Annotated in this window: 48 protein-coding genes and 1 pseudogene (2 of these 49 running past the window's edge); 25 read left to right on the forward strand and 24 right to left on the reverse strand. The window is 67.3% G+C overall.

Going from position 1 to position 57,671, the window contains the following annotated elements; all coding sequences use genetic code 11:
• The 13 genes and pseudogenes from K2R93_13155 to ndhC form a co-directional block, all read right to left on the reverse strand.
• A protein-coding gene (locus tag K2R93_13155; GenBank protein MBY0490783.1) for an NADH-quinone oxidoreductase subunit N crosses the window boundary here: on the reverse strand, positions 1–312 show its 5' portion. Its footprint begins 1,074 nt before the window's first position; the window shows 312 of its 1,386 coding nt (coding positions 1–312); it begins with the start codon at positions 310–312; its stop codon lies beyond the left edge, outside the window.
• Positions 302–1,843, reverse strand: a complete 1,542-nt coding sequence (locus K2R93_13160) for an NADH-quinone oxidoreductase subunit M (GenBank protein ID MBY0490784.1) — start codon at positions 1,841–1,843, stop codon at positions 302–304. The genes K2R93_13155 and K2R93_13160 overlap by 11 nt, the downstream gene beginning before the upstream one ends.
• A complete protein-coding gene (gene nuoL / locus K2R93_13165) occupies positions 1,836–3,731 on the reverse strand; it encodes an NADH-quinone oxidoreductase subunit L (GenBank protein ID MBY0490785.1) in 1,896 nt (631 codons plus the stop codon). The genes K2R93_13160 and nuoL overlap by 8 nt, the downstream gene beginning before the upstream one ends.
• 6 nt (positions 3,732–3,737) lie before the next feature.
• A complete protein-coding gene (gene nuoK, locus K2R93_13170; GenBank protein MBY0490786.1) occupies positions 3,738–4,040 on the reverse strand; it encodes an NADH-quinone oxidoreductase subunit NuoK in 303 nt (100 codons plus the stop codon).
• Positions 4,033–4,569, reverse strand: coding sequence for an NADH-quinone oxidoreductase subunit J (locus K2R93_13175; GenBank protein MBY0490787.1), 537 nt, complete (start codon positions 4,567–4,569; stop codon positions 4,033–4,035). The genes nuoK and K2R93_13175 overlap by 8 nt, the downstream gene beginning before the upstream one ends.
• The gene (locus K2R93_13180) at positions 4,566–5,126 is read right to left on the reverse strand and encodes an NADH-quinone oxidoreductase subunit I (GenBank protein MBY0490788.1); all 561 of its coding nucleotides are present in this window, start codon (positions 5,124–5,126) and stop codon (positions 4,566–4,568) included. Before K2R93_13180 ends, K2R93_13175 begins: the two co-directional genes overlap by 4 nt.
• 134 nt (positions 5,127–5,260) lie before the next feature.
• Positions 5,261–6,418: an NADH-quinone oxidoreductase subunit H gene (locus K2R93_13185; protein ID MBY0490789.1), complete on the reverse strand. Its 1,158-nt coding sequence runs from the start codon at positions 6,416–6,418 to the stop codon at positions 5,261–5,263.
• A complete protein-coding gene (locus K2R93_13190; GenBank protein ID MBY0490790.1) occupies positions 6,415–7,935 on the reverse strand; it encodes a (2Fe-2S)-binding protein in 1,521 nt (506 codons plus the stop codon). Before K2R93_13190 ends, K2R93_13185 begins: the two co-directional genes overlap by 4 nt.
• Positions 7,932–9,281, reverse strand: a complete 1,350-nt coding sequence (gene nuoF, locus K2R93_13195) for an NADH-quinone oxidoreductase subunit NuoF (protein MBY0490791.1) — start codon at positions 9,279–9,281, stop codon at positions 7,932–7,934. Before nuoF ends, K2R93_13190 begins: the two co-directional genes overlap by 4 nt.
• A gap of 37 nt (positions 9,282–9,318) precedes the next feature.
• On the reverse strand, positions 9,319–9,798 hold the full coding sequence (nuoE, locus tag K2R93_13200) for an NADH-quinone oxidoreductase subunit NuoE (protein ID MBY0490792.1): 480 nt from the start codon (positions 9,796–9,798) through the stop codon (positions 9,319–9,321).
• Between the two features lie 44 nt (positions 9,799–9,842).
• Complete coding sequence (locus K2R93_13205; protein ID MBY0490793.1) at positions 9,843–11,255, reverse strand: NADH-quinone oxidoreductase subunit D; 1,413 nt, start codon at positions 11,253–11,255, stop codon at positions 9,843–9,845.
• A 344-nt stretch (positions 11,256–11,599) separates the two neighbouring features.
• Positions 11,600–12,058, reverse strand: a pseudogene (locus K2R93_13210) (NADH-quinone oxidoreductase subunit B).
• Between the two features lie 96 nt (positions 12,059–12,154).
• A complete protein-coding gene (gene ndhC, locus K2R93_13215; GenBank protein MBY0490794.1) occupies positions 12,155–12,520 on the reverse strand; it encodes an NADH-quinone oxidoreductase subunit A in 366 nt (121 codons plus the stop codon).
• Positions 12,521–12,973: 453 nt separating this feature from the next.
• Here ndhC and K2R93_13220 point away from each other — a divergent pair, with 453 nt between their 5' ends.
• The 8 genes from K2R93_13220 to K2R93_13255 all read left to right on the forward strand — a co-directional run bounded on the left by K2R93_13220 (position 12,974) and on the right by K2R93_13255 (position 23,541).
• Entirely contained in the window at positions 12,974–15,979 is a 3,006-nt protein-coding gene (locus tag K2R93_13220) for a SusC/RagA family TonB-linked outer membrane protein (protein ID MBY0490795.1), read from the forward strand.
• An 8-nt stretch (positions 15,980–15,987) separates the two neighbouring features.
• Positions 15,988–17,244, forward strand: a complete 1,257-nt coding sequence (locus tag K2R93_13225; GenBank protein ID MBY0490796.1) for a RagB/SusD family nutrient uptake outer membrane protein — start codon at positions 15,988–15,990, stop codon at positions 17,242–17,244.
• Between the two features lie 364 nt (positions 17,245–17,608).
• Positions 17,609–18,553, forward strand: a complete 945-nt coding sequence (locus K2R93_13230) for a phytoene/squalene synthase family protein (GenBank protein MBY0490797.1) — start codon at positions 17,609–17,611, stop codon at positions 18,551–18,553.
• Entirely contained in the window at positions 18,550–19,512 is a 963-nt protein-coding gene (locus K2R93_13235; protein ID MBY0490798.1) for a carotenoid biosynthesis protein, read from the forward strand. Before K2R93_13230 ends, K2R93_13235 begins: the two co-directional genes overlap by 4 nt.
• 108 nt (positions 19,513–19,620) lie before the next feature.
• A complete protein-coding gene (locus K2R93_13240; GenBank protein MBY0490799.1) occupies positions 19,621–19,911 on the forward strand; it encodes a hypothetical protein in 291 nt (96 codons plus the stop codon).
• 46 nt (positions 19,912–19,957) lie between these two features.
• Positions 19,958–21,466 (forward strand): phytoene desaturase, encoded by a 1,509-nt coding sequence (locus tag K2R93_13245; GenBank protein ID MBY0490800.1) that lies wholly within the window; start codon positions 19,958–19,960, stop codon positions 21,464–21,466.
• 183 nt (positions 21,467–21,649) lie between these two features.
• Positions 21,650–22,894: a trigger factor gene (gene tig / locus K2R93_13250; GenBank protein MBY0490801.1), complete on the forward strand. Its 1,245-nt coding sequence runs from the start codon at positions 21,650–21,652 to the stop codon at positions 22,892–22,894.
• A 38-nt stretch (positions 22,895–22,932) separates the two neighbouring features.
• A complete protein-coding gene (locus K2R93_13255; protein MBY0490802.1) occupies positions 22,933–23,541 on the forward strand; it encodes an ATP-dependent Clp protease proteolytic subunit in 609 nt (202 codons plus the stop codon).
• A 163-nt stretch (positions 23,542–23,704) separates the two neighbouring features.
• Here the strand turns inward: K2R93_13255 and K2R93_13260 are convergent, their stop codons facing one another.
• A complete protein-coding gene (locus K2R93_13260) occupies positions 23,705–25,075 on the reverse strand; it encodes a cytochrome P450 (GenBank protein ID MBY0490803.1) in 1,371 nt (456 codons plus the stop codon).
• Positions 25,072–25,827 carry a hypothetical protein gene (locus K2R93_13265; protein ID MBY0490804.1) on the reverse strand — a complete coding sequence of 252 codons (756 nt, stop codon included), beginning with the start codon at positions 25,825–25,827 and terminating at the stop codon, positions 25,072–25,074. The genes K2R93_13260 and K2R93_13265 overlap by 4 nt, the downstream gene beginning before the upstream one ends.
• A gap of 299 nt (positions 25,828–26,126) precedes the next feature.
• Between K2R93_13265 and clpX the strand changes: the two genes are divergently transcribed.
• The 4 genes from clpX to K2R93_13285 all read left to right on the forward strand — a co-directional run bounded on the left by clpX (position 26,127) and on the right by K2R93_13285 (position 31,185).
• Positions 26,127–27,389, forward strand: coding sequence for an ATP-dependent Clp protease ATP-binding subunit ClpX (clpX, locus tag K2R93_13270; GenBank protein ID MBY0490805.1), 1,263 nt, complete (start codon positions 26,127–26,129; stop codon positions 27,387–27,389).
• Between the two features lie 65 nt (positions 27,390–27,454).
• Positions 27,455–29,869: an endopeptidase La gene (gene lon, locus K2R93_13275; GenBank protein MBY0490806.1), complete on the forward strand. Its 2,415-nt coding sequence runs from the start codon at positions 27,455–27,457 to the stop codon at positions 29,867–29,869.
• Positions 29,870–29,875: 6 nt separating this feature from the next.
• Positions 29,876–30,505, forward strand: coding sequence for a ribosome biogenesis GTP-binding protein YihA/YsxC (yihA, locus tag K2R93_13280; protein MBY0490807.1), 630 nt, complete (start codon positions 29,876–29,878; stop codon positions 30,503–30,505).
• Positions 30,502–31,185 carry a hypothetical protein gene (locus K2R93_13285; protein MBY0490808.1) on the forward strand — a complete coding sequence of 228 codons (684 nt, stop codon included), beginning with the start codon at positions 30,502–30,504 and terminating at the stop codon, positions 31,183–31,185. Before yihA ends, K2R93_13285 begins: the two co-directional genes overlap by 4 nt.
• A 17-nt stretch (positions 31,186–31,202) precedes the next feature.
• Here the strand turns inward: K2R93_13285 and K2R93_13290 are convergent, their stop codons facing one another.
• Complete coding sequence (locus tag K2R93_13290; GenBank protein MBY0490809.1) at positions 31,203–31,712, reverse strand: NUDIX domain-containing protein; 510 nt, start codon at positions 31,710–31,712, stop codon at positions 31,203–31,205.
• A 58-nt stretch (positions 31,713–31,770) separates the two neighbouring features.
• On the opposite strand from K2R93_13290, the gene K2R93_13295 reads away from it, so the two are divergent.
• Genes K2R93_13295 through K2R93_13310 form a run of 4 tightly spaced genes read left to right on the forward strand, consistent with a single transcriptional unit; the run spans position 31,771 to position 36,766 of the window.
• Positions 31,771–33,297, forward strand: a complete 1,527-nt coding sequence (locus K2R93_13295; protein MBY0490810.1) for a chorismate-binding protein — start codon at positions 31,771–31,773, stop codon at positions 33,295–33,297.
• A 1-nt stretch (position 33,298) separates the two neighbouring features.
• Positions 33,299–34,864 (forward strand): FHA domain-containing protein, encoded by a 1,566-nt coding sequence (locus K2R93_13300; GenBank protein ID MBY0490811.1) that lies wholly within the window; start codon positions 33,299–33,301, stop codon positions 34,862–34,864.
• On the forward strand, positions 34,861–35,661 hold the full coding sequence (locus K2R93_13305; GenBank protein MBY0490812.1) for a lipopolysaccharide kinase InaA family protein: 801 nt from the start codon (positions 34,861–34,863) through the stop codon (positions 35,659–35,661). The genes K2R93_13300 and K2R93_13305 overlap by 4 nt, the downstream gene beginning before the upstream one ends.
• A gap of 16 nt (positions 35,662–35,677) precedes the next feature.
• Positions 35,678–36,766, forward strand: coding sequence for a glycosyltransferase family 9 protein (locus tag K2R93_13310; GenBank protein MBY0490813.1), 1,089 nt, complete (start codon positions 35,678–35,680; stop codon positions 36,764–36,766).
• On the opposite strand, the gene K2R93_13315 is transcribed toward K2R93_13310, so the two are convergent.
• The gene (locus tag K2R93_13315; GenBank protein ID MBY0490814.1) at positions 36,724–37,362 is read right to left on the reverse strand and encodes a Maf family protein; all 639 of its coding nucleotides are present in this window, start codon (positions 37,360–37,362) and stop codon (positions 36,724–36,726) included. The two genes, K2R93_13310 and K2R93_13315, sit on opposite strands and share 43 nt — an antisense overlap.
• A 65-nt stretch (positions 37,363–37,427) precedes the next feature.
• Here K2R93_13315 and K2R93_13320 point away from each other — a divergent pair, with 65 nt between their 5' ends.
• Positions 37,428–38,645: an aminotransferase class I/II-fold pyridoxal phosphate-dependent enzyme gene (locus tag K2R93_13320; protein MBY0490815.1), complete on the forward strand. Its 1,218-nt coding sequence runs from the start codon at positions 37,428–37,430 to the stop codon at positions 38,643–38,645.
• Positions 38,646–38,710: 65 nt separating this feature from the next.
• On the opposite strand, the gene dtd is transcribed toward K2R93_13320, so the two are convergent.
• On the reverse strand, positions 38,711–39,190 hold the full coding sequence (gene dtd, locus K2R93_13325; protein MBY0490816.1) for a D-tyrosyl-tRNA(Tyr) deacylase: 480 nt from the start codon (positions 39,188–39,190) through the stop codon (positions 38,711–38,713).
• A gap of 66 nt (positions 39,191–39,256) precedes the next feature.
• Between dtd and K2R93_13330 the strand changes: the two genes are divergently transcribed.
• Positions 39,257–40,810, forward strand: coding sequence for a hypothetical protein (locus tag K2R93_13330; GenBank protein MBY0490817.1), 1,554 nt, complete (start codon positions 39,257–39,259; stop codon positions 40,808–40,810).
• 85 nt (positions 40,811–40,895) lie between these two features.
• Here the strand turns inward: K2R93_13330 and K2R93_13335 are convergent, their stop codons facing one another.
• The 4 genes from K2R93_13335 to glmM form a co-directional block, all read right to left on the reverse strand.
• Positions 40,896–42,539, reverse strand: coding sequence for a peptide chain release factor 3 (locus K2R93_13335; protein MBY0490818.1), 1,644 nt, complete (start codon positions 42,537–42,539; stop codon positions 40,896–40,898).
• A gap of 126 nt (positions 42,540–42,665) precedes the next feature.
• Positions 42,666–43,553 (reverse strand): formamidopyrimidine-DNA glycosylase, encoded by an 888-nt coding sequence (locus K2R93_13340; GenBank protein MBY0490819.1) that lies wholly within the window; start codon positions 43,551–43,553, stop codon positions 42,666–42,668.
• Positions 43,554–43,563: 10 nt separating this feature from the next.
• On the reverse strand, positions 43,564–45,390 hold the full coding sequence (glmS, locus tag K2R93_13345; protein MBY0490820.1) for a glutamine--fructose-6-phosphate transaminase (isomerizing): 1,827 nt from the start codon (positions 45,388–45,390) through the stop codon (positions 43,564–43,566).
• Positions 45,391–45,401: 11 nt separating this feature from the next.
• Positions 45,402–46,763: a phosphoglucosamine mutase gene (gene glmM / locus K2R93_13350; protein MBY0490821.1), complete on the reverse strand. Its 1,362-nt coding sequence runs from the start codon at positions 46,761–46,763 to the stop codon at positions 45,402–45,404.
• Positions 46,764–46,935: 172 nt separating this feature from the next.
• Here glmM and K2R93_13355 point away from each other — a divergent pair, with 172 nt between their 5' ends.
• The gene (locus K2R93_13355) at positions 46,936–47,607 is read left to right on the forward strand and encodes a hypothetical protein (GenBank protein ID MBY0490822.1); all 672 of its coding nucleotides are present in this window, start codon (positions 46,936–46,938) and stop codon (positions 47,605–47,607) included.
• Between the two features lie 21 nt (positions 47,608–47,628).
• On the opposite strand, the gene K2R93_13360 is transcribed toward K2R93_13355, so the two are convergent.
• Entirely contained in the window at positions 47,629–48,717 is a 1,089-nt protein-coding gene (locus tag K2R93_13360; GenBank protein MBY0490823.1) for a response regulator, read from the reverse strand.
• 173 nt (positions 48,718–48,890) lie between these two features.
• On the opposite strand from K2R93_13360, the gene K2R93_13365 reads away from it, so the two are divergent.
• The 5 genes from K2R93_13365 to K2R93_13385 all read left to right on the forward strand — a co-directional run bounded on the left by K2R93_13365 (position 48,891) and on the right by K2R93_13385 (position 54,726).
• Positions 48,891–50,060: an aminotransferase class I/II-fold pyridoxal phosphate-dependent enzyme gene (locus tag K2R93_13365; protein MBY0490824.1), complete on the forward strand. Its 1,170-nt coding sequence runs from the start codon at positions 48,891–48,893 to the stop codon at positions 50,058–50,060.
• Between the two features lie 81 nt (positions 50,061–50,141).
• Positions 50,142–51,203 (forward strand): M48 family metallopeptidase, encoded by a 1,062-nt coding sequence (locus K2R93_13370; protein MBY0490825.1) that lies wholly within the window; start codon positions 50,142–50,144, stop codon positions 51,201–51,203.
• 155 nt (positions 51,204–51,358) lie between these two features.
• Entirely contained in the window at positions 51,359–52,639 is a 1,281-nt protein-coding gene (gene purD, locus K2R93_13375) for a phosphoribosylamine--glycine ligase (GenBank protein MBY0490826.1), read from the forward strand.
• Complete coding sequence (gene mutM, locus K2R93_13380; protein MBY0490827.1) at positions 52,632–53,486, forward strand: bifunctional DNA-formamidopyrimidine glycosylase/DNA-(apurinic or apyrimidinic site) lyase; 855 nt, start codon at positions 52,632–52,634, stop codon at positions 53,484–53,486. Before purD ends, mutM begins: the two co-directional genes overlap by 8 nt.
• Before the next feature lie 151 nt (positions 53,487–53,637).
• The gene (locus K2R93_13385) at positions 53,638–54,726 is read left to right on the forward strand and encodes a hypothetical protein (protein ID MBY0490828.1); all 1,089 of its coding nucleotides are present in this window, start codon (positions 53,638–53,640) and stop codon (positions 54,724–54,726) included.
• On the opposite strand, the gene K2R93_13390 is transcribed toward K2R93_13385, so the two are convergent.
• Complete coding sequence (locus K2R93_13390) at positions 54,677–55,195, reverse strand: metallophosphatase family protein (GenBank protein MBY0490829.1); 519 nt, start codon at positions 55,193–55,195, stop codon at positions 54,677–54,679. The genes K2R93_13385 and K2R93_13390 overlap by 50 nt on opposite strands.
• Positions 55,196–55,258: 63 nt before the next feature.
• Here K2R93_13390 and K2R93_13395 point away from each other — a divergent pair, with 63 nt between their 5' ends.
• On the forward strand, positions 55,259–57,671 hold the 5' portion of the coding sequence (locus K2R93_13395) for an Ig-like domain-containing protein (protein MBY0490830.1). Its footprint extends 533 nt past the window's final position; only the first 2,413 of its 2,946 coding nucleotides appear in the window; the start codon lies at positions 55,259–55,261; its stop codon lies beyond the right edge, outside the window.

Here is a 57,671-nt window from a genome sequence, read left to right on the forward strand (position 1 = left end):
CAGGAGCGGGAACTCCACATCCTCGAACTCGGTGCGCGACATGAGCAGCACCGGCAGCGCCAGCAGCAGCAGGGACCCCTTGGTCAGGTAGATGACCGGGTTCACGACGAGCTGCCCCAGGAACGGCTCGGTCGACACACCGAGCGACGCCAACCAGAACGCCGCGCCACTGCTCGCCACGATCACCAGCGCCGCTACCGGCAGCGCCAGCGCCCGGGACATGCGCAACAGGGCAAGCACGATCAGCACCACCATCCCGCCGAGCAGCAGGTGCTCGGGGAGCATGGTGCGCAGCACATCACTACCGGGCATCGGACACCATCCCGGCGGCCATTACCGCCTGCTGAAAGTGCTTCGCGGCGCGCTCGGTCTTCTGCAGCGCCCCGTTGGGGAAGAGGCCGAGCCAGAACACCGCCACCGCGAGCGTCGTGAGCAGGAACGTCTCCCGCCCGGACAGATCACTCAGCGCTTCCCCGTGGGGCGTCTTGGTCGGCCCGAAGAGGAAGGTGAGCGCGAAGCGGAGCATATAGAGCGCCCCGAGCACCACCCCGGTGCACGCCACGACCGCCAGGATCAGCGGGCCATTGTTTCCATCGAGATGCTGCGGCCACGCCGCGGTGAACGCGCCCATCAGCGACATGAACTCGCCGGTGAAGCCGCTGGTGGTGGGAAGGCCCACCGAGGCCAGAGTGAACACCAGGAAGAACACCGCATAGCGCGGGATCTGCCGTGCGAGGCCGCCATACGCCGCGAGCTCGCGGGTGTGGCACCGCTCGTACACCATGCCCACGAGCAGGAAGAGCCCACCGGCCACCAGCCCGTGGCTCACCATCTGCACGATCGCTCCCTGAATGCCCACGAGGTCGAGGCTCAGGAGCCCCAGCATCACGTAGCCCAGATGGCTGATGGAGGAGTAGGCGATGATCTTCTTGATGTCCGTCTGCACGAGCGCGAGGCAGGCGCCGTACACGATGCTCACGACGGAGAGCGTCATGAGCAGGGGCGTCAGCTGCCGCGTGGCATCCGGAAAGAGCGGGAAGCCCAGCTTCATGAAGCCGTACGTGCCCATCTTGAGCAGCACACCGGCCAGAATCACCGAGCCCGGCGTCGGCGCCTCGACGTGCGCATCCGGCAGCCAGGTATGGAGCGGCACCACCGGCACCTTGATCGCGAAGCTCAGCGCGAACGCACCGAGCAGCGGCATCTGCACCGCCAGCGGCAGCGTGACCTTCTGCAGATCGGCGAAGGCGAAGCTCGCCACCCCGCCCTGCGCCTGCAGCTGGATGGCCAGATAGATCAGCGCCGCCAGCATCAGGATGGAGCCGAACGCCGTGTAGAGCACGAACTTGATGGTCGCATACGCGCGCCGTGCCCCGCCCCAGATCCCGATCATGAAGAACATCGGGATCAGCATCGCTTCCCAGAACAGATAGAACAGGAAGAGATCCTGCGCGAGGAAGGCGCCCATCATGGCGAACTGGAGCAGCAGCACCATCACGTGGAAGAGCCGCACATCCTTTTCGATGGCATGCGTGGCGCCCACGATCACCAGCGGCCCGAGGAACGCCGTGAGCAGCACCAGCAGCACATTCGCGCCATCGAGGCCGATGGCGTAGTGCACGCCCCACTCGGCGATCCACGGCACGTTGGTGGCAAACTGCAGCCCATCGACGCCGCCATCGAAGGCGCGATACAACACCAGCGCCAGCACGAACTGGATACCCAGCAGCACGGTACTGACGGCACGCACCTCGCTGGTCTTGTCGCGCGGGATCAGCAGCAGCGCCAGCGCACCGGCCAGCGGCAGCCACAGAATCACGTTCAGCATCAGCGCCTCAGACATAGCGCCAGCTCCAGAGCAAGGCGCCCACGAGGCCCAGCATCACGAACAGCGCGTACAGCTGCAGGCTGCCCGTTTGCAGGCGGCCCAGCAGACCGGCCGTCCATTGCGCGAAGCCTCCAAGCCCATTGAGCGTCCCGTCGAGCAGCAGCTTGTCGCCGCCACGGAAGAGGACGTTCTCGGAAATCCACGCCAGTGGCTTCACGATCACGAGCTCGTAGAGCTCGTCTACGAAGTACTTGCCGCTCAGCAACCGGTGCACCGGCGCAAAGGTTTTGGCGAGCGACTCCGCCCGAGACGCGGGGCCGCTGTATACGACGATCGCCGCACCGACGCCAACGAACGCGATCACGATGGAGGCGTAGAGCAGCGTATGCTCCATGGGCTCGAGGGCTTCCACGACCTTTGGCAGTGGCAGCAGCGGCTCGAGGAAGTGCGGCAGCTTGATGTAGCCGCCAACCGCCGAGAGGACGGCCAGCACGCCGAGCACGCCGGTCATGCTGAGCGGCGACTCGTGCACATGATGCTCAACCTCATGGCTCATGCGCGATGCGCCAAAGAACGTGAGCCACAGCAGGCGTGTCATGTAGAACGCCGTCATGAGCGCGGTCAGCGCCGCGAGCCCCCAGAGCCACGCCGCCCCGCCGTGCTCGCTTGAGAAGGTGTACCAGAGGATCTCGTCTTTCGAGAAGAAGCCGGCGAGCCCCGGAATCCCCGCGATGGCCGCGGTGGCAATGGCAAACGTGTAGAACGTCACCGGGATGTGCTTCCGCAGCCCGCCCATCTTCCGGATGTCCTGCTCCCCACCCAGCGCGTGGATCACGCTGCCGGCGCCCAGGAACAGACACGCCTTGAAGAAGGCGTGGGTCACCACGTGGAAGATCGCCACGCCATACGCGCCCACGCCCAGCGCCAGAAACATGAAGCCCAGCTGCGAGACGGTGGAGTAGGCCAGCACCTTCTTGATGTCGTTCTGCACGAGCGCGATCGTCGCCGCGAAGAACGCCGTCAGCACGCCCACGACGGCGATCACGTGGCTCGCCTCGGGGGCCATCGCATACACGCCATGCATGCGGGCCACGAGGTACACGCCCGCCGTGACCATGGTGGCCGCGTGAATGAGCGCCGAGACGGGCGTCGGACCGGCCATGGCGTCGGGGAGCCACACATAGAGCGGGATCTGCGCCGATTTGCCGGTGGCGCCCACAAACAGCAGCAGCCCGACCAGACTCGCGCTCACCATGGTGACCGGCCCCGCCGCGAACGCCGCATTGATGGCGTCCATGTCGAGCGTGCCGAACGCGCGGTACAGCAGGAACATGCCGAGCAGGAAGCCGGCGTCGCCGATGCGGTTCGTGATGAACGCCTTCCGGCCGGCCTTGGCGTTGGCAAGATCGTCGAACCAGAAACCGATCAGCAGATACGACGCGAGCCCGACCCCTTCCCACCCCACGAAGAGCACGAGCATCGAGCGCCCGAGCACCAGCAGGAGCATGAAGAACAGGAAGAGATTCAGGTACGCAAAGAAGCGCCCGAAGCTCTTGTCGTCGTGCATGTAGCCCGTCGAATAGATGTGGATCACACTGCCCACACCCGTCACGATGAGCGTCATGACCGCACTGAGGCGATCGAAGTAGAAGGCGATGTCGAAGCTCGTGCCGCCCACCGCCGCCCAGCGGTAGAAGGGCTCCACGATGGGCGTGAACCCGCTCGCCTGCAGTTGCAGGAAGGTGGCGATCGTGAGCCCGAACGCCGCCAGCGGCATCGCGCAGCCGATGAGCGCCGAGGCCGTATGGCCGAGCTTCTTGCCGCCGAATGCCGTGGCCAGGGTGCCATTGATGGCGAACCCGACCAGTGGCAGGAGTGCAATGAGGGCCAGGGGATGTGCCATGCGCCCTTAACCCTTGAGCTGAGTGAAGCGATCGAGATCGAGCGAGCGCGCATGCCGCACGAGCAGCAGCACGATCGGGATCGCGAGAGCCACCTCGGCGGTGGCCACCACAAAGACGAGGAACACCATGACCGCCCCGGCCGCGTCGCCGCGCGCCTGCGAGAAGGTCACGAGGCTCAAGTTCACACCGTTGAGCATGAGCTCCATGCACATCAGCATCACGAGCGCGTTGCGCCGGATCACGACCCCCAGAAAGCCCAGCACGAACAGGGCGCCGGAGAGGAAGAGCAGCGCCTGGGTCTTATCCACGGGTCGCCTCCCCACTGGCCGCCGGCGCGGCCGCCGCCTGCGTCCGACGGCTCACGTTGATCACCGCCAGCGCCGCCACGATCGCAGACACCAGCAGCACCGTGGTGAGTTCGAACTCGAGCCAGTACTGGCTCAGAAACGCGGAGGAAAACTGCACGAGGCCGAACGTGGACGTCCCGGTGACCGTGGTGACCGGCGCATTGCCGCTGCGCGAGACCGCCACACCGAGCACCCCGCTCAGCGCGGCGCCAACGACCACCCCCGGAATCAGCCACTTCGAGAAGCGACGTTGCCCGGCGGGTTCACGCAGCTGCAGGAGCATGATCACGTAGACCATGAACACCATCACGGCGCCGACGTAGATCAGCACCTGAAAGGCCGCAATGAAGTGCACGCCCAGGAGGCCGTAGACGGCGCCGAGCGCCGTCATCGTGGTGATCAGGGCCAGCGCGACGCGCATGGGCTCCCGCAACACCAGCATCGAGGCCGCACTCACCAGCGCCAGCGCGCCGATGAGGGCCAGGATCACGGTTTCGATGACTGGCGCCCTCGCTGCACGTTCGCGCTCAGCGTGAGCGGAACGGGTTTGGGGGGATAGGGCTTCGCCACGTCCGACTGCGGCTTCCACGTCAGCATCTCATCCATGGTCAGCCACATGTTGTAGCGGTCTTCCGAGACGAGATCGGGGACGTCCTGCTGCATGCGGATGGCATCCTCCGGGCACGCCTCCACGCAGAGGCCGCAGAAGACGCACCGCGAGTAGTCGATCTCGAAGCGCACCGGATACTTGGGGTGCGCCGGATCGTTCGGATCAAATCCCGACTCGATCTCGATCACCTTGGCCGGACAGACCGTCGCGCACATGTTGCACGCGATACACTGCGGCGACCCGTCGGGGCGCTGTGTCAGGATATGCTTGCCGCGGTTGCGTGGCGCGAAGTCCGCCCGCTTCTCCTCGGGGTAGTACGTCGTCACCGCGCCTTTCCGGCCGGTGAGCCACTTCCCCATGTTCCGCAGGAACACGCCCGTGGTGATCGCCATGCCGCGCAGCACCTCAGGGAGATAGAGCTTCTCCCAGAGCGTCAGCGTGGGCTCGTTCCAGTACTGCTTGCGCGCATACCGCACGGGCGGCTTGCGCGGGCGCGTCGGCACCGAGGCCGACGGCGCAGCGGCCGGGACGGACACGTCGTCCACATCCGGGCGCATCGGTTCGATCGCGGTCATGCCGCCCCTCCCGTCACATACACGCCCACCACCGTCGCCACGAGATTCGCGAGCGACAGCGGGAGCAAGAGTTTCCAACTCAGGCCGAGCATCTGGTCATACCGGAAGCGCGGCAGCGTCCAGCGAATCTGGATCTGCAGCACACACATGAAGGCGACCTTGCCCAGGAACGTCAGCAGCTGCAGCGGCACGCGAATCTGCTGGCTCAGGGCAATCACCGTCCCGCCGGGGAGCGTGAAGCCGGCGTCGGTCATGAACGGCAGGTTGTAGCCGCCCAGGAAGAGCGTCGCGAAGAGCGCGCCCACGACCGCGATCTGGATGAACTCGGAGAACATGAAGAGCCCGAGCTTCATCGCGCTGTATTCCGTGAAGTAGCCGGCGATCAGTTCCGACTCGGCTTCCGGCAGGTCGAACGGAATGCGCTTGTTCTCGGCGATCGCCGCCGTGAGGAACAGAAACGCCGCCACCGGCTGGTAGAAGATGCCCCACGCCGGCAGCACGCCGAAGAGCGTGCCCGACTGCCGCTGCACGATGGCCCCCAGATCCACCGTGCCGTACACGAGGATGAGCCCCATGATGGTCAGCCCCATCACGAGCTCATACGAAATCATCTGCGATCCCGCACGCAGGCCACCGAGCAGCGAGAACTTGTTCTCCGACGCCCAGCCAGCGAGCATCGCGCCGATGATCGTGAGCCCGCTGAAGGCGAACACCACGAGCAACCCGGCATCGAGCGTCGCGATCTGCATCGGATACGCCCGATCGCCAAACCACCCGGCCAGCGCCGGGATCAACTGCCCCGGCACGATCGTCCCGCCGAACGGCACCACCGCGAACACCAGCAGCACCGGCGAAAACACGATGAACGGCGCGAGGAAGTAGCCGACCTTGTCGTGCGCCTTGGGCTTGAAGTTCTCCTTGAGGAGCATCTTCGCGCCGTCGGCCATGCCGTGGAACAGCCCCAGCCAGACCAGCTTGATCTTGGTGAAGGGGATGCGGATGTAGGCCCGGTTGGCGCCGACACGATCGGCCATCACCGCACTCTGCTTGCGCTCGACCCAGGTGAGCAGGCCACCAAAGCTGAGCAGCATCACCATCGCGTAGCCGATGAAGACCAGCGTGATGGCGAGATCGGGCCACAGACTCGGGGTCATGCGCCCACCCCCGCCGCCGTCGGCGCCAGCTGCGCGAACAGCGTGGCCGCATGCGCCACCGTGGGCTGCGGCTGGAAGACCGCCGTGAACGGCGACACGGTGCCCTCACAGTTGGTGTAGTGCCCGCTCCGCTCGGTCATGATGCTGATGGGCAGGAACACATCGGCCCGCGCCAGATCGGCGTGCGCGTAGCTGTCGAGCCGGATCACGCGGGCGCCGCTCGGCAGCTGCGCCGCGTCAAACCCTTCGCCCCACACGAGCACCACATCGGCGCCCGCCAGCGCTCCAGCCACATCGGCCGGCAGCGCGGGATACAGCGCCAGCGCCGCGGTCATGTTGGGGTTCTTGTCGGCCTTGATGAGCAGTCCGTCTTCCACGACCTCGCCCGGCTGCGGCACATGGTCGGCCTTGGCATACCCGGTCAGGCGGCCGCCAAGGGCGGCGCCGATCGTGTCGCGGAACGCCGTCAGCTCCTCATTCGACGCCCAGCTCGACACCAGCGCGACCACGCGGTGGGCGCCCGCCAGCAAGGCCGCCGCCTTGGCGGTGGCCTCGGCCAGCGACGCCGGCTGACCGCCGATCATCGCCGCATCGGCGCGCGGCCGCTCGAAGATCTTCGCGAGATCGCGCCCCTTGTTGCAGATCCACGGCCCGTTCACGGCCGGGTTCTCGAGCGGCGTGACGCGCTCGATGCGCGAGTTGAGATACGGATCGAGCGCCTTGAGCGCCCATTCCGGCCGGCGGCTCCAGACGTTCACCGTGCAGCCTCGCGAGCAGCCCGGGCACACCGACGCGGTGGGCTTGGTGTACCACACCCGCGCGTGATCGAGATTCTCGCGCGACAGCAGCGCGCCCACCGGGCAGATGTCGATGACATTGTCCGAGTAGGCGTCGGTGTTGAAATTGGCGTCTTCGGCCGGGCGGATGAGCGCGTGGTCGCCGCGGTACACCGCCGCCAGCGCATGGCTCTCCGACACCTCATGCGTGAATCGGACACAGCGCGTGCACATGATGCACCGCTCGTTGTCCAGCATGATGCGATCGCTCAACGGGTAGAACTTGGTCGCGTGCGTCTTCGCATCGCGCGACAGCGACGCCATCCCGTTGTGCTCGTAGTGATAGTCCTGCAGCAGGCACTCACCCGACTTGTTGCAGATCCCGCAGTCCACCGGGTGGTTCAGGGTGATGAACTGCATCGTTTCGCGACGCAGCTTCTTCACCTTTTCCGATTCGGTGAGCACGCGCATCCCGGCGGTGACCGGCATGTTGCAGCCGATATCGAACCACGGATCGCCGCTCTCCTGCTCCACCTCCACCATGCAGATGCGGCAATTGCCCGGCACCGACAAGTCGTGGTGCCAGCAGAAGTGCGGGATGTCCACGCCGGCGCGCCGCGCCGCCTGGATCACCGACTCGCCCTTGTACGCCGTGCACGGCGTGCCGTTGATGAAGAAGTCGATCGTGCTGCTGGTATCGACTGGCTCGTTGTTGCCGCGCTTGCGGGTGGCCTGGCTCATGCGCGAGCCCCCGCCAGTCGTGGCGCCATCGGCGTGGGCACCGCGCCCTCGAAGGGATCGACCACCGCGAGACGCCCGTCGTACATGGACCGCTTGTGGGTGATGAAGTACTCGAACTCCTCGCGGTAATGATCGAGGATGGCCGTAATGGCGTAGCCGGCCGAGTCGCCCAGCGAGCAGACCGTCGTGCCGTCATTGGCATCCGAAATGCCATAGAGCCGGTCGATGTCTTCCGGTCGCCCCTGCCCCTTCACGATCCGATCGAGCACGCGCTCCATCCAGCCCATCCCCTCACGGCAGGGCGTGCACTGCCCGCACGACTCATGGTGATAGAAGCGCTGGATGTTGCGCGCCGCGCGCACCATGCACGTGCCCTCGGCAATCGCGATCATACCGCCGGAGCCGAGCTGCGAACCGGCCTTCAGCGCGGCGTTGTGATCGAGCGTCACGCCCCGCAGTTCATCGCGATTGAGAATCTTGGTGGAGACACCACCGGGGATGATGCACTTGAGGTCGCGCCCGCCCTGAATGCCGCCGCAATCCTCGAAAATGAACTGCTCCCAGGAGTACCCGTACTCGACCTCGTACACCCCGGGGCGGTTCACATGCCCGGAGATGGAGATCATCTGCGTCCCCGGGCTCTTGGGGGTACCGACCTTGCGGAAGCCCTCGGCGCCGAGCGTCAGAATGACCGGGACGTTGGCCAGCGTTTCGACGTTGTTGACCACCGTCGGCCGCTGATAGAGCCCCTTCACCGTGAGGCGCGGCGGACGGTTTCGCGGCCACCCCTTCTTGCCCTCGAGCGACGCAAGCATCGCCGACGCTTCGCCGCAGACGTACGAACCGGCGCCGCGATAGACGACCACATCCAGCGAGTAGTTCGTGCCCAGGATGTTCTGCCCGAGCAGGCCGGCCTCGTAGGCCTCGTCCACCGCGCCCTGGATGCGACGGTACGGCAGATCGAACTCGCCGCGAATGTAGATGAAGGCGTGGCGGCCGCCGATCGCATACGACGCGAGCATCAACCCTTCGAGCGTCAGATGCGGCGTGTGCTGCAGAATCCAGCGGTCCTTGAACGTCCCGGGCTCGCCTTCGTCCGCATTCATGCAGACGTAGTGCGGCTCGCCGTCGTTCGGCTTGATGACGCCCCACTTGCGACCGGCCGGAAACGCCGCGCCGCCGTGCCCGAGGAGGCCGGCGTTGCTCACTTCCTTGGTGACATCTGCCGGCTGCAGCGTCTTCAGCGCCTTCTCGAGCGCCTGATAGCCGCCCCGCGCCTTGTACGCGGCCAGCGTATGCGACGTCTCGGTGACCTCGTGGTTCATGAAGAACTTCACGCCGGTCACGGAGCCGTCTTTCCCCTGCGGGGTGTAGACCACGGGCTCACTCATGGCTCAACTGCTCCAGCAGCGCGTCCACCGCCGCCGGCGTGAGGTTCTCATGGTAGGCCTCGTTCACGCGCATCATGGGCGCCGTGCCGCAACTCGCGAGGCACTCCACGGTGCTCAGCGTGAACAGGCCGTCGGGGGTCGTTTCCCCCGGCTCGATGCCCAACTTGCCGGTGAGATAGCGGAGCAAGCCCTCCGAGCCCCGCAGCGCGCACGAAAGCGTGTGGCACACCTGCAGGTGATGCCGGCCGATGGGCTCGCGCGTGAACATCGTGTAGAACCCCAGCACCTCGTCGATCTGGGTGCGAGGCACGCCGAGATACGCCTGCAGCTCGTCCACATCGCTGTCGGCGATGTAGCCGCGCTCCTGCTGGATGCGATGCAGGCACGGGATGGTCAGCGACCCCTCGAAGCCCTCCGGGTAGCGCGCCTTCCAGCGCTCGAACTCGGGGATGAGGTGCTGAATGCTGGTCATCGATCCCGTCGCGGCCACGCGCGGGCGTTCGGACGTCTGGTCCATCATCGATCACACTCACCGCCGATCATGTTCACCGACCCGAAGGTCGTGACCACGTCGGCGAGCTGATAGCCGTTGAGCATGGTGTGGACGCCCCCCATGTGCACGAAGCTGGGGGAGCGCACATGCACCTTGTGCGGGCGCCCTTCGCCGGTACTGACGCAGTAGAACCCGAGTTCGCCGTTCGCCCCTTCGTGCGCCACGTAGATGTCACCGGCCGGCACCACCGGCCCTTCCATCACGAGCTTGAAGTGGTTGATGAGCGATTCGATCTCGGTGTAGACCAGCTGCTTCTCGGGGAAGACGCAGCGGCGGTCGTCCACCATGATCGGCCCATCCGGCACCATGTCGATGAGCTGACGAATCATGTACACCGATTCGTCCATCTCGCGCATGCGCACGTAGTAGCGATCGTAGTTGTCGCCCTTGATCCCCACCGGCACGTCAAAATCGAGCTCGCCGTAGGCGAGGTACGGCATGTCCTTGCGCAGGTCGCGGGCGGCGCCGGTGCTGCGGAGGATCGGGCCCGTGAAGCCCCAATGAATCGCGTCCTTGGTGCTGATCACGCCCACATCGCGCATGCGATCGATGAAGATGCGGTTCCGATCGACCAGCCCGTGCACGCGCTCGATGTACTCCTCGTAGTCCTTGAGGATCTCGGTCAGGCGCTCGAACCACCCGGCCGGCACATCGAAGGCCAGCCCGCCGATCCGACCGAATGTGTAGGTCACGCGCGCGCCGGTGATCGCGGCCAGATGCTCGTACATCGAGTCGCGCACCGTGACGAGATACAGGAATGCCGTCATGGCCCCCAGCTCCATGAGCTGCGCAGCCACACAGGTCAGGTGGTCGGCCAGTCGCGAGTATTCGGCGAGCAGCGTGCGCAGGTACTTGGTGCGGGGCGTGATCTCGATGCCCATGAGCTGCTCGACCGCATCGCAGTACGCGAAGTTGTTGATCAGCGCCGAGCAGTAGTTCAGCCGGTCCACATACGGGATGAGGTTGTGCCAGGTGTGATCCTCGCACTCCTTCTCGAAGCCGCGATGCAGATAGCCGCAGTGCACATCAGTGCGCAGCACCTTTTCCGCATCCAGCTCGGCGATGATCTGCACGGTGCCATGCGTGGCCGGATGCGACGGGCCGAGGTTCACGATGACCGTGTCCTCGCGCGACGCCGTGAGCGTCGTCGAGACCGGATTCGGAATCGGCGGGCGGGGGATCGGGCTAGCGGACAAGGGCGCTCTGCGGCGGACGGTACGGCACGAGGGGCTGCTCCGCCTGCTTCGGATAATCCTTGCGCAGGGGGTGCCCGACGAAGCCCTCGTAGAGGAGAATGGGACGGAGATCACCGTGCCCGCGGAACTGGATGCCGTACATGTCGTGGCATTCGCGTTCCATGTAGGCAGCCGACCCATAGAGCGGCGTCAGCGAGTCCACCGTGGGGTCCTCGGCGGTGACGCGCGTCTTGAGGCGCACGCGGACATGCGCCGTGGTCGAGAGGAAGTGGTAGACCACTTCGAAACGGCGCGCGGCCTCGGGCCAGTCCACGGCGGTCACGTCGAGGAACAGGTCGAAACCAAATTCATCGCGCAGGCGCGTCGCGACCGGCAGGAGCTGCTCCGGCATGAGCTCGAAGACCAGGATGTGGTGCTGCACGCCGCGGCAGACGATCGGCGTCTCGGCACTCACCGGGCCCTCGTGCCCCGCTTCGCCGGGGGAGAGCTGCTGGCGCAGCCGGTCGAAGAGTGGGGCAGTCACGTCAGAATCGGTCGTTGATGATGGGGTGGCGGCTGTTGGCGATCTTTTCCTGCAGCCGCATGATCCCGTCGATGACCATCTCCGGTCGGGGCGGACAGCCCGGGACATAGATGTCCACCGGGATGATCCGGTCGATCCCCGGCAGCGACGCGTAGTTCTGATAGAACCCGCCCGTGCTCGCGCAGACGCCGAAGGCCATCACCCACTTCGGCTCGCACATCTGCTCGTAGACCTTGAGGAGAATGGGCGCCTGCTTCTGGGTCACCGTACCGACCACCATGAGCAGGTCGGCCTGGCGCGGCGAAAAGCGCGGGAGCGCGGCGCCGAAGCGGTCGGTGTCGTAGTTGGACGCACTGACCGCCATGAACTCCATGGCGCAGCAGGCCGTGACGAACGGATAGGGGAAGAGCGAGAACTTGCGCGCCCAGCCGATCAGCTCATCCTTGCGCGTCGTGAGGAACTCGAACGCGCCGTCTTTCTGATGCGTCGCCGCCTTGGTCGCGAGTGGTGCATGCGCGCCCGTATCGACGATGGGAAGCCGCTTGCCGTACATCCGCTACTCCGTCACCGCTTCGAGGATGCGTGCCTTGTAGACATAGAGCAGGCAGAGCACCAGCAACGCGGTAAACAGGAAGAAGGTGAACATCATGAAGCCCGAGAGCGGTCGCGCTCCCAAGGTCCAGATGAACAGGAACATGGTTTCGAGATCGAACAGGATGAACAGAATGGCGACCGCGTAATACTTGATCGGCACCGCCTTCACGTTCAGGACGTCCACCACCGTGGCGCCGCACTCAAAGGGCTCGAGCTTCGTGGTCGTCGCGGTCGGCTTGGGGCCGAGCACCGCGTTGAGCGACAGCGCCAGGCCGACAAAGCCGACGATCGCGACCAGATAGAGCAGAAATGTGACGTAGGGTGTCATCGCACAGCGGGGGGAGTGGGCCGCGCAAGTGCCGGGCGCTATAGGACTTATCAGTCCGATCTCACAGTCCGTTTTGGCACTCGTCAACCAGCGCCGTCAACGTGCCCATGGGTACGGGCAGAGTCAAGCAGGGAATAACCGGCTATCTCATATGACTAGGCCGGTCCGGACTGCGCATATACCGGTCCGGGAATCTTTCCGGTGACGAGAGCGTCTCGGCCGCTGTTGCGGGGGGTGGAGCGCCGTTGGCCGAACCGGTTTGAAACGGGGACCAGCCGCTCCGTATTTGTACCAGTTGGGTCCCCAGTTGGAAACGAACCGGTGTGTCGCCACATTTCGCCCCCCAGCGACCTGGGCCGGACTTCCCGCATGTCCGGCTTCCAGCGCTGGTCGTCTCACCCTCATTCCCTCCAAAGGAAACGGTTGATGTCCTTCCCTTCCCTCCCTCGCCTCATGCGTCGCCTCCGGGCTGCGGGGCTGGCCCTGCCAGTGCTCGCGTTCCCGGTCGTCGCCCAGGCGCAGACCGGTACGATCACCGGCAAGGTGACGGATGCCGCCAGCAAGGCCCCCATTGCTGACGCACGCATTCAGATCACCGGTACGGCGTTCGGTACGCAGACCAACGCCGAAGGCGATTATCGCCTCACCGCCGTCCGCGCCGGCATGGTGCAGATCTCGGTCCTCCGGCTCGGCTACAAGTCCACGCGCGACTCGATCCGTGTGGCGGATGGCCAGTCGGTCACGCTGAACATCAAGCTCGAGCAGTCGGCGATCAACCTCTCGGAAGTCGTCGTCACCGGTACGGCCGGTAACCAGGAGCGTAAGGCGCAGTCGGCGCTCGTCGCCTCCGTGAAAGCGGCGGACATCATCAAGGACGCCCCGATCACCAACGTGGCCAGCATGCTGCAGTCGCGCGTCCCGGGTGTCGCGCTCTCGGCGCAGTCGGGCACGAAGGGTGTGGCGACGAGCATCCGCATCCGCGGCGCGTCGTCGATCAACCTCTCGAACCAGCCGCTCATCTTCATCGACGGCGTGCGCCTCAATGAAGGCTTCATCGGCGCGAACCAGTCGGGTCAGTCGTTCGACCGTTTCAACGACCTGAACCCGGAAGAGATCGAGAGCATCGAAGTCGTGAAGGGCCCGGCCGCCGCGACGCTGTACGGCGCCGACGCCTCGGCCGGCGTGATCCAGATCATCACCAAGAAGGGCAAGGCCGGCTCGAGCACGTTCACGCAGAACGTCCGCGCCGAGCAGAGCACGTCCGACAAGAACTTCTCGCCCCCGTCGAACTACGCGCTGTGCACGGCGGCGGCCGTCGCCGCGACGTCGACCAACCCGCTCTGCCGCGGCAAGGCGGTGGGTGACCTGGTGAGCGACAACCCGCTCGAGCGTGTCAACGCCTTCCAGCAGGGCGAAGGCCGCATCGTGAACTGGAACGGGCGTGGCGGTGGCCAGAACTACGGCTACAACCTCTCGTACGGCTCGGACAACACGTTCGGCGTGCTGCCGAACAACCGCTTCAACCGCTACAACATCCGCACGAACGCCAACTACATCGCCAACTCGAAGCTCAACTTCGACGCCGGCCTTGGCCTCGTGCAGACGCAGGTTGACCTGCCGGACAACGACAACAACATCTTCGGCTGGCTCGGCGGCGCGATGCTCGGCTCGCCGCTCACGCGCAATGACTCGCCGACGGGTCAGGCGACGAACGACGGCTGGTTCTCGCGTCGTCACTACAACGCCATCGCGTCCAAGCAGAATCGCCTGCTCACGAAGCGCGTCACGAGCTCGCTGACGGCCAACTACGCGCCGACCACCTGGTTCACGAACCGCTTCATCGGCGGTATGGACTACTCCGGTGAACTCACGGACTTCTTCCAGCCGAAGAACGACTCGCTCTGGTGGGGCGGCCTGAACGACGGCGGCAACCGTGCGATGGCCTCGCGTGGCGCCGAGCGTTACACGTTCGACTACAGCGGCAACATGAAGAAGAACTGGGCCATGGACATCGAAAGCAATCTGTCCTTCGGCCTGCAGGTGATCTCGTCGCGCAACCAGGTCGTGAGCTCGACGGGTACGGGCTTCGTGACGAACGCCAACAACTCGATCGGCTCGGCTGCCATCAACACCGGCAGCAGCGGCTTCACCGAGCAGCGCCAGTACGGCTACTTCGGGCAGCTGCAGCTTGGCTCGGCCAACCGTCGCTTCATTCAGCTCGGCGCGCGCGTTGACCGCAACTCGTCGTTCGGTTCGCAGTCGCCGTCCTTCTTCCTGCCCAAGATCGGCGGTACGTGGACGATCTCGGAAGAAGACTTCTTCCAGCCGCTCTCGCGCTATGTGAGCCAGCTGCGTGTCCGTGCCTCGTGGGGTACCACGGGCCGGTCGCCTGGCCCCGGCGACGCGCTCACGACGCTCGCCGCCGCGACGTACAACATCACCGGCACCGCGGGCGCCGGCGTGGTCCTCGGCAACCCCGGTAACCCCGACCTCAAGCCGGAACGCGGCACGGAGTTCGAGACGGGTATCGATGCCGGCTTCTTCAACAACCGCGTGGGCATGGAGCTCACGTACTTCAACAAGAAGACCAAGGACCTGATCATCACGCGGCCCATTCCGCCGTCGCTCGGCTTCAACAGCAACCCGCTGGCGAACCTGGGCTCCGTGCTGAACAGCGGCGTCGAGCTCGGCCTGAACATCGCGGCGCTCAACATGCCGAACGCCAAGTGGGATGTCCGCTTCGGTGCCAACACGCTGCACAACGAACTCACGAGCCTGGGCGGCGTCGCGCCGTTCGCGCTCGGCGCCTCGGGCCGCACGCTCGTGGGCCAGCAGGTCGGTGTGTACGTGTCCAAGCAGATCCAGTCGATCGACGTGGCCAACAACAAGGTCATCGTGAACGACACGCTGACGCCGATGGGCAACCTGTTCCCGACGCTCGAGTGGAACCTCACGAACACGGTGACGCTGTTCAAGAACCTGCGCGTGGCGGCCCTGCTCGACTCGAAGCGGGACTATCTCGTGCAGAACTTCACGGCGTTCTTCCGTGAGACGCAGATCCCGGTGGCGCAGAACCGCATCGACGTGAACAAGCTCTCGGCCTACGAGCGCCTCCGTCGCTACGGCAACCTGACGGCCGGCCAGCCCGCCTTTGTGCAGAAGAACGGTGGCGCGGCGACGGTGAACGACGTGACCGACGCCTACCTGCAGCCGGGCGACTTCACGCGTCTGCGTGAAGTGTCGGCGACGTACACCCTGCCGAACTCGCTGCTCGGCTGGACGAACAAGCGCATCACCAACCTCTCGGTCACGGTGGCGCTGCAGAACGTCAAGCTGTGGACGAACTACGAAGGCTTCGACCCGGAAGTGAACTCGCAGACCGGCGCCTTCTCGCGCCAGGACTTCCTGACGCTGCCGAATCCGAAGACGACTGTCGTCCGTCTCAACCTCAACTTCTGACCGCGACCATGCCCATCAAGAATTTCCGTCGCGCCGTCACGCGCACGGCCGCGGGCACCGTCATGCTCCTCGGAGCATCGGCCTGCGGTGATCAGTTCCTCACCGTGACCAATCCGAACGTGATCGACGCGAGCACGGTCGATCCGGTCTCGAGCGGTGCCACGCTGGCGCTCTCGGCGATGCAGAACCTCGCGTTCGCGGAGGGACTGGCGGCCGCGTACGTCTCCTGGTTCACCGAGGAGACGAACGTCGGTGACACCTTCCCGACGCGTAACGAGTTCGGCTTCCGTCAGATCACCGACCTGAACGGCTCCCTCTCGACCGACGTGTGGGCACCGCTGTCGCTCGCGGCGGCGTCGTCCAAGCAGGTGCTGGATCTCGCGCTGCCGACGCCGGCCACGAACATCAACGTGGCCCGTGCCGCGTTCGCGCGTGGCTTCGCCGTGCTGCAGATCGCGAGCGACTTCTGCGAAGGCACGCTGTCGTCGGGCCCCAAGCTCACGACGTCGGCGCTCCTCGACACGGCCGCGTTCTGGTTCTCGCGGGCGATCGACGTGGGCACCGCGAACGCCAGCACCGAAGGCGTCTCGCTGGCCAACGCGTCGCGCGTGGGCCGCGCCCGTGCCCGTCTGCAGAAGGGTGACAAGGCGGGGGCGGCGGCCGATGCGGCCGCCGTGCCGGCCGGCTTCCAGTATGACCTGCGCTACACGGACGACGCGGCCAACCGCAATCGTCTGTCGAACCGTCAGTGGATCTTCTCGTTCGACCGGGCGAACCTCTCCGTGGCGCCGTTCTTCCGTGTGAACGACCCGCGCGTGACGTACCGCACCGGCGCGGCCGCCACGGCGGCTCCGCAGGACGGCAATCTTCCGGGTGGCTACTTCCAGCAGACCAAGTTCCCGGCCTACGGGTCGCCGATGCGGCTCGCCTCGAAGCTCGAGGCGGACTACATCGTCGCCGAAGCCACCGGCACCTCGGCGATGCTGGCGCTCATTCAGAGCCGTCGCGCCGCGCTGGGCCTCCCGGCCTACACCGGCGCCACGACCGATGCGGCCGTGCTGACGGAGTTCTTCAACCAGCGCGCCTTTGAGTTCTACCTCGAAGGCAAGCGCGTGGCGGACCTCCGCCGCGCGCCGGCGGCGATCTCGAACATCACGCCGGCTGGCGGCACGTACTTCAAGCCCGGCTACCAGGCCGTCGGCAACCAGACGTGCTACCCGCTTCCGCGCACGGAGACGGACAACAACCCGAACACGAAGCCGTAACGCTTCCGGGGTGGCAGGACACGGCGGGCGCGGGGAGTTTCCCCGCGCCCGCTCGTTTTTGTGGGGGGACGGCCGGCGATGACGGGGATTCGGTCAGTCCAGAGTGTCAGCCGTAGTTGACAGTAGGACCGGGCGGTCGCAAAATGGAGCAGCTGCCGGGACACCTCTGTGCCCGGCCCCGGAATGATGCGGGAACCTCTTGCCCTGACTGGCGTTCACTAGTCGGGGCATCCCTGACAGCAGGGGCTCCCGCGCGAACTGTCTACCTGCCCGATCCCGTTTCGATGACCTCACGGCGTCCCTCGCTCCAGGTGGCATGAGCGCGATAGCGACTGCGAAGGCGACTGCTGCCCAGCCGGGCATCGTGTCCGGGTCTCTGGATGACGCGGCGGAGTGCGCCCGTATCACCATGGCGCATGCCCGCACCTTTTCGCTGGCCAGCAAGCTGCTGCCCACCGAGAAGCGACGCGCCGCGTACGCGCTGTACGCCTTCTGCCGCGTGGCCGACGACCTGGTGGATCAGGCCGATCACAACAACCTGCGGGCGCTGCGCGTCCAGCTCGACGAGTACCGCGAGCAGTTGCAGGCGGCGCTCGATGGCCGCCCCAGCGGGCCGATCTTCCGCGAGATGGCGTGGGTGAGCCGCAGCTACGAGGTGGCGCCCGATCCCCTGTTCGAGCTGCTCGACGGCGTCGGCCGCGATCTCGAAGCGCACACCTACGAGACCTGGTGTGAGCTCGAGCAGTACTGCGAGGGGGTCGCCAGCTCCGTGGGGGAGATGTGCACCTACGTGTTCGGTGTGCCGGCGGGTCCCTCCATGCGCCAGCAGGCTATTCGCTACGCCCGCACGCTCGGCACCGCCATGCAGCTCACCAACATCCTGCGGGATGTGGGTGAAGATGCGCATCGCGGCCGCTGCTATCTCCCGGCCGAGGACATGGCACGATTCGGGCTCTGCCCGCAGGACGTGCTGACGCGTGGTCCCGAGCTGGTGCGCGAGCCCGGGTGGGCTCGCCTGATGGCGTTCGAAGTGAGCCGCGCCCGCGCGCTCTACGCGGCCGCCATGCCCGGCATTGCCCTGCTCGCCGCCGATGCGCAGCGCTGCGCGGCGGCCTGCGCCAACGGCTACGCCGGCATCCTCAGCGCAATAGAGGCGCAGGGGTACGATACGATTTCCACGCGGGCCCGGATCGGCCGCATGGCTCGGGTTGGGATTCTCTGGAACGCCTGGCGCTATCGTGCGCCGGAGCCTGATCTCTCCGCCCTCGGACACGGGCCCCGCATCGTGTGGGAGCCACAAAGCGCATGACGACACCCTCGTTCCAGCGCGACGCCAACGCCGAGACGTTCTTCAAGGTGGCGTCGCTGGCCCTCGTGGGCCACGCGTTCTTCTCGCTCTTCTCGGCCTTCGCCTTCGCGACGTTCCTGCTGCCGCCGTATCCGGATTGGCTGCAGAGCCCGCAGAACCAGAAGGTCATGGCGGTCGGCTTCGCCTACGGCGGCGCCACGACGGTCACGCTGGGGGCCATTGCCGGCCTTGGCTTCCTCGCGTGGGCCGTGGGCACCCGCAAGGCGCTGACGGTCTTCGCGATCGCCTTCGCGCTGGCGTTTACCTCCGAGTACCTCGGCACGGTGACCGACTACCCGTTCGGCGCCTACGAGTACACGAGCCAGCTGGGCTACAAGATCGCCGGCCGCGTGCCGTTCAACATCCCGACGTCGTGGTTCTACATGCTGGTGGCGTCGCTCGCGATCTGCGGGCGCTTCCTGCCGGGCAAGGACGACAACACGTCGCGCTGGTGGTGGGCGTTCGTCGGCGGCGTCGTCCTCACGCTGTGGGACGTGTCCATGGACCCGGCGATGGTGAAGACCAATCACTGGTTCTGGCAGATCGGCGATCTCTCGCATCTGCCGGCGTGGCGCCAGCTCATCGGCAAGCCGATCTTCTTCGGCATGCCGCTCACCAACTGGATGGGGTGGCTGCTCACGGGCATTCTGGTCGCCCGCGTGATGCTGGCGATCATCCCGCCGTCGGTGTGGGTGTCGGCGATCGCGCCGCATCGCCTCCCGATTGCGCTGTACGCGCTCAACGGCGTGCTCCCGATCGTGATCTGCGCCCGCTGGGACATGATCCCGGCCGCGATCCTGGGCACGATCGCCATGGCTCTGCCCCTCTGGCTTGCCCTGCGCAACGATCCGTTGCCGCTCACCAGTCTCGGGACTGCGCCCAAGCCGAACGTCGGCGAGGGCGCTCTCAGCACCCGATAAGCGACAGGGGCGGCATCCGAGATGCCGCCCTCTTCGTTTCTCGGGGAATCCCGGGCACCGTCCGCCGTGTTACGGCGTTAGATCCCCGTCTGCCACTGAACTCCCCGCATGGATCGCCTCGTCCCGATTTTCGATTCCGACGCGCTGCCGATCGGTATTCTGGTCCTCATCCTGGTTGAGGCCCTGGTGCTGATCATCTGGCAGCGTCGGAACCCCGAGTCGCCACTGGGCTCGCCCAACACGGCGCGCATCGTGTCGTTCCTCGGGGCCGGTGGCTCGCTGGTTGCGGCGATGATCTTCCATCGCCGGGAGGTGCCGTCGCCGGAAGGATTCGCCGTGGCGATGCTCTGTGCGATGGTGATTCACCTGTGGCATATCGCCGTGCTGCTGCGCCGCTGAGCGGCGGCGGCAGTCGGTCTTCATCAGTCCTTCAGCACTCCGATTCATGCGCATCGTCGTCATTGGCAGTGGCTTTGGCGGTCTGGCCGCAGCCATTCGTCTCCAGGCCCAGGGGCACGACGTCACCATCGTCGAGAAGCTCGACAAGGCTGGTGGTCGCGCCTACGTGTTCGAGCAGGATGGCTTCACCTTCGACGCCGGCCCGACGATCGTCACCGCGCGCTGGGTCTTCGACGAGCTCTTCGCGCTCACGCGCCGGAAGACCGAAGACTATGTGAACCTGGTCCCGGTCAATCCGTTCTACAACGTCCGGTTCGAAGACGGCTCCGTCTTCCACTACAACGGCGACAAGGACGAGCTCATTCGCCAGGTGCGGGAGTTCAATCCGGCCGACGTGGCGGGGTATGAGAAGTTCCGCGCGAAGTCGTGGAGCATCTTCAACATCGGCATGCCGCTCATCGACAAGCCGTTCCTGACGCTGGGCTCGATGATCAAGGCGCTGCCGGATCTGATCCGCACGCGCGCCGACCGCTCGCTGGCCACGCTCGCCGAGCAGCACATTCGCGACCCGCGCCTGCGTCAGGTGTTCTCGTTCCATCCGCTCTTCGTCGGCGGTAATCCGTACGCTACCTCGTCGGTCTATGCGCTCATCCACAAGCTCGAGCAGCAGTGGGGCGTGCTCTTCCCGATGGGCGGCATGGGCGCGCTGGTGCGCGGCCTCGTGCAGGCGTTCGAGGATCTTGGCGGCAAGATCCGCTACGAGTGCGAAGTCGAAGAGATTCTGGTGGACGACGCCAAGCGCGCCACCGGCGTGCGGCTCAAGGGCGGTGAGCAGCTGCGCGCCGACACGGTCGTCTGCAATGGCGATGTGGTCACGGCCTACCGCAACTGGCTCCCGAAGCACGCCGGCCGGCAGGGCACCGCGCGGCGCATGGAGAAGCTGCAGATGTCGATGTCGCTGTTCGTGCTCTACTTCGGCACGAGCAAGCAGTACCCCGATATCAAGCACCATGAGATCCTCATGGGCCCTCGCTACAAGGCGCTGCTCGAGGACATCTTCGAACGGAAGATCCTCGCCGAGGACTTCTCGCTGTACCTGCACCGCCCTACCGCCTCCGATCCGTCGCTGGCGCCGCCGGGCCATGACTGCTGGTACGTCCTCTCACCGGTGCCGCATCTCGGCAGTGGGACCGATTGGGAAGCGGTGGGCCAGCGCTATCGCGACCGCATCATGCAGTACCTCGAAGACCGCTACCTCCCGGGGCTCCAGCAGCATCTGGTCACCGAGCGGCGCATCGATCCGCGGTACTTCGAGAAGACGCTCAACAGCTACATGGGGAGCGCCTTCGGCCCGCAACCGGTGCTGACCCAGTCGGCGTGGATGCGCCCGCACAACCGCGACCAGCAGATCAAGAACCTCTACTTCTGCGGCGCCGGCACCCACCCGGGCGCGGGGCTGCCGGGCGTGGTGGCCAGCGGCAAGATCGTCGCCGAGCTCATTGGCGGGGCGCCGGCCAAGCGGAACGTCACAGCGCCGGAACTGGCACCGGTGTGAGGGACCATGGGGCCCACCACTGAATTTCAGGAGCCAGGTGGGAGGGCTTAGGGGGAGGACGGGGCAGTCCGAGAGGACTGCCCTTCGTCATTTCCACCTCCCCCGGACTGCTCCCCCTCTTCCCTCACGTGCGGCCTGTCCGCCCGCTCTCCGTTGTTCCCCTCCCTTGCTAGATTTCTCAAGATGAACATCTCCATCACCCCCACTGAGACGGCCGGCGTGTCCCGGCGGCTCCAGATCACGGTGCCGGCCGAAACGGTCGCGTCGTACGAAGACCAGGCGGCGCGCAAGTACGCGACGCAGGTCCGCATCCCTGGCTTTCGCCCGGGCAAGGCGCCGCCGAGCATGGTGCGCAAGAAGTTCCCCGAGGCGGTCCGTCAGGAAGCCATCGAAATCGTCATCAACGAAGCGTTCCGTGAGGCGATCGAGCGCGAGGGCCTCAAGCTCGCCGCGCAGCCGCACGTGCACGATCTCAAGGCCGAGCCGGGCCAGCCGCTCGAGTTCGAGCTGCACTGCGAAGTGCGCCCCGAGCTCACCCTCGAAAAGATCGACGGCTTCAGCGTCACGCGCACCGAAACCGCGGTGACGGACGAGGCGGTCGAGGAGCAGATCGAGCGCATTCGCGAGCAGAAGGCCGAGTGGACGCCGGTGGACGAGAAGGCGGCGCCCGGTGACATGGTGACGGTGATGCTGTCCACGGCCGACGCCGACGGCACGCTCCCGGAGGGCAAGGAGTATCGCATCGTGCTCGGTGGCGGCCAGGCCATCGCCGGCATCGAAGAGCTCATCATGGAGACGGCCCCCGGCGCGACCAGCGAGCGCAACGTGCGCTGGCCCGAGGACTTCCCCGATGAGGCGCAGCGCGGCGTGACCAAGATGGTGCGCGTCGTGGTGAAGGACGTGAAGCGCAAGGCGCTCCCTGCGCTCGACGACGCGTTCGCGCGCGAGATCGGCGACTTCGACACGATCGAGGCGCTCCGTGCCGCGGTGAAGACGGACATGGGCGAACACGCCAAGCGTGAGGCCGATGCGGAAGTGCGCGGGCAGCTGATCGAGCAGATCATCACCGCCAATCCGTTCGACGTGCCGAAGGCGTGGGTGATGCAGCTGGTGGACGGCTACATGCAGATGTACGGCGTGCCCGAAGCGCAGAAGCAGACGTTTGGGCAGGAGTTCATGCCGATGGCCGAGCGTCAGGTCCGGCGGGATCTGATCGTCGATGCGATCGCCGAGAAGGAGAACCTCGCGGCGAGCGCGGCGGATGTCGACGCCAAGATCGAAGAGCTGGCGAAGGCCCGGAACGCTGATCCGGGCGCGGTGTACGCGCAGCTCCAGAAGGCCAACCGCCTCACGGAGATCGAACGCGAGATCACCGAAGAGCGCGTGTTCACGTGGTTGCTCGAGAAGAATCCCGTCGCGGGCGCGTAAGCCGCCCCGACTTCACTTCCGTACTGGAGAGACGCAGCATGGCATCGATCTACATGCCGTACATCATCGAGCGCTCGAGCCGCGGCGAGCGGACGTACGACATCTTCTCGCGCCTCCTGATGGACCGCATCGTCTTCCTCGGTTCGCCGATCAATGACGACGTGGCCAACATCATCATTGCGCAGATGTTGTTCCTCGACGCGGACAACCCGGAGAAGCCGATCCACCTGTACATCAACTCGCCGGGCGGCTCGGTCTCGGCCGGCCTCGCGATGTACGACACGATGCAGTTCATCAAGGCCCCCGTGTACACCACGTGCATGGGCATGGCCGCCTCGATGGGCGCCTTCCTGCTCTGCGCCGGCGCCGCCGGTCACCGCAGCGCGCTCCCGCACAGCCGCATCATGATCCACCAGCCGTCCCAGAACGGCGGCGGCGGCTCGGCGTCCGACATCGAGATCCAGGCCAAGGAGATTCTCTATCTCCGCAGCAAGATGAACGAGCTCATGGCCAAGCACACCGGCCGCCCGGTCGAGCAGATCGAGCGCGACACGGACCGCGACCGCTTCATGAGCGCCGATGACGCCAAGGTCTACGGCCTGATTGACAACGTGATTTCGTTGCAGGCGGAACTGGCCGCGAGGTGAGCGCGTTGACGAGCACTCGTTGGCATGCGTGAGCGGGTGCCTGCCACGATCACCGTTGTGTAGAGGCCAGGCAGAAGGAGTCAGGGGGGAGTGCGCAACGCGCACTCCCCCCTCCGCTTTCACTTCCCCCTAGACCCTTCCCCCTGGCCCCTGAACTACGGTATCAGTCGAGCGAAGCGACCCGTACCTGCGCACGAATCTCCGTTGCCGGTCTCGTCGTCAGCCTTGCGTATGGCCGCACGGACGAGGCGTCCAACGACACAAAGTCGAACCGCCGCGTGAGCCGCGCCAAAATGAGCGCCGTCTCAATGGTCGCAAACGCCGCTCCCACGCACACGCGCGGCCCCGATCCGAACGGCAGGTAGCTCCCCGGCACCTGCTGCGCTTCGCGTTCCGGCAGGAAGCGGTCCGGATCGAACCGTTCCGGGTCCTTCCACAGCTTCACGTGCCGGTGCATGGACCAGGGCGCGATCATGAGCATCGTGCCGCGCGGCACGCGGCGGCCGGCGATCTCGGTGTCCTTGCCGGCCACCCGCGGCAGGAAGGTGATCGGCGGATAGAGCCGCAGCACTTCGCGGAAGAAGTTGCGGATGTACGGCAGCCGCTTCGTGTGCTCCAGCAGCACGGGCCCGTCGCCGGCGACGCTCGCCACTTCGTCGCGGATGCGCGCCACCACATCCGGGCGCTGCGAGAGGATGAAGAACGCCCAGGTGAGCGAACTCGCCGTCGTCTCGTGGCCGGCCAGAAAGAACACCCCGAGCTGGTCGATCAGCTCCTCACGCGTGAACGGCTGACCCGTGTCCGTATCGCGCGCCTCGAGCACGGCGCCGGCAATGTCGTCGTACTCCGGATGCTTGAGTCGCTCGTCGAGCATGCGCCCCAGCTGCTCACGGATGTTCGCGCAGGCCTCGCGCACGGCCGCCGGCTGCTCATGCGGGCTCCAGGGCTTGTCCCAGAGCAGGCGCTTGAGGTCGATGCTCCCGACCTGTCGCTCGAAGCGCATGAAGTTGTCGAACACCGCCTGGCTCGGCCCTTCGTCGAGCGGCACCGAAAAGATCGTGCGCGTGATGACGTCGGCGGTGAGATGGCTCATGGCGGCGTCGAGCGAGAACACCTCGCCGCTCGCCGCCTGCCGGGCGAGGCGCGCCTCGTAGTCGTCCACCGCCGCGCCCATGAACTCGAAGGCGCGGTTGATGCGCATGTGCGAGAACGCGGGGTCCACCATCTTGCGCTGGCGGCGCCAGGTGTCGCCGCTGGTGACGAACATCGAGTTCCCCACCAGATCCTCGAGCGCTTCCACGAACAGATCGTTCTTGGGGAACGTGTCGTGGTCGGAGAGAATCTTGCTCACCCACTGCGGGTCGTTGACCAGCAGGATACCGCGCCGGGTGTAGCCCAGCGGCGTCACCATTTCGCGGTAGGCGATGTCCGGCAGGAGGCTCAGCAGGTCCTTCTCCCGGCGCCAGATGAGGCGGAGGAGCGAAGGGACCGGTCCGCGCGGCGTCGGCGCTGGCGGGCGCCAGAGCCCCGTCACGCGGCCGCCGTCTGATCGGCCGCGGCCGCGACGCGACGCGGCCGTCGGAAGGCGAGCTGGATCCGCACCTGGTGGTAAATGATGATCACCAGCCCCACCGCCAGCGGGATCGCCCACATCTTGGGGTTGAGGGCATGGCCGGGGGCCAGGCGCACAAAGCCGAAGGCCATGAACGCCGTGTACACCGAGATCCCCGAGCCGACGATCGCCTTCACGTGCTCCAGCTGGTACAGGATCTTGCTGGGCGTGGCCAGCAGGATGAACCAGAGATTCGTGAGCCCCGAGGCCACACCGACCACGGCGAACCACATCATGAGGGCTTCTTTAATCAGCCAGCCCCGATAGGCGCAGGTCAGCGCGGCCAGGATCACCAGTACGTTGATCCCGATATTGGCCCAGTGCCGGTTGGCCTCGTGCTGCTTCTTGTTCCGGATGGTCACCACCCCGTGCCAGACCAGCTGGACGGTGAGGATGGCCAGATAGGCCATCATCCAGCCGAAGATCCCCTCAATGCGGTACTGGGGCCAGTTGAGGGCCACCTGCTTGGGGTGGGTGACGATTGGCGAGGCCAGCGTGGTCATGGCCATGCAGAAGGCCATGGAGGCGGTCACCAGCATCAACCGGGCGTAGATGTTCCCCCACTTCCGGTGGGCCTGGCTGCCCTTGCGCCCGATGACCGGGATCCAGAAGAGGAGCAGACCGACGGCCCCGGTCGAGATATGGACCATCAGGAAGCCTTCGAACGGCCACATGGGAGTGCGAAAACCTCATCCCCGGGGGGAGGGTCCGGGGGTTGCGGGCGGGGGGAGGCCGCGGGACGAAACCGTCCCCGCGGGGTAGCACCGTGACAGCACTCTACAGTAGCGCGAACGAAAGCCCGCGCTATGGGGTTTCCCGGGTGCTGCCGACACTTTCCAAGGTCGGGGTTCGCTTGACCCTGTACGCCAGCAGGCGTTAACTCTACCATGACCAGTGGCGGACTCCCCCGCGAGGGGACCCGTCATGCCGTCTCGCCGGGACCGTTCCCGGCTGCCCACCGTTCCGGATCGACATGTCCCACGACAAGCACCTGCGCTGCTCCTTCTGCGGCAAGTCCAAGGACGCCGTCCGGAAGTTCATTTCGGGCCCCTCGGTCTACATCTGCAACGAGTGCATCGCCCTCTGCAATGAGATTCTTGCCGAGGACGAGGAGCGCGAGGTTGCCGAATCCATCACGCAGGTCCCCACGCCGCGTGAGATCAAGAACATCCTCGACCAGTACGTCATCGGCCAGGAACAGGCCAAGAAGGCGCTCTCGGTCGCGGTCTATAACCACTACAAGCGCATCAATGCCGCCGGGTCGGCGCGGGAAGACGACGTCGAACTCGACAAGTCGAACATCCTGCTGATCGGTCCCACCGGCACCGGCAAGACGCTCCTCGCCCAGACGCTGGCCCGCATCCTCGACGTGCCCTTCACGATCGCCGATGCCACCACGCTGACCGAGGCCGGCTACGTCGGCGAAGACGTCGAGAACATTCTGGTCCGCCTGCTCCAGGCCGGTGACTTCAACGTCGCCGAATGCGAGCGCGGCATTGTGTACATCGACGAAATCGACAAGATCGCGCGCAAGTCGGAGAACCCGAGCATCACCCGTGATGTCTCGGGTGAGGGCGTGCAGCAGGCGCTCCTCAAGATTCTCGAAGGCACCGTGGCCAGCGTGCCCCCGCAGGGCGGCCGCAAGCATCCGCAGCAGGAGTACATCCAGATCAACACCAAGGATATCCTGTTCATCTGCGGCGGCGCCTTCGACGGCCTCGAGAAGATCATCGAGAGCCGCACCGGCAAGCGGCAGCTGGGCTTCGAGACGAAGAAGAGCGACAGCAAGGTGGTGGCCATCAAGCAGACCACCCCCAAGACGCCCTTCGCGGAAGTCGAGCCCGATGACCTGCTCCGCTTCGGCATCATCCCCGAGCTCGTCGGCCGTCTCCCCGTGTGCGTGCCCCTCGAGGCGCTCGACGAAGAGGCGCTGGTGAGCATCCTCAAGGAGCCGAAGAACGCGCTGACCAAGCAGTACCAGCGCCTCTTCGATCTCGAGGAAGTGAAGATCACCTTCGAGGAGTCGGCGTTGCGCGCCGTGGCGCAGAAGGCGCTCAAGCGCGGCACCGGCGCGCGCGGTCTTCGCGCGATCCTCGAAGAAACCCTGCTCGACACCATGTTCGAGCTGCCGACCCGCGACGATGTCGTGGAAGTGCGCGTGACCGAAACCGCAGTCTTGAGCGGCGCGCCCCCACTCCTCGAGATCGCGCCCAAGCGGCAGAAGAAGGAAGCCTGAGCCCGAAAGCCCGCACCTCCGCAAGGACCGGCAGCCCCAGGTTGCCGGTCCTTCCGCTTCGGGACGTGGTGTTGTTCCCCCACGTCGCGATGCCGCTCCTGATTGGCCGTGAAGGCTCGCTCGCCGCCGTCAACGCCGCCGGCGACGGCACCACGCGCGAGATCGTGCTCGTCACGCAGCAGCACGCCGACGTGAACGTGCCGAAGGAGGCCGACCTCTTCCGCGTCGGCGTGCGCGCCCGCGTGCAGCAGGTCAGTCGCGGCGGCAACGGCACCATGCGCATCCTCGTGGACGCCGTCGAACGCGTGCGCATCACCCGCGTGGTGGCGCGTCGGGGGTCCCCGCTGCTCGAGGCCACTGTCGCGCCGTTCCCGATGGCCCACCCGCCCGTGGGGCGTCGGGCCGCCGACCGCGATGCCGCAGCCGATGCCGTGCTCGCCACGGTACGCCATGCGCTGACGCTTTTCGAAGAGTACGCCGGCCTCCAGCGGCGCCTCCCGACCGAAGTCGTGGGGCTGCTGCAGGGGCTCGAAGATCCGGAGCGCATGGCGTTTGGGATCGCCGCGCATCTCCAGGTTGCGATCGAACAGCGCCAGGCGCTCCTCGAAAGCGAATCGCTCGACGCACTCGCGGCCGGGCTCGTGAGCACGCTGGGTACCGAACTCGAACTGCTCAAGCTCGAACGCAAGATCGACGAGCAGGTGCGCGGTTCACTCTTCCAGAACCAGCGCGAGTTCTTTCTGCAGGAGCAGCTGCGCGCCATCCACAAGGAACTCGGCCAGGAAGACGGCGACGAGTTCGAGGAGATGGAGAAGCAGATTGCCGCCCTCGGTCTCCCCGAGGCCGTGGCGACGCGGGCGCATCGGGAACTGCGACGGCTCAAGCGGAGCGCCCCCACGAGTCCCGATGCCGCGGTCGCCCGCGGCTGGCTCGACTGGGTGCTCGGCCTGCCGTGGACCACGCGCACCGACGACGTACTCAACCTCGATCAGGCCCGGGCATCGCTCGACCACGATCACCACGGGCTCAATGAGGTCAAGGAGCGCATCCTCGATCACATCGCCGTGCTCGGCCGCGTCGGTCATCTCCCGGGGCCCATCCTCTGTCTCGTGGGGCCACCCGGCGTGGGCAAGACCTCGCTCGGACGCTCCATCGCCCATGCGCTCGGCCGCAAGTTCGTGCGCATGGCGCTGGGCGGCGTGCGCGACGAAGCCGAAATTCGCGGCCATCGCCGCACGTACATCGGCGCCCTGCCCGGCCGGATCATTCAGGCGATGCGTCGCGCGGAATCGGTGAACCCGGTCATCCTGCTCGACGAGATCGACAAGCTCGGCAGCGACTGGCGTGGCGATCCGGCGGCCGCGCTGCTCGAGGTGCTCGACCCCGAGCAGAACAACGCCTTCAACGATCACTTCCTCGAGGTCGACTACGACCTCTCGCAAGTGCTCTTCATCACGACGGCGAACTCGCTCGGTTCCATCCCCGAGGCGCTGCGTGATCGCATGGAGATCATCCGCATTCCCGGCTATCTCGAGCCGGAGAAGCTGGCGATCGCCGAGCAGTTCCTGCAGCCCAAGCAGCTGGCCGCGCATGGCGTGCCGGTGGAGCGCGTGACGGTCCCCCGCGAGGTGCTCACGACGCTCATTCGCGGCTGGACGCGCGAGGCCGGCGTGCGTGACCTCGAGCGGCGTATCGCGCGCATTGCGCGCAAGCTCGCGCGGCGCTCGTGGGATGGGCGCAGCAAGGTCACGCTGTCGGTGAAGGATCTGCCGGTCATGCTGGGCCCGGCGCCGCATGACGACGAAGACCTGTCGCTCAAGGATCAGGTGGGCGTGGCGTCCGGCCTCGCCTACACGAACACCGGTGGCGAAGTGCTGGAGATCGAGGTCACCGTGCTCCCCGGGCGGGGCCGGTTGCAGCTCACCGGCACCCTCGGCGATGTCATCAAGGAGTCGGCGGCCGCGGCATTGAGCTACGTGCGCGCCCGGGCCCATGCGCTGGGTCTTTCGCCCGACTTCCATCGGACGAAGGATATCCACGTCCACCTGCCGGCCGGTGCGACGCCCAAGGACGGGCCGTCGGCGGGCATCGCGCTGGCCACCGCCCTCGCGTCGGCGCTCACCGGCATTCCGGTGCGCGGCGATGTCGCGATGACTGGGGAGATCACGCTGCGCGGCCGCGTGCTGCCCATCGGCGGCGTGCGTGAGAAGGGCGTCGCGGCGCATCGCAATCGGATCTCGCACGTGATCGTGCCGCACGGCAACGCGAAGGATCTCGCCGAGTTGCCCGACGAGGTACGCGCCGGCGTGACGTGGCATACGGCGAAGTCGATGGACGACGTGCTGGCGCTCGCGCTGCGCGGCACGCCCGTGATGACGCCGGTGCGACGCGCCAAGCCGGCGAAGAAGCGCGGCAAGAAGGCCGCTGCCGCGACCCGCGAACGCGTGGTCATGAGCGGCGATGCCCTCCACACGAGCTGAGCGCCGATGACGACCACCGATCCGCTCGTCATCCGGCATCTCGAGTATCTGGGACCCATGGCCAGCCAGGGAGGCTGGCGGCCGCCCGCAGAGTTGCCGGAGATCGCCTTTGCCGGCCGCTCGAACGTGGGCAAGAGCTCGCTGCTCAACAAGCTGATGAAGCGGAAGGCGTTTGCCCGCGTGTCAAACACGCCCGGGCGCACGCGCGAGATTCACTTCTTCAATGTGAACCGCGAGTTCGTGCTCGCCGACCTACCGGGTTACGGGTACGCGCGCATCAGCAAGGAGCGCAAGGCGGAGTGGCGCCCGCTCATTGAGGGCTATCTGCGCGAAAGCCCGGTGCTGCGCGGTGTGGTGCAACTGCTCGATGTGCGCCACGATCCAACCGACGATGATCTGCAGATGCTCGACTTCCTCGCCGACCTCGGCGTACCCACGATCTTTGCCTTCACCAAGACCGACAAGCTGCGCAAGGCCGAGGTGGCCCCGCGGGTGAAGCAGCTGTGCGATACGCTGGGCCTCGAGGTTGATCAGGTGGTGCCGTTCAGTGCACAGACGGGCGCCGGCCGCGATGAGCTTGCTTCGGCGGTGGTGTCGGTGCTGGCGCTCCCCGACTGGCGGAGCGCACAGCCGTGAGTCGCTCCCGGGCCCTGCTGGTGAGCGCCGGGGCGCTGCTGCTGGCCGCGTGCGCCTCGGCACCTTCGCTGCCCGCGCAGGGTGCGGCGGGGAACACACGCGCCGGCGGACTGCCGGTGGGTGACACGCTCGATGCGAACTGGGTGCCCACCGGCTTTGGCTCGCTGCGGCAGGATGACATCGCGCTCCGCATCACACCGGCCAACGGCCTGCAGGTGCGCGCCATCCCGCTCGACGAGCGGTTCATCCGCCTGCTTTCCCCGGATTCGTATCGCACGCTGCATGATCTGGCCGCCAACCGAGCGACGGCGCTCAATGCCATTCGCGAGCGCAATCGCCTGCCGGCCTACTCGCTCTGGTACGTGAGCTTCTTCGCCCTTGAGCAGGGCGAGACCCGCTTCTCACCGAATGAGCTGATCATCAACAACACCGGGCGCGATTTCCGGCCACTCGACCTGGTGCCGCTGACGCCGGGCTTTGGCGAGTACCGCCTCAAGCAGCGCGAGGTGCAGAGCGCGCTCCTCGTGTTCGACGGGCAGCTCGATCTCAATCAGCCGCTCACCGCCACGATGGAAGGCACCAGCAGCGCCACCGATTGGAGCGGCGTGCTCCAGCGCGTGGAGCGTGAACGGTCGCTGGTACGCAGCCGCGCACAGGCGCAGCGGAAGCCGCCCGAGTAGGCCGGCGGCCGATCAGGTCAGCGCGACCGGTCGGGCACGAGCAGCACGTCCTCGACGGGGCCGGCATCGCCCGACCGCAACAGGTGCATGGCGTAGCGCACGGCTTCGTGCTCGCGGGGCCACGCCAGCTCCCTACAGGCGTCGTCGGGGGTGCGCCACGCGTACGCATCGTGCTCAACGCCCAGCTGGATCGCGGTCGTGGCATCGACCACCGCCGCAAAGACGACGGCGAGCTGGATCGTGTCCATCGGGTGCAAGTAGAACGGGTTGACCGTGAGGCTGTAGAGGCGCTCCACGGCAAGGCCGGTCTCTTCGGCGACCTCGCGCCGCGCCGCCGCGGGCGGCGCCTCGTTGGCCTCGATCCGGCCGTGCACGATTTCCCACGCCCCCGTACACCGCGTGCCGGCGGCGCGGCGGAGGGTGAGTACCTGCCAGCGGCTGGCAGCACCCGCTGGGGCCGGCGCCAGCACCACCACATCCACGACCCGGGCATCGAGCCGGGTTGTCCCGTTGCCAAGCGAAATCATGCTCCAATGCTAGGGCGTCGCTTGCCCCGCAGCGAGCGCTTCGGCGAACTTTCCCGGGATGACCACGTTTGCCGACTTCCGTGTCCGAGCGGAGCAGTGCCTCGCCACCGGCGGGCTTGTGCCCGTCTGGCGCGACTGCCTGCTCGACCTGTGTACGCCCATCTCCGCCTTTGCCAAGCTGCGGCGTGGGCCGTTCGCCTTTTTGCTCGAGTCGGCGATCACGCGTGGGGAGAACTGGTCCCGCTACACCTACCTCGGCTCCGAGCCCCGCGGCGCGTGGCGCCTGCGTGATGGCGTGGTGGAAGACTGGACCCCCGAGCGTGGCTGGCATGGCGCCCGCACGCCCGCGGATCCCATCGCGGACCTGCGGGACATCGTGCGCGACATGCGTCCGGTGGAGGCGCCGGAGCTCGGCGCCGTCTGGAGTGGCGCGGTGGGTTTCATGTCGTATGACGTGGTGCGCCACATCGAGCGTCTGCCGCATGCGCCGCCGCGGGCCCTGCAGTATCCCGATGCCTGCTTCGTGTTCACCGATGCCCTGGTGGTCATCGACAACTGGCGTGGTCAGGCGCGCGTGATTGTGTCGGCGCCGGTTCCCGCGCAGGCGTCTGACGCCGAGCTCGTGGCGTTGCATGCGCGCGCCACGGCAACGCTCGAGGACACGATCGCCCGCCTGCAGGGGCCGGAGCAGCTCCCTGCCCTGCAACTCGATGAGCGTGCCGCGCCCGCGGTGGCGCATTCCCGCTATGATCGCGCGTCGTTCATGCGCGATGTCCAGCGCATCAAGGAGTACATCCTGTCGGGCGACGTCTTTCAGGCGTTGCTCGCGCGGCGCATGGAAGTCACCCTCGACTTCGATACGACGACGCTGTACCGCACCCTGCGCGCGCTCAATCCGTCGCCGTACATGTTCCACCTGCAGCTCGATGGCCTCGAGCTCGTGGGGAGCTCACCGGAGATGATGGTCCGCGTGGCCGATGGCCGGGTCACCGTGCGCCCCATCGCCGGCACGCGGCCGCGCGGCAAGACGCCCGAGCAGGACGCCGCGATGGAAGCCGAGCTGATGGCCGACGAAAAGGAACGCGCTGAGCATGTGATGCTGGTGGATCTCGGCCGCAACGATGTCGGTCGCCTCGCGAAGTACGGCACGGTAGCGGTGACCGATCTCATGGTGGTGGAGAAGTACTCGCACGTGTTTCACATCGTGAGCCAGGTCGAAGGGGAGCTGCGCGACGGCTCGAGTGCCCTCGATGCCTTCCGTGCGGTGTTCCCGGCGGGGACCATGACGGGCGCGCCCAAGGTGCGCGCGATGGAGATCATCGACGAGCTCGAGCCCGAGCGACGCGGTGCGTATGCGGGCGCCCTCGGCCTCATCGGCGCCGGCGACCAGCGCATGGACCTCGCGATCACGATTCGTACCTGCGTCATCGCCGACGGCGTGGCGTCGGTCCAGGCCGGTGCGGGCATTGTGCACGACTCGGTGCCCGAGAAGGAGTGGGAAGAGACCGAGAACAAGGCACGGGCCATGCTCACCGCCATTGGTCGTGCCCGGGCCGCGTCGGCGGCGTCCGCGCCGTCGCGCTGATATGCCACTCGTTCTCGTTTCTGCCGCCGGCGATCGCCGTTTCTCGATCACCGGGACTGCGACCCTGATGGTGGGGCGCGATCCGGTGAGCGATCTCCCGATCCTCGACCCGGCGGTCTCACGGCGCCACGCCGAGGTGCGGCTCGATGAGCGCACGCCCCGCGTGCACGTCACCGATCTCGGCTCCCGCAACGGGACGTGGATCAACGGGACGCGCATCACCCGCGCCACCGCCAAGGCTGGCGATACGGTGGCGTTCGGCACCGTGGTGTTCAACGTGCTGGAGGCGCGCGACGCCGCCCAGCGCCCGACGCCGTCGACGCCTCCCCTCGATTCCGGCGCCACCCTGCTCCGCGAGCGCGTCGTCCCGAGCCGTGAACAGGCGCTCGCTGATGTCGCAGCCGCGCGTGATGCCGCCCCCAAGCGTCTCGCGCAGCTGGTCAGTATTGCCCAGCGCCTGGGCACGTTCACCGATCTCGATCCACTGCTCGAGGCGATCGCCCACGATCTGTTCGTGAGCTTCAACGCCGATCGCGTGGCGATCCTCCTCGCTGGCGCCGATGGCACGCTCGAGACGCGCATCTCGCGGGATCGCACGGGGGCCATTCCACGCCCCGTGCCGCGCGCGATCGCCAGCGGCGTGGCCGAACGCCAGGTGGCCTTGCTGACCAACGATGCCGCCCGCGATGAACGCACCGTGGGCGAGTCGGTCATTCAGCAGTCGGTGTCGTCGGCCATGGCCGCGCCGCTCATCGGTGAGGAACGGCGCACCCTTGGCATTTTGTACGTGGACCACCTCGCCGAGCATCGCGAGTTCGACGACGGGGATCTCGCCTTTCTCGTGGCCTTTGCCGGCATCGCGTCGGCCGCCGTGGAACGCGAACAGCAGACCGAGAAGCTCCAGCAGGCGGCCCGTGTCCGCGAGAACTTCGAGCGCTACTTCACGCCGCAGCTCGCCGAACGGATTGCCGGCGGCCAGCAGTCGGTGCAACCGGGCGGTGTCCGTCAGCGCGTCGTCGTGATGTTCACCGACGTGCGCGGCTTCACGAAGGTTGCCGAGTCGTTGCCGCCGACGCAGATGGCGCAGCAGCTCAACGAGTACTTCGCACGCATGGTCGATTGCGTGTTCCGCCACGAGGGCGCGCTCGACAAGTTCATCGGCGACGCGGTCATGGCGTACTGGGGGGTCCCGGAGCCGGGTGCCACGGATGCGCAGCTGGCCCTGCTGGCCGCGTTCGACATGCAGCGCGAGCTCGCGCAGCTGAACGCGCGATGGCGCCGCGAAGGACGCCCGGAGCTGCTGGTGGGGATCGGCATTCACGCCGGCGACGCGTTTGTGGGCAACATCGGGTCGCCACGGCGGCTCGAGTTCACGCTCATCGGTGACACGGTGAACGTCGCCAATCGGTTGTGCGGGTTGGCTGCCGGCGGCCAGGTGCTGGGGAGCGACGCGCTCTGTGAGGCCCTGCCGGCGATGGAACCGCGTCTGCTGCGCGCCGATCTGCAGGTGCGTCGCAATTCGGGCGAGGATGCCCGCGTGTGGCAGCTCACCGGCGTGCCGGTATGACGATGCTCTCGGAGCTGGTGACCACCGGCAGTCGCGCGACGCCACTGCAGCCGCTGGTCGTGCCCGGCGCGGAGATTCACGCCCGGCCGCCGCTGGCCCCCGAGTTCGCGGCGCTGATTCAGCGCCACGGCACGCTGTACGACTGGGCGTCGTCGCAGCCGCAGCCGCGCGCGCTGCGGGGGCGCGCGCCGGTGTACGTGGCCACGCTCCCCGAGAGCCGCCGCACCGTCGTGGTGCGACACGCCTGGCACGGCGGCCTCCTCGCGCCCTTTACGCGCGATCTTTTCCGACGCCCCACCCGGGCACCGCTCGAGGTGGAGCGCTCGATCGAACTGCGTGCCCTCGGCATCCCCTCCACGGATGTCGTGGCGTACGCGCTCTATCCGGCACCGCTCGGACTCGCGCGCGTGGACGTCTGCACCGCGTACGTGGCCGACACCGCCGATCTTGGCATGATCATCGCCGGGCTCGCGCCGCACATCGATGGCGATGGGGCGTTCGCGGCCACCCTCAATCTGCTCGAACGTCTCGCGCAGCACGGCGTGGTGCACCCCGATCTCAACGTCAAGAACATTCTGGTGCGCACGCCGCCGGGACGCAGCGCCGAGGCACTGGTGATCGATGTCGATGTCGTGCGCTTCGGTGCCACACCGGCTGAGGCGATGGCGCGCAACGTCGCGCGTCTCGAACGATCGCTGTTCAAGTGGAAGCGGCACTTCGGCTGCGAGGTGGCCGAACAGCGCATCAAGGCGTTCACCGCGGAAGCGCTGGCACGGACGCCGCGCACAGCGGCGTGAGTGAGTCGGTGACGCGATGAGCCCGGCCACTCCAACCACGCCGCCGCTCCCTCCGGTGGCCTTCAACCGTATCGGCATCGTGATGATGAGCGCCGTGGGTGATGCGGTGCATGTCATGCCGATCATCCAGGCGCTCAAGGCGCATGCGCCGGCGGCCCGGATTTCGTGGGTGCTGCAACCGGGACCGGCCACGCTGGTGCGCGGCCACCCGCTGGTCGATGACATCGTGCTCTTCGATCGCTCGAAGGGGTGGCGCGGTTTTCTCGAGACGCGCGCCGCGCTGGCGGCCCGTCCCTTCGACGTGGTGCTGGGGCTGCAGGTGTATTTCAAGGCCGGCCTCATCACCGGCTTCACGCGCGCCCCCGTCAAGCTCGGCTTCGATCGGGCCCGCGCTCGCGACGCGAACTGGGTGTTCACTACGCATCGCATTGCGCCGCACCCTGGGCAGCACGTACAGGATCAATACTTCGAGTTTCTCGACGCGCTGGGCGTGCCGCACGCGGCGCCGGTCTGGGGTCTCGGCCCGTGGAACGACGAGGAGCGCGCGTGGCAGCGCCAGTTCCTGGCCCAGTTCGATCGGCCCATCGCGCCGATCGTGGTGGGCACCAGCAAGCCGGCCAAGGATTGGCTCCCCGAGCGATGGGCGGCCGTGTGCCATACGCTGTGGCACGAGCATGGGCTCCAGCCCGTGCTGGTGGGCGGCAACTCCGAGCGCGAGCGCGCCGCCGCGGCGGTGATCGAGCGGGAGGCCCCCATGGCCCATAACGCCCTGGGGAGCGGCCTCCGTCGACTCGCGGCCATTCTGGACGGGGCGGCGGTCGCGCTATCACCGGATACGGGCCCACTGCATCTCGCGGTGGCGCTGCGCACACCGGTCATTTCACTCGTGGGCTATACGAACCCCAAGCGCGTCGGTCCCTACGACTTTGCGAAGGATCTCATGATCGATGCCTACGGCGATCCGGGCGAGGACTATCCGCTCGACATGAGCTATCGCGAAGATCGCATGCCGCGTATCACGGTTGCCGATGTGGAGGCGAAGCTCGCCCACTGGCGCGCGCACTACGCGTCGGCGCGGCTCGCGGCGATCGGCCCGAAGGCGTAGTCGTAGCCCAGCTCCCGCAGCAGGGTCACCAGCCGAAAGAGGGGCAATCCCATCACGGCGAAGAAGTCGCCGCTGATGCGTTCGACGAGCGTCGCGCCAAGCCCCTGAATCCCGTAGCTGCCGGCCTTGTCCATCGGTTCGCCCGAATCGACATACGCCTCGATCTGCGCGCGGGTGAGTTGACCGAACGTGACGGCGACCGTCTCCACCGCCGACCGGGTCGCACCCTGATGGGCGACGGCCACGGCCGTATGCACCGCGTGTTCTCGCCCCGACAGCCGTTCCAGCATGGCGATGGCCTCGTCGCGATCGCGCGGCTTCCCGAGAATGGCCCCATCGATCACGACGATCGTATCGGAGCCGATGACCACGGCCTCCGGATGCTGGACCGCCAGCGTGTGTGCCTTCTCGCGCGCCAAGCGTTCGCAGTGCGGGACGGGGAGCTCGCCCGGCCACACGGTCTCGTCGATGTCGGCCGGCCGCACCGTGTGCGCGATACCGATGAGCGTGAGCAGTTCACGCCGTCGGGGTGACTGCGAGGCCAGGATGACGGGAACGGGAACGGGGAGCGGAGCGTGCGTGGCGGATTCGGGCATGGACTAAGTTTAGAGCATCGTTGATCGGGCGGCAGCACCGCCCTCCATTGCCCACGGATCTGCCCATGTCCGACGCTTCGCACGCCCCGCTCGAACCGCACACCGACACGCACGCCGATACGCACTTCGAAACGCGCGCCATCCGCACGCAGGCGCCGATGTCCGACGCGCACGAACATTCGGTGCCGCTGTATCTCACGTCGAGCTTCCGCTTCGACGATGCCGAGCATGCGCGCGCCCTGTTCGCCGAGGAAGTGCCCGGCAATATCTACAGCCGCTACTCGAATCCGAATACGGACGAGTTCATCGAGAAGCTGTGCCTGCTTGAAGGCGGCGAGGATGGCATCGCCACGGCGAGCGGGATGTCCGCGGTGTTCACCGCGATTGCCGCCAAGGTCCAGGCCGGCGATCACATCGTAGCGGCGCGCCCGCTCTTCGGCTCCACCCACCAGCTCTTCACGCGGGTATTCCCCAAGTGGGGCGTGCGGACCGACTACGCGGATGTGGCGGACACGCAGAGTTGGGAGCGCCTCATCACGCCGGCGACCAAGCTGCTGTTCATCGAAACCCCCAGCAATCCGGGGCTCGAGCTCATCGATCTCGAATGGCTCGGGGCTCTCGCGCGGGCGCGTGGCATTGCGCTCGTGGTGGACAACTGCTTTGCGACCCCGTACCTGCAGACGCCGTTGCGGCTCGGCGCCGATGCCGTCGTGCACTCGGCGACCAAGTACATCGACGGTCAGGGGCGCGCGTTGGGTGGCGCGATCGTGGGCACCAAGGCGTATATCGCCGACTGCCGATTCTTCGCCCGCCACACCGGCCCGGCGATGAGTGCCTTCAATGCGTGGCTGCTCTCCAAGTCGCTGGAGACGCTCGCGGTACGCATGGACCGGCATTGCAGCAATGCGCTGGCGATCGCACAACACTTCGAGGGCCACCCGGCGCTCGAATCGGTACGCTACCCATTTCTGGAATCGCACCCGCAGTACGCGCTCGCCCGCCGTCAGATGCGCCAAGGCGGTGGAATCGTGGTACTGGTGCTACGTGGCGGGCTTGCAGCAGGCCGGCGCTTTCTCGACCGGGTGCGGCTGGTGTCACACTCCGCGAACCTCGGCGACACCCGCACGATCGTCACCCATCCCGCCTCCACGACGCACAGCAAGCTCTCGCCGGCCGAGCGCGAAGCGGTGGCTATCACAGACGGCCTCGTGCGCGTAAGTGTGGGGCTCGAGCATGTGCGCGACATCATCGCCGACCTGGAGCAGGCGCTCGCCGCCGACTGACCGGTCGGCGGCACCGCGCGCTGTCAGCGTTATGTCAGCCTGCGCGGTACATCTTTCGCGTGCGCTTACGACGACTCGTCGGCGCCGGCCTCGCGCTCGAGCCAGAGTGTGACGGGGCCATCATTCACCAGCTCCACGTCCATCATGGCGCCAAACTCCCCCGTCTCGACGGGGAGCCCGCGCTGTCGCAAAAGCATCACCAGTTGGTTATATAGTGCAGTAGCGGGCTCAGGCTTAGCGGCCGCAAGGAAACTGGGACGTCGCCCCTTCCTCGCGTCACCATAGAGGGTAAACTGAGAGACCACGAGCAATGCACCGCCTCGCTCACGGATATCCCGGTTCATCTTCTGGTCGTCGTCGGGAAACAGGCGCAACCCCAGCACCTTCTCCGCCATCCATTCGAGTTCTGCGATGGTGTCGGTGTGGGTGAAGCCCACGAGCAGCAGGTAACCCGCCTCGATGCGCCCGGTCACGCGCGTCGTCTCCGGGGATTCGGTGTTCACGCGGACTTCGGCCCGCTTTACGCGTTGCAGTAGAATTCGCATAGACCCACATTCTGGCCCCGGTTCGATCACATCGAAAGACCGGGGACATTGTGAATCAACACTCCCGTGCAACCTCGTCTTGCGCTCCACTTCGATCTGACGCCGCGTGCTGCGGCGACGGATGCCGACGCCGCCTTTCTTGCGGCGTGCGTTGCCTGGCTCGGTCTTGACCAGGGTCAGCCCCTCAACTGGGACGCGCCATCCAACCACACGCTGGATGGTGGGCGCATTCTCCGCTGGGCGCCGTTCCGCACGCCGACCGCGGCGCTGGCGGACATCGTGGTGCACGCGCCGGATCCGCTCGATCGTGCCCTGCAGTGGTCCACCCATGTCACCTACGTCGTCACGACCAGCGCCTCCGGCGCGGTCCAGCGTCAGGTCAACATCCGGGTAGGCACCGAAGGGGGCGCCAACAACGGGGCACCGCCGCCGGTTCGCCCGCCGCGCCTGCTCGCCGAACTCGACGCCGCGTTCACGCTGGTCTCGAACGATGGCCCGCTGCAGCGCGTCCCGACGCAGCTCGAGGCCGGCACGCTCGACGCCTTCGTGCGCTTCGTGCTCTGTGATCCGGCGCGCACGATGCCGGTGCTGCTCCTCACCGAACTCCCCGACGGCGGCTACGTGTTGCCGCCCGAGCAGTTCGCCGCCGAGATGTTCGGCCTGGGGCTCTGCTTCCAGCTGCGCCACTCCGACACCTTCGCGCTTTCCGATGCCGTCGGCGGGCATGCGCGCTCAGTCTTCCTCGGCTCCGCTCGCGCGTACCTGCCGGGCTTCACGCTCGAGTCCGATCCGTTCCAGCACCCGCTGGTGCTGGCGCGCGCGCTGGCCCTCCCCGGTGAGCGCCGCCGCCTCGTGCAGCGCCTCGCCGAAGTGTCGGTGCAGCGCCCATTCTCCGATCCGGCCATCGCCGACGAACTGCGCGACAAGCGCGCCGAGGCCTACAGCAAGCGCCCCGACGCCGCCGAAGCCCTCGCCGCCGCCGAGTCGGGCGTCGAGATGGACAAGTCGCAGTTGCTCGGCCTGATGCGCCAGCTTGAAGAAGCGGTGCGTGCCGCCGAGGGGGAGCTCGCGCGCACGCGCGAGCGCCTGAACGAGTCCCGCTCGCAGCTCGAAGCCGAACGCGCCGCCGCCCGTGCGCTCCGCACGACGCTCGCCGCGCTCAAGGAGCGGCAGCCGATCAGCAAGCCCGCCTCCGATGCCCCGCAGTCGGTGCTGGAAGCGGTCGAACGGGCGCAGGCGCTCTACTCCGACGCCCTCCGCATCCTCCCGTCGGCGTTTGTCTCGGCGCGCGAGAGCGAGTTCCCCGACCCCGACACCACGTGGGCGTATCTCAAGGCGCTCGGCGAAGTCGGTCGTCGCCGCCAGGATCGCGCCCTCGGTCGCCCGCTCGGCGAAGTGTTTGCCGACCTGGGCGTCGACTACTCCCCGGGCCCCAGCGATCCCGCGCGCAAGACGCCGTATGTCTTCCGCGACGCCGACCGCGAAGTCGAGTGCGCCGATCAGCTCCGAAAGGGCGCCAACCCGCAGACGTGCCTCCGCATCTACTTCGCGAGCACGGAAGACGGCGGGTTCGTGATCGGACACGTGGGACGGCAGGTCGATACGACGGGCGCAAAGTAAACCCACGACCCAGAACGAAAAACCCGAAACCCTGAACTGATCAGTTCAGGGTTTCGGGTTTTTGGTTCTGGGTCGTGGGTCTAGGCTACGGCGCCGTCTCATGAAACTGCACCGTCGTCTCATGCTGCAACGCGCGGCGCAACGCCCACTGGTCCTGGAAGAGCACGACGATGTTGCCCTTGTGGTCGTAGACCTTCATGCGCCCGAGGCCGGTCGCGACCTTCTCGACATCCGCCTTGGGGCCGGTGAGCCAGCGCGGCCAGCGGTAGCTCATCTTTTCGAACTTGCACGGGGCCGAGTACTCGTACTCGAGGCGGAAGGCCATGACGTCGAACTGCAGCTGCCCGACGGCGCCCACGATCGGCTGTGAGCCGGCGCTGGTCTCCGCGTAGAACACCTGCGCCGCGCCTTCCTCGGTGAGCTGACGGAGGCCGATATCGAACTGCTTGCGCTTCATCGGATCGGCCGGCATCGCGCGGGCAAAGTGCTCCGGCGCGAAGCGCGGAATGCCCTGAAACTCGAGCTTGCCGTCGCCACCGAGCGTATCGCCGATACGCAGGTTGCCGCGGTCCATGACGCCGATCACGTCGCCCGGCCACGCGTCTTCGATGGCCACGCGATCACGCGCCATGAACTGCTGTGGCGCGGCGAGTCGCATGGGCTTGCCGGTGCGCTGATGCACCACCTGCATGTTGGCTTCGAAGTGCCCCGACACGATGCGCAAGAACGCCACGCGATCGCGGTGCTTCGGGTCCATGTTCGCCTGGATCTTGAAGACGAAGCCCGTGAAGTCCTCGCGATCGGGCGCGACGGGCCCCGCCGTCGATTCGCGCGGCCCCGGGGGCGGCGCCAACTCGAGAAACTCCCGCAGAAACGGCTCGATCCCGAAGTTGGTGAGCGCCGAGCCGAAGAACACGGGCGTGAGCGCCCCGTCGATCACCCGCTGATGCTCGTACTCATGACCGGCCGCATCGAGCAGTTCGATATCGGTCATCAGGCGATCGAACGCCCCCTCGCCCATGGCATCGATGAGCTTGGGGTCGTCGATGCTCACGATGGTATCGTCGGCGCGCGTGGCCCCGCGATCGCCGCTGCGCTCGAAGAGGTGAACTTCGCGCTTCAGGCGATCATACACGCCCACGAAGACGTCGTTCTCGAACACCGGCCAGGTGGCGGCATAGCAGTCGATGCCGAGGTCGGCTTCGACATCCTGAATGAGCTTGAGCGGATCTTCGCCGTGTCGGTCGCACTTGTTGACCAGCGTGAAGATCGGCGTTCGCCGCATCTTGCAGACATCGAACAGCTGCCGCGTCCGCTCTTCCACGCCGCGGCGGTTGTCGAGCAGCATGATCGCGCTGTCGGCCGCGACCAGCGTGCGGTACGTGTCTTCGGAGAAGTCTTCGTGACCGGGCGTGTCGAGCAGGTTGAGCTGATAGCCGAGGAACTCGAACTGCAGCACCGAGCTCGTCACCGAGATGCCGCGCTCCTGCTCGAGCTTCATCCAGTCCGACGTGGCGTGGCGCGTGGCGCGACGCGCCTTGACCGAGCCGGCCAGGTGAATGGCGCCGCCGTACAGCAGCAGCTTTTCGGTGAGCGTCGTCTTGCCGGCGTCGGGGTGCGAAATGATCGCAAACGTGCGCCGACGCGAGATCTCCCGCTGCAGGCGGGAGTGATCCACGGGCGCAGCGGCGTCGGTCGGCGGCGTATCGGGCTGGACAGCGTCGGTCATAGCCTTGAAAGTTAGCGGATCCTGGCGCGTTTTTGGCCACGGATACCGCGGAAACACACGGGGTCAGCCTTGTGCACGGGACGGCACCGCGCGTTTCCGTGGTATCCGTGGCCTGAAACGCCGTGCCTAGTCCGCCAGCTCCTCGAGCGTCCGCGGGAAGTCCGTCTTGAGCAGCCGGGACAGGGCCCGATCGGCCAGCACCCGCCCGCCCGTCTGGCACCGGGCGCAGTAGTTGGTCTCGTTGTCGGCGTACCGGATGCGCTGGACCGGCGCCCCGCACACGGGACAGGGCTGACCGAACCGCCCGTGGACCGCCATGGCGTCGTGGAACGCCGTCACCGTTTCCGGGAAGACCCCGGCGTGCTGGCCCCGCAGCCGGTCGGTCCAGGCAAGCAGCGTCCGCTGCATGGCCGCATGCAATCGTTCGATCTCGTCGTCGGTGAGCTTGGTCGTGAGCACCATCGGCGAGAGCTCGGCGGCGTGCAGGATCTCGTCCGAGTAGGCATTGCCGATGCCGCTCAGCAGCCGCGGATCGGTGAGCGTGCGCTTGATCGTATGATTCTCGCGGCGCAGCACCTCGGCGAACTGCCGCACCGAGCAGGTGAGTGGTTCGAGCCCGCCGCGATCGAACGCCCGCAGCGCGGCGATGCCCTGCACCGCGTGCAGCGCGGCGCGGCGCGTGGTGCCCGCTTCGGTGAGGTACAGCGTCCCGTGGTCGAAGTGGAGGCTCGCCAGTGACAGCTTGCCGCCAATGTGCTTCCCCGGCGGCCGCCACCGGAGGCGACCGGCGATCATGAGGTGCATGACCAGCACATACTCCTGCTCGAACACCAGCGCGATGCGCTTGCCGAGGCGCTGGACGCCGCAGATCTGACGCCCTTCGAACGCGGAGAGCGGCGGCTCCACGGAGCGCAACACGAAGGGGTTATGCACGCGCACCGTCGCAGGCGCATGGCCCACGACGGTGCGTTCGAGGTGCTCGACGTAGAGCGAGACGTCAGGGAGCTCCGGCATGCCGGAGGATTTACTCCACCGTCACGCTCTTCGCGAGGTTGCGCGGCTGGTCCACGTTGCACCCGCGCTTGACGGCGATGTAGTACGCCAAGAGCTGCAGCGGGATGCTCGCCAGGATCGGCGTGAGCAGATCGACCGTCTCCGGGATGCGGAACTCGTAGTCGATCTTCCCGGCCAGGCTCGGCTCGTCGCGCGTGGTAATGGCGATGACCTTGCCCTTGCGCGCCTTCACCTCCTGGATGTTCGACGTGATCTTGTCGAACACGGCGTCGTGCGGCGCGATGCACACCACCGGCATCATCTCGTCGATGAGCGCGATGGGGCCGTGCTTCATCTCGGCCGCCGGATACCCTTCGGCGTGGATGTACGAGATTTCCTTGAGCTTGAGCGCGCCCTCGAGCGCGGCCGGGAAGTTGAAGCCACGGCCGAGATAGAGGAAGTTCGTCGCGCGCTTGAACTCTTCGGCGAGATTCTCGATCTCTTCCGCGCGATCGAGGATACTCTGGATCTGCTCCGGCAAGTTCGCGAGCGCCTGCGCGATGAGGCGGCCACGCTCCACACTGAGATCGCGCAGACGCGCGAGCTTGAGCGTGAAGAGGGCCAGCGCCACCACCTGGCTCGTGAACGCCTTGGTGGACGCGACACCGATTTCGGGGCCGGCGTGCAGGTAGATGCCGCCGTCGTCCTCACGGGCGATGGTCGAACCGACCACGTTCACCAGGCCGAGCGTGCGTGCACCGCGACGCTTCGCCTCGCGCATGGCGGCCAGCGTATCAGCCGTTTCGCCCGACTGCGAAATCACGATGCACAGCGTGCGCGGCGTGACGATCGGGTTCCGGTAGCGGAACTCCGAAGCGTACTCCACCTCGACCGGAATGCGGCACAGTTCCTCGATCATCATTTCGCCGATCAGCGCCGAGTGCCAGCTCGTGCCGCAGGCGGTGATGATGATGTTGTCTACGGCGAGGAGGTCTTCCTTGGAGATGTTGAGGCCGCCCAGCTTGGAGAAGCCTTCCTCCAGGATGAGGCGCCCGCGCATCGTGTTCTCCACGGTGGTGGGCTGCTCGAAGATCTCCTTGAGCATGAAGTGCGGGTAGCCGCCGCGCTCGATCTGCGCGAGGTCCCACTCGATGCGCGTCACCGGCTTCTCGCGCACGGTGGCCTCGAGGTCGAGGACCTTGTAGCCGTCGCGGGTCACCACGGCGATGTCGCCGTCATCCAGGTAGACGACCTGACGCGTGTGCGACAGGATCGCCGACGCGTCGGACGCGATGTAGAACTCGCCGTCACCGATGCCCACGAGCAGCGGGCTGCCCTTGCGCGCCGCCACGATCTTGTCCTTCTCGGCGCTGCAGATCACGGCAATGCCGTACGTGCCGTCCACCTGGCGCAGGGCTTCGATGACCGCCGCCTCGAGGTTGCCGGCGTACGCCGTTTCGATGAGATGCGCGAGCACCTCGGTATCGGTGTCGCTCTTGAAGACGTAGCCGCGCGCTTCGAGCCCGGCCTTGAGCACCGTGGCGTTCTCGATGATGCCGTTGTGCACCACCGCGATCTGACCGTTCTGGCTCACATGCGGGTGGGCGTTCGATTCCGTCGGCGGCCCGTGCGTGGCCCAGCGCGTGTGGGCGATGCCCATCGTGCCGTGCACGGGGCTCGCGGCAATCGCCGATTCCAGCCGCGAGATCTTCCCCGCCGCGCGCCGCGTCTCGACGCCCTTCCCATTCATGATGGCGACACCCGCCGAGTCGTACCCACGATATTCGAGGCGCTTGAGCCCCTCGATCAGCATGGGGGTGGCGATCTTGTCACCGACGTAACCAACGATTCCGCACATGGCAGTTCTGGTCAGAGAGCGTTGAGCGGCGCACGTGCCTGCGAGACGAGCTCGCGGGCCGCCGCTTCCGTAGGTGCCTCGGCAATCACGCGCACGATGGGCTCGGTCCCGCTCGGGCGCAGGTGCACCCAGCGGTCGGGCCAGTCGAGGCGCAATCCGTCCTGCGTATCCGCGGTCGCGTCGGCAAACGCCGACCGCAGCGCCACGTACACCGCATCCAGCGGCGCATCGGGGCGATCCAGCTTGTCCTTCACGATGACATAGCGCGGACGGTCCGCCTTCAGCTGCGAGAGCGGACGCCCTTCCTCGTGCATGAGCTGCAGCATCAGGGCGGCGCCCACCGGCGCATCGCGTCCCAGATGCATCTCCGGCAGAATGACACCGCCATTGCCCTCGCCGCCGATCGTTGCCCCGGCATCGCGCATGGCCAGTGCCACGTTCACTTCGCCCACCTTGGCGAAGTGAAACGGCACCCCCATCTCGGCGGCGACATCCGATACGACCTTGCTGGTCGACAGGTTCGTCACGACCGGCCCACGGCGATGCTTGAGCACGGTGCGTGCCGCAAAGGCGAGCGTATAGTCCTCGCCCGGCGCCACGCCGTCATCGAGCACCAGGGCCAGGCGGTCCACATCAGGGTCGGTCGCGAACCCGATGTCCGCGCCCGTGGCCTGCACCAGCGTGGCCAGCTCGCCGAGGTTCTCCGCCACCGGTTCCGGCGGACGATGAAAGCGCCCGTCGGCCTCCATGTTGATGGCGTAGACCTCGCAGCCGAGTTCGGTCAACAGCTGCGGCATGATCACGCTTCCCGCGCCGTGGCAGCAGTCCAGTGCCACCTTGAAGCGGCGGGAGCGAATCCCTTCGACGTCGAGAAACGGCAGCGCGAGGACCTGCGCGATATGGCGGGCGACCGCCTCCTCATCCCGGACGACGTGGCCGAGCTGGTCCCAGGTCGCGCGCGGGATGCCGCTGTCGAGCAGGGCGCGCATCTCGGCGCCTTCCGCCGCCGAGAGAAAGAGCCCCGACGGACCGATGAACTTGAGGGCGTTCCATTCGATCGGGTTATGGCTGGCCGTGATGCCAAGGCCACCCGCCGCATGGTGATGCTCCACCGCCAGCTGGATCGTGGGCGTGGGCGCCATGCCGATATCGATGACCGTGCAGCCGACGGATTCGAGCGCCCCGTGGACGATCTTGGTGAACATCGGCCCCGAGACGCGACTGTCTCGTCCGACCACCACGGCGCGATTGCCGCCGCGCGAGGCCCAGGCCCCGAACGCCGCCGCAAAGGTGGCCACGATTTCCGGCGTGAGCGCTTCGCCCACCCGGCCGCGGACCCCGGACACACTCACCATCAACCCGTCAAACGCCATATCACTCTCGTCGATGTGCTCAACTGGGAAACCGTAGAAGGTAGATAGGCGACGCAGATCACTCTACGGCGCATATCACACTTCGCTTCGGTTTCTGCCCCGAAACAGACGATTTCGGTGCCTTCACGTTACAGCGGTGGCATCGTTCCGTTTGCCGGACTACCCTCCGTCCATGGCTGATCCCCTCGCGCTGGTCACCCTCGCCGTCGCCGCAGCCGGCGGGCGCTACGCCGACCAGGACACCGGCGCCCTCGTGGCGGCCGGACATACCCTCCTCCGGCGGTCGGCGGTCCTCGTGCGGGCGCTCGGGACGACGGTCTCGGCGGTCGCGCTCCCCGCTGGCGGGCCCTGGCTGACCGCGCTGGCCGCGAGCGACGGCCGGGGCGCCCTGCTGCTCGATCCGGCCGAGAGCGGTGCGGCGGTCGCCCGAGCGCTGACTCAGCATGGTGTTCGGGCGCTCTTCACGACCGAGCCACTGGCCCGGCGCTGGGGTCCTGATCTCCCCCCGGGGCTCGTGCAGGTGTGGCTCGATCGGGCACCGGCCGAGGCGGTGGTCGTCGCCGATGGCGAGGCCCGTGGCATCGACCTCGGCTCGCATTTCGGACTTGAGCTGGTCGGGGACACCGCCACGGAAGGGCTCGAGGAGCCCTTCGTGTGGGCGGATGGCGCGTGGCACACCCACCGCGCCGTGCTCGCCGCCGCGCGCGCCCACGCGGCCGTCCAGGGGCTTACGCCGGTGCACTGGATGGCGGCGGCGCCCCACTGGGCACTCGCGGGGCTGGTGCACCAGCTGGGCATCCTGCTGCAGGGCGGGCGCGTCACGCTTGGCGACGCGCCCGGCTAGCTGATCCGGCGGGCCCGACGCTCAGGCGATCGCCAGGTGCCGGGCGCGCTGCACCGAGCGATCGGGCCACGGCACCTTCCGCTGCTCCATCACGCGGCGAAAGGTGGCAACGCAGGCCGAGTCGAACTGCGTCCCGGCACAGCGCTCCAGCTCAGCGAGCGCGTCGCCCACCGACATGCCCTCGCGATAGGGGCGGCCGCTGGTCATGGCATCGAACGAGTCTGCGACCGCCGTGATACGGGCGACGAGGGGGATGTCGTCGCCGCACAGGTGATCGGGGACCCCGGCGCCGTCGACGCGCTCGTGATGCGACCGTACCACCGCGAGCGCATGCGGCATCTCAGTAAGCAGCGGCGCGAGCAGGCGCCAGCCGATGACGGGGTGCTCCATGATGTGTGCGTACTCCGCATCAGTGAGCGGCCCCGGCTTGTTCAACACGGCTTCGCGGACACCGATCTTGCCGATGTCGTGCAACCGGCTGCCGAGCTCGAGCTGCTCCAGCAGCGCGGCGCTCATTGGACGCTCGGTGGCCAGTTCGCGGGCGATCGCCATGGCGTACTGCGACACCCGCGTGGAGTGCCCCCACGTGTAGGCGTCCTTGACTTCGAGGGCTTCGGCGAGCGAGCGCAGCGCCGCCAGGAAGAGCTGTTCGTACCGGTGGGTCTGCTCCGCAACGCGCTCTTCGAGGTGCTCGCGATACGCCTCATTTTCGATCAGCAGTCGCCGCTTCTCCACCGCCTGATGGACACGCGCGCGGACTTCGTCCGTCGTGAAGGGCTTCGTGACGTAATCCAGGGCGCCGGCATCGAGACAGCGAACGGCGGTCTGCACGTCCGAGACGGCGGTGACCATGACCACGGCGGTCATGGGCCACCGTTCACGCACCGTCGCCAGCAACGCCGCGCCGCCCATCCCGGGCATGTGGTAGTCCGTCAGGATGAGCGGCACCGGCGCCTGCTCCTGCAAGGCGACCGCGGCCTCCGCCGACTCCGCTTCGATGCAGCTGTACCCTTCAGCCCGCATCAGGCGAGCGAGCACCCGCCGCAGCGCCGCTTCGTCGTCCACAATGAGGCACCGGCGATCCTCGAGCACATGATCACGCGGTCGCATCAGGCCGCCGGCGTCGGATCCGTCGGTGGGCTGGCCCAGGCCATGGGCACGAAGGAGGCCGCGCGGGGGACCGGGCGCGTGCGCATCCGGAGCAACGGCCGGTGCACCGCTCGCCCGCAACGGCGCGTCGCGGTAGCTTCCCGCTCCAACTCCCCACGGATGATTCGAAGCCCATGACGCGCATCTTTGACGAAGACCTCGCCGGTGGCATGGCCACCCGCGCCATCCACGCCGGCCAGCGCCCCGATCCCGTCTCCGGCGCCATCATGACGCCCCTCTACCTCACGTCCACCTACGTGCAGGAGAGCATCGGCGTCAACAAGGGCTACGAGTACGCCCGCGGCAAGAACCCCACGCGTCAGGCGCTCGAGCGCAATGTCGCCACGCTCGAGGGCGGCCGTCATGGCTTCGCGTTTGGCAGCGGCATGGGCTGCCTGGATTCGATCATGAAGCTCTTCAAGGCCGGGGACCACATCGTGGTCGGCGAGAACGTGTACGGCGGGACGTTCCGGCTGTTCGATCGAATCTTGCGACATATGGGACTGTCCTTCACCTACGTGGATTCCAGTGAACCGCAGCGGGTCGCCGACGCCATGACGGCGGCGACACGGGCGCTCCTCGTGGAGACCCCCACCAACCCGCTGATGCGACTCACTGACCTCCGGGCCATGGGCGACATCGCCAAGCGGCACGGGGCCCTGCTGGTCGTGGACAACACCTTCGCGACACCGGTCTTCCAGCGTCCCCTGGAGCTGGGGGCCGACATCGTGTGGCACTCGACCACCAAGTACATCAATGGTCACTCTGATATGATCGGCGGATTGGCGGTCGTTCTTGAGGATGACCTGGCCGACCGGCTCCAGTTCATCCTGAACGCCGCGGGCGCCGTCCCCGGCCCCTTCGATGCCTGGCTGGCCCTTCGGGGGACCAAGACGCTTCCGCTGCGCATGAAGCAGCACGACGCCAACGGCCGCGCCATTGCCCAGTATCTGCTCGACCGCCTCGGCGCGGACCGCGTGATCTACCCCGGCCTGCCCCACCATCCGCACCACGAGCTCGCCAAGCAGCAGATGTCGGGCTTTGGCGGGATGATGACCCTCGACCTTGGCACGCAGGACAACGCCCGCCGGTTCCTGGAGCGGGTCGAGGTGTTCTCGCTGGCGGAGTCGCTGGGCGGTGTCGAAAGCTTGACGAACCATCCGTTTACGATGACGCACGGGTCGGTTCCGGCCGATGTGAAGCAGGCCATGGGGCTCACCGACGGCATGGTGCGCCTCAGCTGTGGCATTGAGGACGCCGAGGACCTGATTGAGGACCTCGAGCGGGCGCTGGTGGGGCTGTAGCCCCCACGAAACGCCACTGCAACAAACCGGGGCGCCCTTCGTAGGGTCCACAGACTTCGGCCGAAGCCCTTAACCCCTGCGATGATGGCCACTCCACTGATCCAGATCTCCCCCGTCTCCTGGGAGCATCCGGCTGATCGTGCCGCACTGCGCACGCTCCGGGCGCTTCCGGGATTCGACGAGGTGGTGCGCAAGATTGCCAGCGTGTTCGGCGAGCGCGGCGTTCGCAACCTGTTCCTTGGCGACGCCGTGCTCGTGGGCCCCACGCAACGGCCCCGGCTCTTCGCCCTGTATCAAGAGGTGCTGCAGACGCTCGACTGGCCGAACGCCGGCCAGGCGGTACCGCAGCTCTACGTAACGCAGACGCCGATCGCGAATGCCGGCGCGGTGGGGTTCGACCAGCCGTTCATCGTGATCAGCTCCGGTACGCTCGAACTGCTGGAGCCTGAGGAACAGAAGTTCATTCTGGCGCAGCAGCTCGGACACATTATGACCGGGCGCACGACTTACCGCACGATCGCGCTCATCGTGCTCTTCTTCGGCATGAGTGCGCTGCCCTTGCTCGCGTCGATCGCGCTGCTGCCCTTCCAGCTCGCGCTGCTCGAGTGGTATCGCAAGAGCGAACTCAGCGCCGACCGCGCCGGCATGCTCGGCACGCAGGATCCGCGCGCCAGCCTGATGACGTTCCTCAAGCTCGCCGGTGGCCGTGCCGAGGGCGACACCATCGACCTCGACGCGTATCTCACGCAGGCCGCGGAGTATGAACTCGGTGGCACCGCGTGGGACAGCGTCCTGCGGGCGCTCAACACCGCGCTGCGCGAGCATCCGTTCCACACGGTGCGCGCGGGGGAACTGCGGCGGTGGCAGCAGACGGGCGCGTACGCCGAGATCGTGGGCGGCGCCTACATCCGCCGGGGCTCCGAAGCCGAGCGGCCGTATCGCGACGATCTGCGTGATGCGACCGATTACTACGCGGAGAAGGCGCGCGCCGCCGCCGACACCGTGGGCGATGTGATCGGGCGGGCGGCTGATGCGTTCCGTGATGCGTTCCGAGCGGCCAGTGCGATGGGGGGAGCGGAGCCGCCGGCACCGCCCCCAGCTCCGCCGCCGCCACCGCCAGCTGGTCCGGCTCCGGGCGAATAACGGGAGGCATTGGGCCGCAACAACTAACGAGGAACGGGACAACTCACGAGGATTCGCGCCACGCGCCGACCTTCGTGAGTTGTCCCGTTCTTGTCCCTGTTGTCGCCCGCAGGGCCCCCGCTGTTGTCGCCCGCAGGTCCCCTTAGTTTTGACGCATGAAGATCCTGCTCCTCGGCTCCGGTGGCCGCGAACATGCCCTCGCCGACACGCTGTCGCGCGAGAACACGCCCGTTGAGATCATCGCGGCCCCCGGGAATCCCGGCATCGCCGACCTCGCGCGCCTCGTGAAGGTCGATGCGAACAATCCGGCGGCGGTGTGTGCGCTCGCCGAGCAGGAAGCGGTGGACCTCGTGGTCGTGGGTCCCGAGGCGCCACTGGCCGCGGGGGTCGTGGATGCGCTGCAGCAGCGCCGCATTCCCGCCTTCGGCCCCACCATGGGCGCGGCGACGGTTGAGACGAGCAAGGCCGGCACCAAGGCGTTGATGATGGCGGCCGGCATCCCCACCGCGCACGCCGAAACGCATCGCGACGCCGACGAGGCAAAGGCCGCGGTCAAGGCACGCTTCGGCGCGCCGGTGGTGATCAAGGCCAGCGGGCTCGCCGCCGGCAAGGGCGTCATCGTCTGCCACAGTGAACGCGAGGCGTTCGACGCGATCGATCGCATTCTCGGCGACAAGGTCTTCGGCGAGGCCGGCAACGAGTGCCTCGTCGAGCAGTTCATGACCGGCGAGGAGCTGTCGTTGTTCGCCATCGCCGACGGCACCGACGTGCTCCCGATGATCGGCGCCCAGGACCACAAGCGCCTGCTCGACGGGGATGACGGCCCGAACACCGGCGGCATGGGCGCCTACACGCCCGTGAGTTTCTCCACGCCGGCGCTCGTGGATCAGGTTACCGAGTCGATCTTCCTGCCCACACTGCACGCCCTGCGCAAGCGCGGCACGCCGTTCACCGGCCTGCTCTACGCGGGGCTCATGCTCACCCCCGACGGCCCCAAGGTCGTGGAGTTCAACTGCCGCTTCGGTGATCCGGAGACGCAGGCGATTCTGCCGATGCTCACCAGCAGCCTGCTCGATCCGATGCTCGCCGTGGCCCGTGGCGCGCGGATCGGCAGCATGGCGCCGTTCACGTGGCGCGCGGGCGCGTCGGTCACCACGGTCGTGGCATCGAGCGGCTACCCGGATGCGCCACGCACCGGCTTCCCCATCGAACTGCCGAGCTTCAGCGACCGCATTCGCGTCTTCCACGCCGGCACGACGCGGGATGCGCAGGGCACCCTCTGCACCAGTGGCGGGCGCGTCGTGGCCGTGACGGCGCTCGCCGACACCTTCGCCGCCGCGCAGCAGGCGAGCCGCGACGCGGCGGCGCGCGTGGGCTTCGAGGGCGCGATCTACCGGCGCGACATCGGCTGGCGCGAAGCAGCACGGCGTGCCTGAGCTGCCCGAAACAGAAACCATCGCGCGCGATCTGCACGCGATGGTCGTGGGCGCGCGCGTGGTAGACGTGGAGGTCACACGCCCCGACGTGGTGCGCGATGTGGAGCCGAGTGAGTTGCCGGCCGCCCTCATGAGCACCGCGATTGCCCGGGTCTGGCGACGCGCCAAGCTCATCGTGCTCGATCTCAGTGCCCCCGATGCCCTCGCCGACGCGCCCGCCGACCGCCACCTCGTGGTCCAGCCGCGCTTCACCGGCGGCCTCGTGGTCGAAGCCGAGCCGCTCCCGGCGGAGGAGCTGGCCTACCGATGCGTCTCGCTGACCCTCGCCGACGGGCGGCGGCTGCACTATCGGGATGTTCGCCGCCTGGGGACCGTGGCGCTGATGTCGCCGACGCGATTTGCCGAGTATTCCGGCGCACTTGGTGCGGAGCCTCTTGACCCGGAGCTCACCGATGCTGCATTTTCGGGCTCTCTTCGGTCATCGCGCCAGGCCATCAAGATTGCCCTGATGGACCAGAAGCGACTGGCTGGTGTCGGCAACATCTACGCGAACGAGGCTCTGTGGCGCGCCGAGATCGATCCCTCGCGGGCAGCCCAAACGCTCCGCACCGCCGAATGGGCGGCTCTGCGGCGGGAGCTGCAGGCCGTGCTGGCCGAGAGCATTGCGGCCCGCGGCACGAGCTTCCGGGATTATCGTGATGCCCGAGGCGAGCGCGGGGCTTTCGTGGAGCAGCTGGCGGCCTACGGTCGTGCCGGCCTCCCCTGTAAGCGATGCGGGCGGACCCTGGTCGGGACGCATGCCGTGGACGGGCGCAGTACCGTCTTCTGCCCCGGCTGTCAGTTCTAAGCCACCCGCGGCGGGTCGCCCCCGTCGTCGCGCGGCCACTGCGCCGCTCGCCACCCAGCTCGACCTCGCGGTCGGGAGCGCCGAGGCCGACGTTGCGCGGCTGCGGGAGCAGGTCCGGGCCACCGCCCGCAATGTGCCCGGTGTCTATCTCATGCGCGGCGCGCACGGGGAAGTGCTCTATGTGGGCAAGAGCACGCAGGTGCGCACCCGGCTCCTCTCGTACTTCCGGTTGCCGTGGCCCGCGCATCGCCACGCGCGCCTGCTGCGCGAAACCGTGCGCATCGAGTGGGAGCCGCTGCCGAGCGAGTTCGCCGCACTGCTGCGCGAAGTCCGGCTGATTCGCGCGCACCTCCCCAAGTACAACGTGCGATCTGCGCGTCCACTCGACCGGTGGTGGGTGATCACCATCGCCAAGGGGCCCGCGCCGCGATTGCGTATTCAGCGAGCCAGCGCGGCCGCGCGCTCACGCGACATCGCCCAGATGATCGGGCCGTTTGCCTCACGGCGCCCGCTGGTGGACGCGCTACGCGTGCTGAACGACGCGCTGGGCCTGCGCGACTGTTCGGATCGCGTGCCGATGCACACCAGCGACGTGGCCGAGCTGTTCGACGAGCACGACCCCGCCCTGCAGCGTACGCCGGGCTGTCATCGCTATGAAACGCGCCGCTGTCTCGGTCCGTGCGTGGGCGCCGCCTCCGAGTACGAGTACCGTGCGCAGCTCACGCGCGCCCGTTCCGTGCTCGAAGGGCGCGACGATACGCCGCATCAGTACCTCGTGCGCGAGATGGCCGCCGCGAGCGCGGCGCTGAGCTTCGAGCGCGCCGGATGGCTGCGCGACCGCCTGACGGCGCTACAGGAACTCGATGGGCAGCTGGCGCGCGTACGTGAGGCGCTGGCGCGGCCGTCCTTCGCGTATGCCGTCCCCGGGCGCGACGGTGATGATCGGCTCTACTTGGTCCGCCATGGCCGCGTGGTGGGCGAAGCGCGCTGCCTCGATCCCGACTCCGTCGCCGCGCTGCAGGCGCTGGAGCATCGTGGCGTACAAGAACCAAGCGGCGCGATGGTCGAGCAATTCGACGAGTTGCTCATGCTGGAGCAGTGGTTCCGCGCCAATCCGTCGGTGGCGCTGCGCGCCGACACGGTCGTCGGTGCCCTCGAGGCCCTCTCGGTGCACCTGCGCGAGCAGGCGCTTATGCCGTCGGCGGCTCGGGCAGCTCGTCCGGAAGACCCAGGGGAATGAGCTCCACGTCCGCCTGCCCCTTCCAGATGTAGAGCTTCGCCACGCACGGCTGCAGCTTGAAGCGCCGCGGTCCCGCCGCACCGGGGTTCACCACCACGCGGCGCGCCGCCTTGGTCACCAGCTGCTGATGGGTGTGCCCATACACGATGACGTCGGCATTGGGATACGCCCCCACCAGTTTGGGCGGGGTCGGGCTTCCCAGCTCGTGCCCATGCGTCACCACGATGCGCACGCCGTCGATGACATCCTCGATGCGCTCCACCAGATCCGGACGCCCGGGCGCGTCGGTGTTCCCCCACACGGCGCGAATCGGGGCAATCGCCCCCAGCTCCGCGAGCACGCTGGCCGGCCCCACGTCACCGGCGTGCAGAATCTGCGAGACCCCCTCCAGCGCCTGAAACACTTCGGGGCGCACCAGGCCGTGCGTGTCGGAAATCAGTCCAATGATCGTGGCAGTCTTGTTCGGCATACCCCAAAGTAGCCGTTCTCGACTGGCATGAGGGAGTTCACGCGCGAACTGCGCGTGACGTCTATGCCTCTCCTTTCCGCCTCCGCCCGCGCCTCGAGCCCGCTCCGTCGCTTCGCGTCACTCGGCGCGGCGCTGCTCCTGCCGCTCATGCCCACCGCCTGCGGCAGCGGCGGCGCCGACTCCGTCGCCCCCCCGGCCATCACGGGCGTCCTGCTCAGCACAACCAGCGTACCCCTGCAGGGCGTGGGCGCCTCGGCGACCGTGAGCGCCACGCTACAGCCTGTTACCTCCACCGGCGCGATCAGCTGGCGTACCGACAACGCGGCGGTCGCCACGGTAAGCGGCGCCGGAAGCAGTGCGACCATCACGGCCGTTGGCGGCGGCAGTACGGTGGTGACGGCGTCGGTCGGTGGCGTGAGCGCGAGTGCCACGGTGAGCGTCACGCCACTCGTGCGGAGTCTGTCGGTGTCACGCACCACCGCCTCTCTCCTCGTCGGCGCAACGACCGCGGTCACCGCGACCGTGACTGCCGACGCGGAGGCGAGCCAACGAGTGCTCTGGAGCAGTAGCGCGCCAACCGTGGCGACGGTGGATTCCACCGGGCTGATCACCGGCGTCGCTCCCGGCAGCGCGACCCTCACCGTCACGTCGGCGGTGAACAGCGCGGCCTCGGCGACGGTGAGTGTGGCCGTCGCCTATCCGGTGGTACGCAGCGTGACCGTGACGCCGGCGAATCCGTCGCTGCTGATCGCGGCCACCCGACAACTTGCCGCCACGCTCGACGTCGATGCCGGCACCTCTACGGCCGTGACGTGGGTCTCGGCCACACCAGCCGTCGCGACGGTCAGCAGCACCGGCCTGGTAACGGCCGTCAGCGCCGGCACGAGCGTCATTCGCGCGACCAGTGCGGCGAACCCCACGGTGAGCGGCACGACCACGGTCACGGTGACGACGCCCACCGTGCGGGGGATCACGCTGTCCCCTACAGCGGCAACGCTGACCACCGCAACGACCCAGCAGATCGTGCCCACGGTTGATGCCGACCCCGGGGCGAACACGCAGCTCACGTGGAGCACGAGTGACGCCGCGGTGGCCACGGTGAACGCCAGCGGCGTGGTGACCGCCGTTGCGCCGGGCGGCGCGACGATCCGCGCGACCAGTGTGCTCGTTCCCACCGTGTCGGCCGCGTCCACTGTCACCGTCAGTGGCCCGCAGGTCATCAACGCGTGGAGCCGCACCCCATTGGCCCCCTTCTCGCTGGCCCCCACGATTGAGATTCGCGATGCATACATCGCGAGCCCATCCGACGGATTCGCCGTCTTCTCGACCGAGGCGGCCGACGGCACCATGCTGCGCTGGGACGGCACCGCGTGGACGCCAAGCGTGCTCGCACCCTTTGGTTCACTGACCGCGGTCACCGGCATTCCGGGGCGCACGTTCGTTGGCAGTGCCAACGGCCAGATCGCCCAGTTCACCACCTTTGCCACGCCGAACCCCGGATTTGTGGCCATGGCCACGCCGCCCATCGGTGCGGTGTTTCGCCTGATGTCCATGGGCTCGACGGGCGTCGCCGCGCTCGTGGCGAACAGTGGCACATCGGCACCGGCGCGCGGCGTGCTGGTGTTCAACGGCACCACGTGGACCCGCATCGTGGATCCACCGGGCATGACGTCGCTCCTCTCCATCGACGTGAGCGGCGTGAACAACAACATCCTGGTAAGCGGAAACGGCAGCACCGGACTCGCGCAGTGGAACGGATCCAGCTGGTCCACCATTCCGGCCCCGCCGGTGACCGGCACGCTCGCGGCCGCGGCGTACGCCGGCAGCGACGTGGTGGTGATCAGCAGCAACTTCACCTCAGCGCGATGGAATGGCAGCGCGTGGATATCGGTCACCATGCCGACCACGCGAGCGGGCGCGGGCGGCACCTTCGTCACGCGCCTGCAAACCTGCGGCCCCAATCTCTACGCAGGTACGACCTTCGATGGCCGCATGCTGCGACTCGATGGCAACGCGTGGACAGTGATTGGCGACTACGGCGTGGCCACCCGCGGCAGTTATGTGATTACGCCGTCGTGTGGAGCAACCGGTACCCTGCGTGCGCTCGGTGCCGACGGCGGGATCGGCCGTTGGACGGGCAGCACGTGGGAACTTGAGTCCTCCTCGCCGGAGCTCCTCGATGTCGCCGTGGTGAGCAGTTCTCTTGCGTATGCAACCGGCGGCCACGGGCAGGTGCTTCGCTTCAACGGCACGACGTGGACACGCGATCTCACCGTGTCGACCTTCGGGGTGCTCCAGACGATCACCGCCACCGCCGATGGCCTGGTGCTCACATCCGAAGCAGGATCGCCCAGCGGCGTCTGGCGAAAACAGGGCGGCTCCTGGAGCTTTGACGCACTCTCCTCGTCACCGTGGGCGCTCTGGGCCGCCTCGAGCAGCTTCGCGCTCGGTTTTTCAGTCAGCGAACGCTTCGTCT

The sequence above is a fragment of the Gemmatimonadaceae bacterium genome (assembly GCA_019752115.1).
Lineage (GTDB): Bacteria > Gemmatimonadota > Gemmatimonadetes > Gemmatimonadales > Gemmatimonadaceae > Gemmatimonas.

What these genes read in the sequence shown, in the direction of transcription:
- K2R93_13160 (MBY0490784.1), bottom strand. Translation starts at nt 1,843, where the DNA reads ATGTCTGAGGCGCTGATGCTGAACGTGATTCTGTGGCTGCCGCTGGCC.
- nuoL (MBY0490785.1), bottom strand. Translation starts at nt 3,731, where the DNA reads ATGGCACATCCCCTGGCCCTCATTGCACTCCTGCCACTGGTCGGGTTC.
- K2R93_13185 (MBY0490789.1), bottom strand. Translation starts at nt 6,418, where the DNA reads ATGACCCCGAGTCTGTGGCCCGATCTCGCCATCACGCTGGTCTTCATC.
- K2R93_13190 (MBY0490790.1), bottom strand. Translation starts at nt 7,935, where the DNA reads ATGAGCCAGGCCACCCGCAAGCGCGGCAACAACGAGCCAGTCGATACC.
- nuoE (MBY0490792.1), bottom strand. Translation starts at nt 9,798, where the DNA reads ATGACCAGCATTCAGCACCTCATCCCCGAGTTCGAGCGCTGGAAGGCG.
- K2R93_13205 (MBY0490793.1), bottom strand. Translation starts at nt 11,255, where the DNA reads ATGGGTCGGCTGCCTACATGGAACGCGAATGCCACGACATGTACGGCA.
- ndhC (MBY0490794.1), bottom strand. Translation starts at nt 12,520, where the DNA reads ATGACACCCTACGTCACATTTCTGCTCTATCTGGTCGCGATCGTCGGC.
- K2R93_13220 (MBY0490795.1), top strand. Translation starts at nt 12,974, where the DNA reads ATGCGTCGCCTCCGGGCTGCGGGGCTGGCCCTGCCAGTGCTCGCGTTC.
- K2R93_13225 (MBY0490796.1), top strand. Translation starts at nt 15,988, where the DNA reads ATGCCCATCAAGAATTTCCGTCGCGCCGTCACGCGCACGGCCGCGGGC.
- K2R93_13235 (MBY0490798.1), top strand. Translation starts at nt 18,550, where the DNA reads ATGACGACACCCTCGTTCCAGCGCGACGCCAACGCCGAGACGTTCTTC.
- K2R93_13240 (MBY0490799.1), top strand. Translation starts at nt 19,621, where the DNA reads ATGGATCGCCTCGTCCCGATTTTCGATTCCGACGCGCTGCCGATCGGT.
- K2R93_13245 (MBY0490800.1), top strand. Translation starts at nt 19,958, where the DNA reads ATGCGCATCGTCGTCATTGGCAGTGGCTTTGGCGGTCTGGCCGCAGCC.
- tig (MBY0490801.1), top strand. Translation starts at nt 21,650, where the DNA reads ATGAACATCTCCATCACCCCCACTGAGACGGCCGGCGTGTCCCGGCGG.
- K2R93_13255 (MBY0490802.1), top strand. Translation starts at nt 22,933, where the DNA reads ATGGCATCGATCTACATGCCGTACATCATCGAGCGCTCGAGCCGCGGC.
- K2R93_13265 (MBY0490804.1), bottom strand. Translation starts at nt 25,827, where the DNA reads ATGTGGCCGTTCGAAGGCTTCCTGATGGTCCATATCTCGACCGGGGCC.
- clpX (MBY0490805.1), top strand. Translation starts at nt 26,127, where the DNA reads ATGTCCCACGACAAGCACCTGCGCTGCTCCTTCTGCGGCAAGTCCAAG.
- yihA (MBY0490807.1), top strand. Translation starts at nt 29,876, where the DNA reads ATGACGACCACCGATCCGCTCGTCATCCGGCATCTCGAGTATCTGGGA.
- K2R93_13290 (MBY0490809.1), bottom strand. Translation starts at nt 31,712, where the DNA reads ATGATTTCGCTTGGCAACGGGACAACCCGGCTCGATGCCCGGGTCGTG.
- K2R93_13295 (MBY0490810.1), top strand. Translation starts at nt 31,771, where the DNA reads ATGACCACGTTTGCCGACTTCCGTGTCCGAGCGGAGCAGTGCCTCGCC.
- K2R93_13300 (MBY0490811.1), top strand. Translation starts at nt 33,299, where the DNA reads ATGCCACTCGTTCTCGTTTCTGCCGCCGGCGATCGCCGTTTCTCGATC.
- K2R93_13305 (MBY0490812.1), top strand. Translation starts at nt 34,861, where the DNA reads ATGACGATGCTCTCGGAGCTGGTGACCACCGGCAGTCGCGCGACGCCA.
- K2R93_13310 (MBY0490813.1), top strand. Translation starts at nt 35,678, where the DNA reads ATGAGCCCGGCCACTCCAACCACGCCGCCGCTCCCTCCGGTGGCCTTC.
- K2R93_13315 (MBY0490814.1), bottom strand. Translation starts at nt 37,362, where the DNA reads ATGCCCGAATCCGCCACGCACGCTCCGCTCCCCGTTCCCGTTCCCGTC.
- K2R93_13320 (MBY0490815.1), top strand. Translation starts at nt 37,428, where the DNA reads ATGTCCGACGCTTCGCACGCCCCGCTCGAACCGCACACCGACACGCAC.
- dtd (MBY0490816.1), bottom strand. Translation starts at nt 39,190, where the DNA reads ATGCGAATTCTACTGCAACGCGTAAAGCGGGCCGAAGTCCGCGTGAAC.
- K2R93_13335 (MBY0490818.1), bottom strand. Translation starts at nt 42,539, where the DNA reads ATGACCGACGCTGTCCAGCCCGATACGCCGCCGACCGACGCCGCTGCG.
- K2R93_13340 (MBY0490819.1), bottom strand. Translation starts at nt 43,553, where the DNA reads ATGCCGGAGCTCCCTGACGTCTCGCTCTACGTCGAGCACCTCGAACGC.
- glmS (MBY0490820.1), bottom strand. Translation starts at nt 45,390, where the DNA reads ATGTGCGGAATCGTTGGTTACGTCGGTGACAAGATCGCCACCCCCATG.
- glmM (MBY0490821.1), bottom strand. Translation starts at nt 46,763, where the DNA reads ATGGCGTTTGACGGGTTGATGGTGAGTGTGTCCGGGGTCCGCGGCCGG.
- K2R93_13355 (MBY0490822.1), top strand. Translation starts at nt 46,936, where the DNA reads ATGGCTGATCCCCTCGCGCTGGTCACCCTCGCCGTCGCCGCAGCCGGC.
- K2R93_13360 (MBY0490823.1), bottom strand. Translation starts at nt 48,717, where the DNA reads ATGCGACCGCGTGATCATGTGCTCGAGGATCGCCGGTGCCTCATTGTG.
- K2R93_13365 (MBY0490824.1), top strand. Translation starts at nt 48,891, where the DNA reads ATGACGCGCATCTTTGACGAAGACCTCGCCGGTGGCATGGCCACCCGC.
- K2R93_13370 (MBY0490825.1), top strand. Translation starts at nt 50,142, where the DNA reads ATGATGGCCACTCCACTGATCCAGATCTCCCCCGTCTCCTGGGAGCAT.
- purD (MBY0490826.1), top strand. Translation starts at nt 51,359, where the DNA reads ATGAAGATCCTGCTCCTCGGCTCCGGTGGCCGCGAACATGCCCTCGCC.
- K2R93_13385 (MBY0490828.1), top strand. Translation starts at nt 53,638, where the DNA reads ATGCGCGGCGCGCACGGGGAAGTGCTCTATGTGGGCAAGAGCACGCAG.
- K2R93_13390 (MBY0490829.1), bottom strand. Translation starts at nt 55,195, where the DNA reads ATGCCGAACAAGACTGCCACGATCATTGGACTGATTTCCGACACGCAC.